This window comes from Paracoccus sp. SCSIO 75233 (genome assembly GCF_027912675.1).
GTDB lineage: Bacteria > Pseudomonadota > Alphaproteobacteria > Rhodobacterales > Rhodobacteraceae > Paracoccus.
Genome location: NZ_CP115757.1, coordinates 2,749,365 through 2,807,035, shown reverse-complemented (window position 1 = coordinate 2,807,035; position 57,671 = coordinate 2,749,365). Strand labels below are relative to the sequence as shown.

52 protein-coding genes and 1 pseudogene (1 of these 53 only partly in view) are annotated in these 57,671 nt (G+C 61.2%); 23 read left to right on the top strand and 30 right to left on the bottom strand.

What is annotated here, in order from left to right:
* The first annotated feature begins 168 nt into the window (after window positions 1–168).
* Complete coding sequence (locus PAF12_RS13640; protein ID WP_271109715.1) at window positions 169–1,491, top strand: aspartate aminotransferase family protein; 1,323 nt, start codon at window positions 169–171, stop codon at window positions 1,489–1,491.
* A gap of 119 nt (window positions 1,492–1,610) precedes the next feature.
* On the opposite strand, the gene PAF12_RS13635 is transcribed toward PAF12_RS13640, so the two are convergent.
* The 5 genes from PAF12_RS13635 to PAF12_RS13615 all read right to left on the bottom strand — a co-directional run bounded on the left by PAF12_RS13635 (window position 1,611) and on the right by PAF12_RS13615 (window position 8,749).
* Window positions 1,611–3,230: a GMC family oxidoreductase gene (locus PAF12_RS13635; RefSeq protein WP_271107529.1), complete on the bottom strand. Its 1,620-nt coding sequence runs from the start codon at window positions 3,228–3,230 to the stop codon at window positions 1,611–1,613.
* Window positions 3,231–3,283: 53 nt separating this feature from the next.
* Window positions 3,284–3,742, bottom strand: a complete 459-nt coding sequence (locus PAF12_RS13630; RefSeq protein ID WP_271107528.1) for a sugar dehydrogenase complex small subunit — start codon at window positions 3,740–3,742, stop codon at window positions 3,284–3,286.
* A gap of 273 nt (window positions 3,743–4,015) precedes the next feature.
* Window positions 4,016–5,371: an IS1380-like element ISPme1 family transposase gene (locus PAF12_RS13625; RefSeq protein ID WP_171380759.1), complete on the bottom strand. Its 1,356-nt coding sequence runs from the start codon at window positions 5,369–5,371 to the stop codon at window positions 4,016–4,018.
* A 153-nt stretch (window positions 5,372–5,524) separates the two neighbouring features.
* Entirely contained in the window at window positions 5,525–7,330 is a 1,806-nt protein-coding gene (locus PAF12_RS13620) for a multicopper oxidase family protein (RefSeq protein WP_271107527.1), read from the bottom strand.
* An 18-nt stretch (window positions 7,331–7,348) separates the two neighbouring features.
* Window positions 7,349–8,749: a hypothetical protein gene (locus tag PAF12_RS13615; RefSeq protein ID WP_271107526.1), complete on the bottom strand. Its 1,401-nt coding sequence runs from the start codon at window positions 8,747–8,749 to the stop codon at window positions 7,349–7,351.
* An 822-nt stretch (window positions 8,750–9,571) separates the two neighbouring features.
* Here PAF12_RS13615 and glyA point away from each other — a divergent pair.
* Both glyA and purU read left to right on the top strand, forming a co-directional pair.
* Window positions 9,572–10,855, top strand: a complete 1,284-nt coding sequence (gene glyA, locus PAF12_RS13610; RefSeq protein ID WP_271107525.1) for a serine hydroxymethyltransferase — start codon at window positions 9,572–9,574, stop codon at window positions 10,853–10,855.
* Between the two features lie 34 nt (window positions 10,856–10,889).
* Window positions 10,890–11,786: a formyltetrahydrofolate deformylase gene (gene purU / locus PAF12_RS13605; RefSeq protein ID WP_271107524.1), complete on the top strand. Its 897-nt coding sequence runs from the start codon at window positions 10,890–10,892 to the stop codon at window positions 11,784–11,786.
* A 35-nt stretch (window positions 11,787–11,821) separates the two neighbouring features.
* Here purU and PAF12_RS13600 read toward each other — a convergent pair whose 3' ends face one another.
* On the bottom strand, window positions 11,822–12,733 hold the full coding sequence (locus tag PAF12_RS13600) for a LysR family transcriptional regulator (RefSeq protein ID WP_271107523.1): 912 nt from the start codon (window positions 12,731–12,733) through the stop codon (window positions 11,822–11,824).
* Between the two features lie 563 nt (window positions 12,734–13,296).
* On the opposite strand from PAF12_RS13600, the gene dctP reads away from it, so the two are divergent.
* The 3 genes from dctP (at window position 13,297) to PAF12_RS13585 (ending at window position 16,204) form a co-directional block, all read left to right on the top strand.
* Complete coding sequence (gene dctP, locus PAF12_RS13595) at window positions 13,297–14,304, top strand: TRAP transporter substrate-binding protein DctP (RefSeq protein WP_271107522.1); 1,008 nt, start codon at window positions 13,297–13,299, stop codon at window positions 14,302–14,304.
* Between the two features lie 77 nt (window positions 14,305–14,381).
* A complete protein-coding gene (locus PAF12_RS13590; protein ID WP_271107521.1) occupies window positions 14,382–14,900 on the top strand; it encodes a TRAP transporter small permease in 519 nt (172 codons plus the stop codon).
* On the top strand, window positions 14,900–16,204 hold the full coding sequence (locus PAF12_RS13585; protein ID WP_271107520.1) for a TRAP transporter large permease: 1,305 nt from the start codon (window positions 14,900–14,902) through the stop codon (window positions 16,202–16,204). Before PAF12_RS13590 ends, PAF12_RS13585 begins: the two co-directional genes overlap by 1 nt.
* Window positions 16,205–16,338: 134 nt before the next feature.
* Here PAF12_RS13585 and PAF12_RS13580 read toward each other — a convergent pair whose 3' ends face one another.
* The 3 genes from PAF12_RS13580 to PAF12_RS13570 are packed head-to-tail and all read right to left on the bottom strand — an operon-like array spanning window position 16,339 to window position 21,330.
* On the bottom strand, window positions 16,339–18,393 hold the full coding sequence (locus tag PAF12_RS13580) for a hypothetical protein (protein WP_271107519.1): 2,055 nt from the start codon (window positions 18,391–18,393) through the stop codon (window positions 16,339–16,341).
* Window positions 18,386–19,663: a phosphatase PAP2 family protein gene (locus PAF12_RS13575; protein WP_271107518.1), complete on the bottom strand. Its 1,278-nt coding sequence runs from the start codon at window positions 19,661–19,663 to the stop codon at window positions 18,386–18,388. Before PAF12_RS13575 ends, PAF12_RS13580 begins: the two co-directional genes overlap by 8 nt.
* Window positions 19,664–19,686: 23 nt before the next feature.
* Entirely contained in the window at window positions 19,687–21,330 is a 1,644-nt protein-coding gene (locus PAF12_RS13570) for a hypothetical protein (RefSeq protein WP_271107517.1), read from the bottom strand.
* A gap of 152 nt (window positions 21,331–21,482) precedes the next feature.
* Between PAF12_RS13570 and PAF12_RS13565 the strand changes: the two genes are divergently transcribed.
* Window positions 21,483–22,196 carry a peptidoglycan-binding protein gene (locus tag PAF12_RS13565; RefSeq protein WP_271107516.1) on the top strand — a complete coding sequence of 238 codons (714 nt, stop codon included), beginning with the start codon at window positions 21,483–21,485 and terminating at the stop codon, window positions 22,194–22,196.
* Between the two features lie 49 nt (window positions 22,197–22,245).
* Here PAF12_RS13565 and PAF12_RS13560 read toward each other — a convergent pair whose 3' ends face one another.
* The 11 genes from PAF12_RS13560 to PAF12_RS13510 all read right to left on the bottom strand — a co-directional run bounded on the left by PAF12_RS13560 (window position 22,246) and on the right by PAF12_RS13510 (window position 32,281).
* The gene (locus PAF12_RS13560; protein ID WP_271107515.1) at window positions 22,246–23,523 is read right to left on the bottom strand and encodes an L-fuconate dehydratase; all 1,278 of its coding nucleotides are present in this window, start codon (window positions 23,521–23,523) and stop codon (window positions 22,246–22,248) included.
* Window positions 23,520–24,365, bottom strand: coding sequence for a fumarylacetoacetate hydrolase family protein (locus PAF12_RS13555; RefSeq protein ID WP_271107514.1), 846 nt, complete (start codon window positions 24,363–24,365; stop codon window positions 23,520–23,522). The genes PAF12_RS13560 and PAF12_RS13555 overlap by 4 nt, the downstream gene beginning before the upstream one ends.
* A gap of 13 nt (window positions 24,366–24,378) precedes the next feature.
* Window positions 24,379–25,101 carry an SDR family oxidoreductase gene (locus PAF12_RS13550; RefSeq protein WP_271107513.1) on the bottom strand — a complete coding sequence of 241 codons (723 nt, stop codon included), beginning with the start codon at window positions 25,099–25,101 and terminating at the stop codon, window positions 24,379–24,381.
* On the bottom strand, window positions 25,098–25,547 hold the full coding sequence (locus PAF12_RS13545) for a MaoC/PaaZ C-terminal domain-containing protein (protein ID WP_271107512.1): 450 nt from the start codon (window positions 25,545–25,547) through the stop codon (window positions 25,098–25,100). The genes PAF12_RS13550 and PAF12_RS13545 overlap by 4 nt, the downstream gene beginning before the upstream one ends.
* Window positions 25,547–26,599: a Gfo/Idh/MocA family protein gene (locus tag PAF12_RS13540; RefSeq protein ID WP_271107511.1), complete on the bottom strand. Its 1,053-nt coding sequence runs from the start codon at window positions 26,597–26,599 to the stop codon at window positions 25,547–25,549. Before PAF12_RS13540 ends, PAF12_RS13545 begins: the two co-directional genes overlap by 1 nt.
* Window positions 26,592–26,921 (bottom strand): L-rhamnose mutarotase, encoded by a 330-nt coding sequence (locus PAF12_RS13535; RefSeq protein ID WP_271107510.1) that lies wholly within the window; start codon window positions 26,919–26,921, stop codon window positions 26,592–26,594. The genes PAF12_RS13540 and PAF12_RS13535 overlap by 8 nt, the downstream gene beginning before the upstream one ends.
* Entirely contained in the window at window positions 26,918–28,039 is a 1,122-nt protein-coding gene (locus tag PAF12_RS13530; protein ID WP_271107508.1) for a mandelate racemase/muconate lactonizing enzyme family protein, read from the bottom strand. Before PAF12_RS13530 ends, PAF12_RS13535 begins: the two co-directional genes overlap by 4 nt.
* Window positions 28,039–29,133, bottom strand: a complete 1,095-nt coding sequence (locus PAF12_RS13525; RefSeq protein WP_271107506.1) for an ABC transporter ATP-binding protein — start codon at window positions 29,131–29,133, stop codon at window positions 28,039–28,041. Before PAF12_RS13525 ends, PAF12_RS13530 begins: the two co-directional genes overlap by 1 nt.
* Before the next feature lie 5 nt (window positions 29,134–29,138).
* Window positions 29,139–30,005 (bottom strand): carbohydrate ABC transporter permease, encoded by an 867-nt coding sequence (locus PAF12_RS13520; protein ID WP_271107504.1) that lies wholly within the window; start codon window positions 30,003–30,005, stop codon window positions 29,139–29,141.
* 2 nt (window positions 30,006–30,007) lie between these two features.
* Window positions 30,008–30,904, bottom strand: a complete 897-nt coding sequence (locus tag PAF12_RS13515) for a carbohydrate ABC transporter permease (RefSeq protein WP_271107503.1) — start codon at window positions 30,902–30,904, stop codon at window positions 30,008–30,010.
* A 63-nt stretch (window positions 30,905–30,967) separates the two neighbouring features.
* On the bottom strand, window positions 30,968–32,281 hold the full coding sequence (locus PAF12_RS13510; protein ID WP_271107501.1) for a sugar ABC transporter substrate-binding protein: 1,314 nt from the start codon (window positions 32,279–32,281) through the stop codon (window positions 30,968–30,970).
* Window positions 32,282–32,435: 154 nt separating this feature from the next.
* Here PAF12_RS13510 and PAF12_RS13505 point away from each other — a divergent pair, with 154 nt between their 5' ends.
* Both PAF12_RS13505 and PAF12_RS13500 read left to right on the top strand, forming a co-directional pair.
* Window positions 32,436–33,209, top strand: a complete 774-nt coding sequence (locus PAF12_RS13505; RefSeq protein ID WP_271107500.1) for an IclR family transcriptional regulator — start codon at window positions 32,436–32,438, stop codon at window positions 33,207–33,209.
* Between the two features lie 37 nt (window positions 33,210–33,246).
* Window positions 33,247–34,086 (top strand): amidohydrolase, encoded by an 840-nt coding sequence (locus tag PAF12_RS13500; protein WP_271107499.1) that lies wholly within the window; start codon window positions 33,247–33,249, stop codon window positions 34,084–34,086.
* A 51-nt stretch (window positions 34,087–34,137) separates the two neighbouring features.
* On the opposite strand, the gene PAF12_RS13495 is transcribed toward PAF12_RS13500, so the two are convergent.
* A complete protein-coding gene (locus PAF12_RS13495) occupies window positions 34,138–35,259 on the bottom strand; it encodes an extracellular solute-binding protein (RefSeq protein WP_271107497.1) in 1,122 nt (373 codons plus the stop codon).
* The gene (locus PAF12_RS13490; RefSeq protein WP_271107495.1) at window positions 35,256–36,437 is read right to left on the bottom strand and encodes a CaiB/BaiF CoA-transferase family protein; all 1,182 of its coding nucleotides are present in this window, start codon (window positions 36,435–36,437) and stop codon (window positions 35,256–35,258) included. Before PAF12_RS13490 ends, PAF12_RS13495 begins: the two co-directional genes overlap by 4 nt.
* 251 nt (window positions 36,438–36,688) lie before the next feature.
* Here PAF12_RS13490 and PAF12_RS13485 point away from each other — a divergent pair, with 251 nt between their 5' ends.
* Window positions 36,689–36,907, top strand: coding sequence for a hypothetical protein (locus PAF12_RS13485; RefSeq protein ID WP_271107493.1), 219 nt, complete (start codon window positions 36,689–36,691; stop codon window positions 36,905–36,907).
* Between the two features lie 139 nt (window positions 36,908–37,046).
* Here the strand turns inward: PAF12_RS13485 and PAF12_RS13480 are convergent, their stop codons facing one another.
* The 4 genes from PAF12_RS13480 to PAF12_RS13465 all read right to left on the bottom strand — a co-directional run bounded on the left by PAF12_RS13480 (window position 37,047) and on the right by PAF12_RS13465 (window position 41,943).
* Window positions 37,047–39,431: a xanthine dehydrogenase family protein molybdopterin-binding subunit gene (locus PAF12_RS13480; protein ID WP_271107491.1), complete on the bottom strand. Its 2,385-nt coding sequence runs from the start codon at window positions 39,429–39,431 to the stop codon at window positions 37,047–37,049.
* The gene (locus tag PAF12_RS13475) at window positions 39,431–39,901 is read right to left on the bottom strand and encodes a (2Fe-2S)-binding protein (RefSeq protein ID WP_271107489.1); all 471 of its coding nucleotides are present in this window, start codon (window positions 39,899–39,901) and stop codon (window positions 39,431–39,433) included. The genes PAF12_RS13480 and PAF12_RS13475 overlap by 1 nt, the downstream gene beginning before the upstream one ends.
* 10 nt (window positions 39,902–39,911) lie before the next feature.
* Window positions 39,912–40,775, bottom strand: coding sequence for a xanthine dehydrogenase family protein subunit M (locus PAF12_RS13470; RefSeq protein ID WP_271107488.1), 864 nt, complete (start codon window positions 40,773–40,775; stop codon window positions 39,912–39,914).
* A 265-nt stretch (window positions 40,776–41,040) separates the two neighbouring features.
* The gene (locus PAF12_RS13465; protein ID WP_271107487.1) at window positions 41,041–41,943 is read right to left on the bottom strand and encodes a LysR family transcriptional regulator; all 903 of its coding nucleotides are present in this window, start codon (window positions 41,941–41,943) and stop codon (window positions 41,041–41,043) included.
* Window positions 41,944–42,173: 230 nt separating this feature from the next.
* Between PAF12_RS13465 and PAF12_RS13460 the strand changes: the two genes are divergently transcribed.
* The 13 genes and pseudogenes from PAF12_RS13460 to PAF12_RS13400 form a co-directional block, all read left to right on the top strand.
* Complete coding sequence (locus PAF12_RS13460; protein ID WP_271107486.1) at window positions 42,174–42,950, top strand: 5-oxoprolinase subunit PxpA; 777 nt, start codon at window positions 42,174–42,176, stop codon at window positions 42,948–42,950.
* Between the two features lie 22 nt (window positions 42,951–42,972).
* Complete coding sequence (locus PAF12_RS13455; protein WP_271107485.1) at window positions 42,973–43,209, top strand: acetyl-CoA carboxylase; 237 nt, start codon at window positions 42,973–42,975, stop codon at window positions 43,207–43,209.
* 1 nt (window position 43,210) lies between these two features.
* Entirely contained in the window at window positions 43,211–44,581 is a 1,371-nt protein-coding gene (locus tag PAF12_RS13450; RefSeq protein ID WP_271107484.1) for an acetyl-CoA carboxylase biotin carboxylase subunit, read from the top strand.
* Window positions 44,582–44,591: 10 nt separating this feature from the next.
* The gene (locus PAF12_RS13445) at window positions 44,592–45,467 is read left to right on the top strand and encodes an allophanate hydrolase subunit 1 (RefSeq protein WP_271107483.1); all 876 of its coding nucleotides are present in this window, start codon (window positions 44,592–44,594) and stop codon (window positions 45,465–45,467) included.
* Window positions 45,457–46,428, top strand: coding sequence for a biotin-dependent carboxyltransferase family protein (locus tag PAF12_RS13440; RefSeq protein WP_271107482.1), 972 nt, complete (start codon window positions 45,457–45,459; stop codon window positions 46,426–46,428). The genes PAF12_RS13445 and PAF12_RS13440 overlap by 11 nt, the downstream gene beginning before the upstream one ends.
* Window positions 46,429–46,500: 72 nt before the next feature.
* Window positions 46,501–47,577 (top strand): TMAO reductase system periplasmic protein TorT, encoded by a 1,077-nt coding sequence (torT, locus tag PAF12_RS13435; protein ID WP_271107481.1) that lies wholly within the window; start codon window positions 46,501–46,503, stop codon window positions 47,575–47,577.
* A 77-nt stretch (window positions 47,578–47,654) separates the two neighbouring features.
* Window positions 47,655–49,157 (top strand): sugar ABC transporter ATP-binding protein, encoded by a 1,503-nt coding sequence (locus tag PAF12_RS13430; RefSeq protein ID WP_271107480.1) that lies wholly within the window; start codon window positions 47,655–47,657, stop codon window positions 49,155–49,157.
* Between the two features lie 20 nt (window positions 49,158–49,177).
* On the top strand, window positions 49,178–50,170 hold the full coding sequence (locus tag PAF12_RS13425; RefSeq protein ID WP_271107479.1) for an ABC transporter permease: 993 nt from the start codon (window positions 49,178–49,180) through the stop codon (window positions 50,168–50,170).
* A gap of 82 nt (window positions 50,171–50,252) precedes the next feature.
* Window positions 50,253–51,533 (top strand): 4-aminobutyrate--2-oxoglutarate transaminase, encoded by a 1,281-nt coding sequence (locus PAF12_RS13420; RefSeq protein ID WP_271107478.1) that lies wholly within the window; start codon window positions 50,253–50,255, stop codon window positions 51,531–51,533.
* Window positions 51,533–52,987: an NAD-dependent succinate-semialdehyde dehydrogenase gene (locus PAF12_RS13415; protein WP_271109714.1), complete on the top strand. Its 1,455-nt coding sequence runs from the start codon at window positions 51,533–51,535 to the stop codon at window positions 52,985–52,987. Before PAF12_RS13420 ends, PAF12_RS13415 begins: the two co-directional genes overlap by 1 nt.
* On the top strand, window positions 52,984–53,991 hold the full coding sequence (locus PAF12_RS13410) for an XdhC family protein (protein WP_271107477.1): 1,008 nt from the start codon (window positions 52,984–52,986) through the stop codon (window positions 53,989–53,991). Before PAF12_RS13415 ends, PAF12_RS13410 begins: the two co-directional genes overlap by 4 nt.
* Complete coding sequence (locus tag PAF12_RS13405) at window positions 53,988–54,560, top strand: NTP transferase domain-containing protein (RefSeq protein WP_271107476.1); 573 nt, start codon at window positions 53,988–53,990, stop codon at window positions 54,558–54,560. The genes PAF12_RS13410 and PAF12_RS13405 overlap by 4 nt, the downstream gene beginning before the upstream one ends.
* 12 nt (window positions 54,561–54,572) lie before the next feature.
* Window positions 54,573–54,689, top strand: a pseudogene (locus PAF12_RS13400) (IS481 family transposase); the annotation flags it as partial.
* A 327-nt stretch (window positions 54,690–55,016) separates the two neighbouring features.
* Here the strand turns inward: PAF12_RS13400 and PAF12_RS13395 are convergent.
* The 4 genes from PAF12_RS13395 to PAF12_RS13380 all read right to left on the bottom strand — a co-directional run.
* On the bottom strand, window positions 55,017–56,165 hold the full coding sequence (locus PAF12_RS13395; protein WP_271107474.1) for a saccharopine dehydrogenase C-terminal domain-containing protein: 1,149 nt from the start codon (window positions 56,163–56,165) through the stop codon (window positions 55,017–55,019).
* A 76-nt stretch (window positions 56,166–56,241) separates the two neighbouring features.
* Window positions 56,242–56,634 carry a GFA family protein gene (locus PAF12_RS13390; protein WP_271107473.1) on the bottom strand — a complete coding sequence of 131 codons (393 nt, stop codon included), beginning with the start codon at window positions 56,632–56,634 and terminating at the stop codon, window positions 56,242–56,244.
* A gap of 200 nt (window positions 56,635–56,834) precedes the next feature.
* A complete protein-coding gene (locus tag PAF12_RS13385; protein WP_271109713.1) occupies window positions 56,835–57,290 on the bottom strand; it encodes a GAF domain-containing protein in 456 nt (151 codons plus the stop codon).
* Window positions 57,291–57,344: 54 nt separating this feature from the next.
* Window positions 57,345–57,671, bottom strand: partial view of an Lrp/AsnC family transcriptional regulator gene (locus tag PAF12_RS13380; RefSeq protein ID WP_271107471.1) — the 3' portion only. It continues 153 nt past the right edge of the window; the window shows 327 of its 480 coding nt (coding positions 154–480); its start codon lies off the right edge, out of view; its stop codon occupies window positions 57,345–57,347.

The window sequence follows — 57,671 nt, the reverse complement described above, 5'->3', positions numbered from 1 at the left end:
CGGCTGATGCCGGAACAGACCGGGCCGGTTGCTGCGGTCATTACGGCTGGCGCGCGCGACAATTGCAAGTCGTTTGGCATATGTCACATCGGTGCCCGCTCGGGACCGCTTGCCTCGTCCCGCGACTGGTGGAATGCTGCCGGGACCACATCAGAGCCGGAGCATCGCATGACCCGCATTCTTCACCGCAGCATCGGCCCCAATCTGCCCCGCGCCGTTGCGGGGGAAGGGGTCTGGATCACCGATGATCAAGGACGGCGCTATATCGACGGTTCGGGCGGGGCGGCGGTGACGAGCCTTGGTCATGGCAATGCCGAGGTGCTGGAGGCGATGCGCGCGCAGATGGAAGCGATTGCCTATGCCCACACCTCGTTCTTCACCAGCGATGCGGCGGAATCGCTGGCCGACCGGCTGGTCGGGCTTGCGCCTGACGGGCTGGATTACGTCTATCTCGTCTCCGGCGGGTCGGAGGCGGTCGAGGCGGCGCTGAAAATGGCACGGCAATATTTCGTCGAGATCGGCCAGCCGCAGCGCCGCCATATTATCGCCCGGCGGCAGAGCTATCACGGCAATACCATCGGGGCGCTTGCGACCGGCGGCAATGAGTGGCGGCGCAAGCAATTCCAGCCGATCCTGCCGGAGACGCATCACGTCTCGCCCTGTTACGCCTATCGCGACATGGCCGAAGGTGAGTCCCCCGGCGATTATGCCGCAAGGCTGGCGGCCGAGCTTGAGGAGAAGATCGTCACGCTTGGCCCCGATGAGGTCATTGCCTTCGTGGCCGAACCCGTCGTCGGCGCGACACTTGGCGCGGTGCCGGCGGTCGAGGGGTATTTCCGCCGCATCCGCGAGATCTGCGACAAATACGATGTGCTGCTGATCCTGGACGAGGTGATGTGCGGCATGGGCCGGACCGGCACCATCTTCGCCCATGAACAAGAGGGCGTGGTGCCGGACATCCTGACAATCGCGAAGGGACTCGGCGGCGGTTACCAGCCCGTCGGCGCGGTGATGCTGTCGGCGCACATCCATGACGCGTTCCGCAATGGCTCGGGCCTGTTCCAGCATGGCCACACCTATATCGGACACCCGATCGCTGCCACGGCGGCGGATAAGGTGGTCGAGATCATGTCCCGGCCCGGTCTGATGGAGAATGTGAACATCATGGGGCAGCGCCTTCAGGACGGGCTGGAAGCCGCCCTCGGCCAGCACCCCAATATCGGCGATATCAGGGGCAGAGGCCTCTTCCGGGGCATAGAGCTGGTCGCGGATAGCGACAGCAAGGCCACGCTCGATCCGGCGCTGAAAACCCATGCGAAGATCAAGAAAGCCGCCATGGCGCGCGGGCTGATCTGCTACCCGATGGGCGGCACGGTCGACGGCGCGCGCGGCGATCATGTGCTGCTGGCACCGCCCTATATCGTCAGCGCCGACGAGGTCGATCAGATCGTCGAACGGCTGACAGGCGCGATCACCGATGTGGTGGGATAGGCGAGGAGGGCGGCATCCCGTGACCCATAAGAACCGCAACCAGACGTAAAGCCGACATATCTCCTCCTTTTTTCACAACCCTAATGGAAGATCGCCGGACCATACCCCAATCTCGCAACCTAACCCCTCACGGTTCCCGCGATGGCCTCCACGGCGCGCAGCGACAGCGCGGCTATGGTGAGTGTCGGGTTTGCTGTGGCGGATGTCGGGAAGCTGCCTGAACCCAGCAGGAACAGGTTGGGATGGTCGAAGCTGCGCAGATCGGCGTCGACCACCGAATTTTGCGGCTCCGCGCCCATGCGCACCGTGCCGATGACATGGCCTGCGCCATAAATATCGGGGGAATGCTTGATCTCTGTCGCGCCCAGTCGGGTGAAGATGTCCTGATGCGCGGCTTCCGCGGCCTCCAGACCGGCGCGGGTATATTCGGAATAATCATAGTGAATCCGGGGCAGGGGAACGCCATTGACATCCCGCTTTTCGGGATCGAGCGTCACGCGGTTTTCCGCGTCCGGCGATTGTTCCACCAGCGACGTCAGGCGAATCTGGCGCGATGTCGCGTCCCGGATCGCTGCGTCCAGTTCCGCGCCGCGCAGCCCCTGACGTGCCAGATCGGCAGCCGTGGACAGCGGCGCGCCGGTCGGCCAGTTATGACCGTCATTTCCGATCTCGATCCGAAACGCCGCGCGATCCTTGCGAAACGCGCCGTCGCGCAGATTTTCGATCCCGGAGGTGGAAAGCGGGCCGCGGAACGGCCAGACCGGATTGGCGGCCATGGCCCAGCTCAGCTTGGAGGGGTGGTCCATCAGGTTGCGCCCGACCTGATCGGAGCTGTTGGCAATCCCGTTCGGCGCCCCGTCCTGCGCGGAGTTCAGCAAGAGGCGGGGGGTTTCTATGGCATGGGCCGCGATCACGACGACCTTGCCCGCAGCCGTGCCTTCGCTGCCATCCGCGCGCCGGAAGCTGACCGATGCAATCTTGCCATCCGGCCCCAGATCCAGCCTTGTGGCCGTGGTTTGCGCGTGGATGACGGCACCGGCAGCCTCGGCCTGGGCGATGTGAACCGTTGCATCATATTTCGCCTGAATGGGGCAAACCGGGATGCAGGAGCCATTGCCGCAGCATTCGGGCCGATCCTCACGGAAAACCGAGTTCCGGCCCTGCGGCGTGGCGCGGACGTGATATTGCGACCCCTCCAATGCGTCTGCGAAATAGCGGTCCGAATAGGACATCGGGATCATCGGCATTGGAAACGCACCGGATCTGGGCGAGCCCAAATCTTCGGCGCTGTCGCCGGAGACGCCGATCTCCTGCTCGGCGGCGAGATAAAACGGCTCCAGCGTGTCATAATCAATCGGCCAGTCGACGGCATGCCCGTAAAGCGACTGCAATTTGAAATCCGCAGGCAGGTTTCGCAGCGTTGTGCCCAGCCAGTGCCAAGTCGTGCCGCCAACCAGCTTGATATAGGTCGATTTGAAATTTTCCGGCCCGGCCTGCTGATAATATTCCCCGATCTTATAGGCCAGAGGATGCGGCGCGGACGCATCGTTGGGATAGGGGGACTCCGGTGTCTTGATCTTCGCGTTCCAGAAATTCTCGACCGCGTCGGACCGGTCGATCCGTTTGCCGGTTTCCAGAAAGGCGACTGTCAGGCCCTTCTGTGCGAGCTTGGCCCCGGCAAGCGCGCCTGCGATGCCTGTGCCGATAATCAGAATATCTGCGTTGATGTCGTGTTCCATGACCGAAATTCCCTGAGCGATATGGCGTGAAGGATGATTGCGAAGGCGGAAACTCAGCTTTCGGGCGGGTCGGCCCAATAGCCCATGGCTCCGCCGCAATAGGCCATCGGTTTGGTGTATTCGATCGCCTGCCAGGTGAGGGCATCCGTATAGGTCAGAACATCGAGCGCGTCCGGGTCCGGCGATTCACCGCTATACCAGGCCGCGACGATGGCACCGGCGAGTTCGTCATTGCTCTCGCCCGCGATCATATCGGCGATGTCGCCATCTCGGCCAATCGCGGAGAAGGCATTCAGCATGCCGCGTGCGATGTCCTCCGCCAGATCGTCGCGTCCGGTCAGTTTTTGCGACAGCGCGATAAAATCCGAGAGTTCTATATCGGCGGCGAATGCTCTTGCGGGAAACTGAGTCAATGGCAGCAGCGATGCGGCGGAGGCTGCGGATAGCAGCCGCCGGCGTGTCAGGCTGTGTGTAACAAAGGATCGGCAATCTGTTTCATGGGTTGCAACCATAGTCATCTCCTCTGAATATCCGTTTTCCGCGACGGGTCCGGTGTGTCTTCAGCCGACATTCCCCAAGTGGCCTGCCGCTTGACTTCAAGATCGCCTGATTTTGCTCGCTGGGCAAGCGTTTTTCGCCCCGAGCGGTGTCTGTCGTCGCGCAAACGGCCGAAGTCGGGTGGATCAAGCCTCGAACCCGCAGCATTCTGGCCCGGCAGAGCCGCTTTTCCGCGCGGCAGACGGACCTGTCCTGCCGCTTTCGTTCAGCTTGGGCATGGATCGTGGTCATGCGCATGACGGAGGCGTTCGAAGACGGCGGATGGCGGCAAGGACGGCCCGCACCATCGGGCCGGTGACGGCGACCTCGGCCAACTGGAAGGTAATGGCGCGGGCGTGGCGGACGACGCGGGCGCCGATCTTGATCAGCTTGAGTTGCAGGCTGGTCAACGACCAGTCCGCCATGGCCTCGGGCAGTTCGATGCAGCGCAGGAAGGTTGCCAGGTTGTAGGCCAGCGCGTGCAGTTGCAGCCGCACCTCGTTGTGCCGGAACTTCCGGCATGACAGCCGCGTCCAGCGAAAGGCATATTTGCCTTCCTTGATGTGCTGCTCTGCGGTGCCGCGCTGGTTGTAGAACCTCACCACCCAGTCTGGCTCCATCGGCAGGTTGGTGACGATGAAGCCGACTTTGGGGAACAGCTCGCCCGGATGCCATTCGATCTTGGCGATGACGCGGCGCGGCTTGTCCCAGGACGCCGCCTGATACTCGAAGTCCTCGAAGAACCGTTTGACCTTGGTCAGCGAAGGCCGTCCCACGGGCCGTGTCAGCCGATGCGCGATCTTCTCGCGCAAGACGGCGTTGGCGGGCAGACGGATGGCGTAGAAGAACCTGGCTTCTTCCAGCCGCATATAGATCGCGGGGATCGCGTAGGCAGCGTCGGCCCGGAAGAAGCGTCCACCAAGGTCGCGGCCAGCATATCGGGCAATGACGGGATCAAGGACATCCCGCCAGCCATCGGCGCTGTGGACATTGCCGTTACGCAGGGCGCAGCGCTCCAGCATGCCAAACTGGTTGAACAAGAAGATGGGGTGATAGCAGGTGCAGTCGAAATGCCCGTTCCAGGCAGCACCTTCCTGATCGCCGTGGGTGGGGCTGACCGAGCTGTCCATGTCCAGCACGATGTATTGCAACCCGTTGCGGTCATGAAACCGGTCGATCCATTGGCCGTTCAGATCGGCCAGCGCCGCCCGGTTCGCGGCCAGAGCCAGCGTCTCGGTCTCGAACCGTCCCATCTGCGATGCCGAAGCAGCTTGCGCCTCGACGGCCCTGCCGCCAACGACCTGACGCATCACGGGATCGAGGGCCAAGCGGTCGGCATCGTTCACATCCTCGTATCCGGCCAGTCGTCCGAACACCGATTGCCGGAACAATCCGTCAAGCCGATGGAGCGTGTTCTTCCCGGTGCGGCTGTCTCGCAGCGCCTCCGACGCCAGATTGGACAGGCCGAGCACGTCATCAAGCTCGCGCATCACCAGCAGGCCACCGTCTGAACTGATCTGCGCACCACGGAACTCCAGACGCACACGGCGGTCGAAATCAACCCGATCTCCCCGCGCCAAGCCCGCACCCTCCAGGTGATCCATGAAACGCGCCCCTCGCAGCCGTCAACGCCATGATTTATATGCGAAATATCACGATTACGACAGCGAAATCAGCGACTTACTTGGAGAATGTGGGTTCAGGCCAGAAATTGTCTCACGGGTCGCGCGCGGCACGGGTCGGGCGCGCGCAGCCCTTCATGTTTCGTGATGTCCGTTCTTCTTCTCAGGATCCAGAATCAGGAAATTCTGCATCATGCCGGTGTCTTCATGCGGCAGGATGTGGCAGTGATAGACGGCCTTTCCGGTCCATTCCTTGAAATGATGCCGGACGAGAACCTGCTTGCCCATGGGCACCCAGACCGTGTCCTGAATCAGGATGTCGTCGCCCTCGAAGCGGACCTCGTTCATCACCGTTCCATCCGGCGCGACATCAGCGGTGCCGATGACGGCAAAGGAATTTGCGTGGATATGGAACGGGTGGCCTTCGGTGTTGTCCTGATGGCCCGAGGACGCATCCTTGCGGGTCTTGTCGGGATGACCGGGGGAGCCGATGATCCAGTCTTCGACCGCGTTCAGCATCACGACCTGAGACACGCTCAGCTCATCATATTGCTGGTTGTTGATGAAGAAATCGATGCCGACGACGGGATTGGCCTTGGCCGGAAACTGCATGCCGAAGGTGACATAGCGGGTCCGGGAGACCGCGTCATCGGCGGGAACCGGGAAATGCCGGGTTTGCACCGGCAATTTGGCGGGCAGGGGCATGTCGTTTTTATCGTCCGTAACCACCAGCCGTGCCAGAAGCCGCCCTTCGCTGTGCAGAAATTGCAGCGATTGTGGCGCCTGACGCAGCTCGTATGTTCCGGGGGTGTCGATTGCCTTGACCAGAAACTCCCCGCGATTGGCGGGTCCGAGCAGCAATTGGCTGGCGGTTTGGGGCGCATCCGGGGCGAGGGCCGCGACCTTGCGCAAGGCGGGCAGGTTCACACCATCCATGCCGATCAGATGCAGATCATGCCCCGCCAGAGAGATGGGCATCACATCATCCGAATTTGCATTCAGAATGCGAAACCGCGCCACCTCGCCTTGGGCCATCCGATAGGTCGGGATTCCGCTGTCGATCTGCATACCGACGGGGCTGGTCGGATCATCCGGGTTATGCGTTTCCTTGAAAAACGGCTTTCCATTGAGCAGGAAATATCGAAGCGGGTAATCGCCGGTCGTGAAACCGCCTTTCAACTCCGGCTGCACCTCGCCATGAATGGTGACCTGACCGCCATAGCTCTGCCAGATGGCATTCTGCTTCGGCTCGTAAATATAGGTGCCGGCCCCGTCTTTCGCCGGGTCGTCGGTCGGAAACAGGCCAATATCCTGTACGACGATGATATGCTCCGCCGCCGCCGCGATCTCCGGCACATCGTCGAGATTGCCCCGGATCAGAATGGCACCGGCCATGCCGCTGACCGCCTGCACGGCGGTCGAGCCGTGCTTGTGGGGGTGGTACCAATAAAGACCGGGCGGCTGGTCGTCGGGTATCGCGAAGCTGTAGCTTTTCCGACCGCCCTCCGGCGCGATCGAGATCATCGGTGCGAGCGGATCGGATGTGCCGAGCGGCTCGAACAGATGCGGTGCGACCTCCAGCCCGTGCAGATGCAGATTCGTCGAGTTCAGGTCATGGGGCACGTTGTGATTGCCGTCCCATGCCGAGGAATCATAGGCGGTCAGGTTGTTGACGACCTCGATATTCACGGTGTCGCCGGGCCGCGCCTCCAGCGTCGGTCCGGGCACGGTTCCGTTCCACGCCCGCAATTTGACCGGCGTTCCGTCCAGCGTCGTGACCAGCCAATCCGCCGTCAGCCTGTAGTCGCGCGATTGACCGGCAGGGGCGGGCGCGGGGCTCTGCGCGGCGGCACGGGTGGGTATGAGTGTTGCCGTCGCCGATCCGATTGCCAGTATCGACCCGGAGCGGGACAGAAAGCCCCGTCTTGTGACCTTGGACATTTTCCTGCTCCCCTTCTCTCAGAACTGGTTGGGGTTGGTGCAGGCTGTCGGTTCGCCGTTATTCTTGAAGATCGCATATTGCGTAAACGCGACCGCCATTTGCAGCGACGTGTCCAGCGGCACGGCAGTGGGGTAGTCTCCGCCCGGATACGGGGCCGGGAACTGGTAGTTCGAGAAATAATCGGCGTTGTCCGCGCTGCCGCCAATGTCGCAGATGCCGTCGAAACCGAAGACCGAAGGGATATTCTTGCCGAAATCCGAAACTTCGCCATCTGCTGCCGCGAAGGCGGCGTTATGGCAGGACACGCAGGAGGATTTCGGGTTGTCGACCGGGCCTGCCAGCCGCTTTCCGCAGCCCCAATGCTCATAAGTGTCGAGCGTGGTGTTGAGAACGCTCTCGGTCGCCGGAACGCTGTCACTTTCTGGCACGGCCGGGAAGGTTTGGGGGTCGGAGCCCCATTGAAGGCCTAAGGGGACCAGCCGTTCCAGAACCGTTTCGCCCGGTGCATCGGCGGCGTAGCCGAACGTGCCATAGACCCAGCGTGTCGGCGAGCGGTGATCAACGACAGCGACATCCACCTGGGTCAGGCGGGTCTCCTGCATGGTCCGTTCACACATATATTCATTGCCGTCGCCAAGCTGGTGGCGGTTCACCGTCCAGACGGCGCTGTCGGCAAGGTAGGGCACGCAATCGGGCGTGGCATTTGTCGTCAGGAATTTGGTGACAAGCGTGCCTTCCGGGAACGGCAGGCCGGCAGGCTGCATTCGGCCATCCTTTTCGACCAGAACCGGCGAACCATCAGCGGCGAAGGCCTGCCCGATCGCATAGCCGCCCCATTTGTTATAGGCACCGACCGCCCAGCTTTCGAAACCATGCGGATAGCGACGCTTGCATGCCTCCGACATGCCCCAGATCGGGGTCGCGTTCGGCATCGGGCTGCCGAGAAAATCGGCCAGATGCGCTGTGCGCTCATTGGTGGTGCCATGCACGAATTCACGCCCTGCGGTCGGATCATATGCCATCCACGGAATGTGGTACCACGCGGTCTCGCCATCCACCGAGGTCTGAAATCCCATGTCATTCGACATGTCGGGATCCTGACCGCGGGTGACCACCTCCATAATGGCCATGATATAGTCATTCCACGGCCCGGTTTCCCAATCCACCGGCACGCCGGAGGTGAAATCCACATCGACAAACAGCCACGGGCATTCGCTTTCATCACATGCGCCCGGATCTTCGGTCGGATAGTCGCGGCTGAGTTTGAAAACCGGACCGTCATAACCGGCAGGCGGAACATTCACCGCGTCGCGAAACGCATAGGTTTCCTGCGTGGTCTGGGCGTGGGAATTGCTTGCGATCGGGACGAAGATCAGAAGAAGAAACGAACAAAGGATCGTGGCTGAGAAACGGCTCACTGGCTGGACCTCCTGTAACAGACAAACACGGAACGCAACGCATAGATAACGATGGCGTGATCGCTTCACTGTAAAACAATCGTCTCGTTTTTTTCTATAAGAAATATTCTAAATATATGATTTTTCTCGACAAAATAGCATTCTGATGGCCTGCATCCACCCCGTCCGGAACCCGGAGGGAAATCGGCGCTTTCTGCCCCGCAATGACGCGAGCGGGGTGTATGAATATCCTCACGGTCCCCCTGTATGGGGGACATATCTAGCGGCGCCGGCTCAGCATTCCGCCTCCTCTTCGTGAAACCGGGACATCGACATGCGAAGCCACAGGCCATGTCGGTCATGCACGGGCAGGCCAGTTTGGAACGGTGCAGAAACCCCGCCGCGACGCCGCAGCCGGCGCATCAGGGATCTCAAACGGTTCCATACAGTCATAACTGGCAACGCGGCACTCTAAAGGGGGATCGCCCCCGACATCATTTTCAGACAGCCAGTTGCCCGCGATGGAACGGCTTTCGCCGCCGGATCGTCCCTATGCCATCATCTCCACGGCGAGGCCTATGTGAACGCCGTGAGTTCTCGAACAGATTTTTTATAGCCGTGATGGATGCCGATTGGAAGGGCATCGGGATGCGATCTGATGATCGGGATATCTCGCGAGATTTGTCCGTGACCCGGTTCCGGCATGGAGGGTAGGTGCGGAACGCCCCAAGTAATCATTAGAATAATCAAAGATATATCGAAATATTATTAACTTTTTCTGTCCCCTCTCCTCATCTAGCGTTTTGCCGGAAACCAGATCGGCGCTATTCCGGGAGACAGATCATGACCGCAGCCACGCAAGACTATTTCAACGCATCGGTCCATGAGCGTGATCCGCTGGTGGCGCAGGCGCTTGATCAGGAGAGGTCGCGCCAACAGGATCAGATCGAGCTGATCGCGTCCGAGAATATCGTCAGCCGGGCCGTGCTAGACGCTCTGGGTCATGAGATGACGAACAAGACGCTGGAGGGGTATCCGGGCAATCGTTTTCACGGTGGTGGCCAATGTGTCGATATTGTGGAGCAGGCGGCCATTGATCGCGCAAAGCAGCTTTTCGGTTGCGCCTATGCCAATGTGCAGCCGCATTCGGGCACGCAGGCGAATCTGGCCGTGTTCTTTCTGCTGTTGAAGCCGGGCGACAAGGTCTTGTCCCTCGATCTGGCTGCGGGTGGCCATCTGTCGCATGGCATGAAGGGGAACCTGTCCGGCCGTTGGTTTGAACCGCATAACTATGATGTCGATCCCGAAACCGAGGTGATCGACTATGATGAGTTGGAACGGATCGCCGAAAATCTGCGCCCCAAGCTGCTCATCACCGGTGGCTCGGCCTATCCGCGTGAGCTGGATTTCGAACGCATGGGGGAGATCGCGCGGAAGGCCGGTGCCCATTTCCTCGTCGACATGGCCCATATTGCCGGGTTGGTCGCTGGCGGGCAGCATCCCTCGCCGTTTCCGCATGCCGACATCGTCACCTGCACCACGACAAAGACGCTTCGCGGTCCGCGTGGCGGGCTGATCCTGACCAATAACGAAGCCTGGTTCAAGAAGCTTCAGGCGGCGGTTTTTCCCGGCGTGCAGGGCTCGCTGCACAGCAATGTGCTCGCCGCCAAGGCGGTCTGCCTGGGCGAGGCGCTGCGCGATGATTTCAAAATCTACGCCGCGCAGATCAAGGCCAATGCCCGTGCGCTTGCCGAGACGCTGATGGGGCGAGGCGTGCGCGTCGTGTCGGGCGGCACGGACACCCATATCGTGCTGATCGACCTTTCGACGAAAGGGCTGATCGGCAAACAGGCCGAAGATCTTCTGGCCCGCGCCAATATCACCGCCAACAAGAACCCGATCCCGAATGACAGCCCGCGTCCGGCGGATTGGGTCGGGATGCGGCTTGGCGTGTCTGCCGCCACTACGCGCGGCATGGCGGAGGAGGAGTTGCGTGCGCTTGGCAATATCATCGCCGATCTGATCGAGGCGGAGCTATCCGGGACCGCAGATGATGCCGTTACCGATGCCAAGGCCAAAGTCGCCGAACTGGCACGGCGCTTTCCGGTCTATGCCTGCGAATCGTGACGACCGCGTGGGCGGATACGGGGATATCTGAGCCATGACCGAACAATCGAAACGCTATGCGCTTCGCGTCACATGCCCCTCCATCAGGGGGGTCACGGCGGCAATCGCGGCCTATCTGTCCGGGTGCGGCTGCAATATTTCTGACAGCGCCCAGTTCGACGACAAGAGCACCGGGCGCTACTTCATGCGGGTCAGCTTTCACTCGGAAGACGGGCGCGATCTGGCTGAGCTTCAGCGGGGTTTTGCGGAGATTGCGCGGAGATATGAGGCCGAAGCGGAGTTCTTTGACGAGGCGGCCAAGCGCAAGGTCATCGTCATGGTGTCACGGTTTGGGCATTGCCTGAATGATCTGCTGTACCGCTGGCGCATCGGCGCGCTGCCAATCGAGATTGTCGGGGTGATTTCCAACCACGCCGATTATGAGAAGCTGGTGGTCAATCACGACATTCCGTTTCACTGCATCAGGGTAACCAAGGACAACAAGCCCGAGGCAGAAGCGGCGCAGATGCGCATCGTCGAAGAAACCGGCGCCGAGCTGATTGTCCTTGCCCGCTACATGCAGGTGCTGTCCGATGATATGTGCCGCCGCATGTCGGGCCGGATCATCAATATCCACCACTCATTCCTGCCATCTTTCAAGGGCGCAAATCCTTATAAGCAAGCATTTGAGCGGGGGGTGAAACTGATCGGTGCGACCTCGCATTATGTGACGGCGGATCTCGATGAGGGGCCGATCATCGAACAGGATACGGTGCGGGTCACCCATGCCCAAAGCGCCGAGGATTATGTGAGCCTTGGCCGCGACGTCGAAAGTCAGGTGCTGGCGCGGGCCATTCATGCCCATATTCATGGGCGGGTCTTCCTCAACGGAAACAAAACCATCGTGTTCCCGCCATCCCCCGGCTCTTATATGTCAGAGCGGATGGGGTGACGCCGAAAGAAATCGCGCTCCCGTCATAGCCGTAGCTATTGCATCCCGCGTTTCAGGTCTTCTGCCATCTCGATACATGCGGCGACAAATGCCGTGAGGGTGGGGCTGTGGCTCTGCCCTTTCCTGAAGGCCAGCGAGATCTTGCGCCGCATTTCCGGTTGAAGCGGTCGAACCTGCACGTCTTTCATATCCTGACTGGCGCGAAGTCCCGGAAAAATGGATATACCCGTGTCGCCCTTGACCAGAGCCGCGCTTAATTCGAGGCCCCTGCATCGCGCCATGATCTGCGGGCTGAAACCTGCGTCCTTACAGGCTTCCGTGATCATACGCGTATAGGTGGCGGAGGCCGTGTCCATCACCCATTGTTCCTCCTTCAGGTCGTGAAGGGCGATCGCGCCCCGTCCGGCCAGCCGGTGATCCTTGCCCATCATCACATGGAAAACGTCTTCCAGAAGCGGGATCGTCTCCATGCTGGAGTCAAGGATGCCCGCCGGCACGTTAAGATCGTCGATGATCGCGACATCCGTCTGCCAGCTTCGCAAGGCCGCGACGCTTTCGTCGGGCTCCATCTCTTCAAAGAGGATCCTGAGAAGGGGATGATCCGTCCGCAATCTCTGCATGGTCTGCGGAACCAGCGCCGCCGCGACTGACGGGAACGCGGCCACGCGCAGATCACCGGCGACCAGATTTCCCAACTGCTCGATATCCGCCCTGGCGGCCTCCAGCTCCGCGAAGACACGCTCCGCCCGGTCGACCAGAATCCGACCGGCGGCTGTCAGCACGACGCCGCGGCCCCGCTTCTCGATAAGGGGAACACCGACCTCTTGTTCCAGAAGCGTCATCTGCTGGGAAATGGCCGATGGCGACACCAGAAGGGCTTCTGACACTGCCGCCATTGTCTTCCGCATGGAAAGTTCTCTCAGCGCGCGAAGCCGTCCCAGTTCCATAGATCACCTGCGTTGATTCATCACATTGATTTACTGGTAAAAAGCATACAATTAAATTTTCGTAATCAAATCATTTCGCCAAAGCGAGTACAAAAGTGTGCAAACCGCTCGACGGTGACAACTCGCCGCAGATGCCTGTTATCGCTGGGCTGACAGCACCCACCAATGCCCGAAAGGAAAGCGGGATGCGGGCGCAGTGTTGCACATCGCGCCATGCCTCACGCTCGGGCGGCGAGCAATTTGTATTCAGATGGTTGAAAGGAGGGATAGGTTTTGCCAGGCGCTTATCCGGGTAGGCGTCATGTGAATTGGTCGCCAACAGATGTCGTCGCTGTCCGCCGCGCCGGAACCCTATCCGGACAATAAGACGGGGCGTCATTTTCGGTTTCCATCTGCATGTAACGACATGCTTCCGCTCGGATACGATAGGTCAAAATTTCTAAAGATTAGAAATATTATAATTAACTATTTTTCAGCCAATACGTCCCTTACCGTTTCAACGATATCTGATTTTCAATCGCTGTGTGATTGTCACGATATGACTAGCCCCTTGGGAGGATTTCATGAAAATTACTCAACTAAAGTCTTTTACCGCCACGACCGCACTTGTCGCGTCCGTATTTCTGGGTGCCGCTGCCCCGACAGCCGCCGAAGAACGCTTCACACTCGCCCACGCATTGCCGACCGAGCATATTTTCCACCCGACTTCCGAGAAATTCATGGAGGCTCTGGGCGAGGGATATGAGGTTGAATATCACCCCGGCGGCGATCTGGGTGATTGGACATCGTTGTTCGAGCAGACCATTCAGGGTGCCATCCCGATGACCATGACCTTTGCGGCGACCGAGTTTGATCCGCGCCTGAATGTCTTCATCGCCGGATATGTGGTCGATAGCTGGGAACAGGCACGCGAGCTTTACGGTCCGGGCGGCGCGATCATCCCGGTCTATGACGAGATCCTTGCGGATCTGGATTTGAAGCTGGTCGGCGTGCTGCCCGTCGACTTCGTCGGATATGCGATGCGTAAAGGCGTGGGCAAAACGCCGCTCAACCTGCCCGACGAAGCCAGCGGCATCAAGATCCGCGTCCCGAGCCAGGAAGGCGCCATCAAGCGTTTCGAGGCGCTTGGCTTCAGCCCGGTGCCGATGGCGTTCTCAGAGCTTTATACGGCGCTGCAATTGGGCTCGGTCGATGCTCGCGCCTTTGGGCCGCCGTCGGAAATCTGGCAGATGCGCGATGTTCTGGAAAGCTATGTCTACAGCAAGGACTATTTCGAACATGCGTTCTGGATGGTGAACAAGGATTGGTGGGACGGTCTGGCCGAGGAAGACCGCGCCAATATTCAGGCCGCCGCCGACACATCTGTCAATTGGGCGTGGGATGAAGCCCAGAGCATCAGCGAAAAGACCCGCGAGGATGTTCGCGAAGCCGGTATCGAGGTCATCGAGTTCTCCGATGAGCAACTCGCCGCCGCCAAGCAGATCGTCTACGACAAGGAATGGCCTTACCTTGAGGAGGTTGTCGGTGCAGAAACGCTCAACGCCCTGAAAGCTGCAGCCGGTATCAACTGAGCCTTGCGAAATCGTCCGACTGCCCGGGTGTCCTAACCCCGGGCAGTTCACCCATGATTTCAAACGACCGAGGAAATATGTCCGATCGGGCGAACGCTGAAACAGCCGCTGAAAGATGGCTGCTGGTGGTTCTCAAGGGTGCAATGGTATTTTTCGGGTTGTCGCTGGCGCTGCTGATCCTGGCCACGGTGATCATGCGCTACGGAATGTCGAACCCGTTCCTGGCGATCGAGGAAGCTGCGGCTCTGCTGGGCATCTGGCTTTATTTCATGAGCGGGGCCTATGTGACAGGCACGCGTGCGCATATCTGCGGCGGCGCGCTAGACCTGATCGTCACGCGTGAAAGGCATCGCCGGTATGTCCGGTTCATGGGCTCGGCGGTATGCCTGTTCGTGGCGTCGGTCGCATTTTACTACGCATGGCAATATGGCTGGTTCACGATGGAGAAGGGGCGGAAAAGCACCTATCTGCAATGGCCGCGCATGCTTTGGGTTGCCGGTATGGTGGCTGGCTTCGCCCTGATCGTCTTCTTCCTCATGATGCAGACCATCCGCGATTTCCGGTCCTGCCGGGGCACCGGGAAAGAGGCCGTCTGATGTCTGCAGTGGTTCTCGCGCTTGTCGTCATTGTCGTCCTTCTGCTGCTTGAAGTGCCGGTCGCGTTTGTGTTCGGGCTGGCCGCGTTTCTCATCGCCGTGATGACCGGGCGCGATATCGAGTTTCTGATCCCCTATGCCTATCAGCAGGAAAGCGGGTTCGCGCTTCTGGCGCTGCCGCTTTTCGTCATTGCGGGGTCCCTCATGGGGGCGAGCGGGATTTCCGATCAGCTCGTCCGCTTCGTGAATGCCTTCGTCGGCTCGATCCGGGGCGGGCTTGGCGCAGTGACCATCGTGACCTGCGCGCTATTCGGCGCGATTGCGGGCAGCGGGTCATCGGCGATTGCGGCCATCGGGTCGATCATGATCCCCCGGATGGTCGATGCCGGCTATCCGCGCGCCTATGCCGTCGCGCTGGTGGCCTGTTCCTCGGTCCTCGCAATCCTCATCCCGCCAAGCGTGGCGATGATCCTGTTCGCGATCACCGGCGGGTTATCTGTCGCCGCCTGCTTCCTGTCGACGATCATCCCCGGGCTTCTGATCATGGGGATCTATATCGTGACCAATCTGGTGCAGGCGCGCGGTTTTCGGGATCTGGAGGTGGAGCCGAAACTGGCATTGCCGGATCGTGTCCGCAAGATCGGCAGCGCAACCAAAAGCGCATTCTGGGCGCTGCTCATGCCCGGCATTATGCTGGGCGGGATTTACGGGGGCATCTTTACGCCGACCGAAGCCGCGGCTGTGGCGCTCGTCTATACGCTGCCGGTCGGGTTCGTCATCTACAAGGGCCTAAACCTGCGGACGACGACGGCGGCACTGGTCGAGGGATCGCGCAATACCGGCGCGATCATGATGATGCTGTTCTTTCTGTTCATCATGAGCCGCGCGATGGTGCAGGAGAATATCCCGCGCGAAATCGCCGATTTCATGCTGTCCCTCTCAGACAACAGATATGTCATCCTGATGATGATCAACATATTGCTCCTGCTGCTGGGCATGCTGGTTGACGACACGGCAGGCGCGGTTCTGGCGGCGATCGTGTTGTTGCCGGTCACCAATGAAATGGGCATTCACCCGATCCATTTTGCGGCAATCGTCGGAACGAATCTCGGGCTGGGGAATGTGACGCCGCCCTGTGCGCCCCTTTTGTTCATGTCCGGGGCCATCGGCGGCCAGACGATTGATCAGTATATCAAGCCGACGCTCAAATTCATGCTGGTCGGTCATCTGCCGGTTGTGCTGCTGGTCACTTATATCCCGGACATCGCGCTGTTTCTGCCCCGCGTTTTGATGGGGATTCCATGATGGAGGTGCGTTCCGCTGCGCGTCGATAGGCGCTGCGGCACCGACAAATGGCCCCGCTCGCAAAGATACGAACGGGGCCATTCATTCAGCGAAACGATAACCGCGGCCCGGGAGGTCCGCGATACAGCACATTGTCATCGCCGCCAAATCCTGCGTAACTCAGCGCCCTTGGGCACATGCACACCCTGCCCAATCCGGGACTGAGAATACTCCGCAGGTTCTCCGGTCCAGCCCAGCGTCTTGCGACCGCCGGGCGGAACACCAATCCATTCGTCCAGGGAGACATGACCCGGACGGGTCCGGGTTGCTCCCGGCGCAAGCCGGTCCGGCAGCGCCATATTGCCACCGGGTTTCAGCAGGTCCATCAGCGCCTTACGCGCATCAGGCGCCTCGCCACCCTCGTGCCGACACGGCAAAGGCTTCAGAAGCTGGGCCAGTTTCCTCGCCAGAAGCGGGGCGGCAGCGGAAGTGCCGCTTAGGCTTCCGCCCCGCCCGCTGATATTGGCGGCGGCGCGCAGACCCGGCAGAGCGGGTGAGCTTTCAGAAATCGTCGCAGCCATGATTTGATCTGTCCGGTCGGCGCGCTGCTGCGGCGCATCGGGATCGTAGCTCGCCGAATAAGGTGCCGTCCGCCCGTCGGACAGGCGGACCCCGCCACAGATGATCGTCTCCCGGCCCGTCACCTTGGCCGATGCGGTAAAGCGGCGCTGGCTGAGCATGGTCTGCTTGTCGGGATAGCGGAAACGCGGCGTCACCGATGTGGCGGGAAAGCCGACCGGGTCGTCGTCCCGCTGCAGCCATGCTTCAAAGGTGTCCGTCGTTGCCGTCGCAAGGCCGATCTTCCACAGGCCCGCTGCGGCCACCGGATCGCGCCGGTCGGGCCAGCATGTCGGTGCCAGCATAAACGCGACACGATGGCGGCCATGTTCCTGCGAGATGGCCGGGTTATGTTCATAGGCAACCCTGCCAACTGCGCGCCCGTCATCGTCCAGCAGATCGCTGAACTCTCCGGGGCAGAGGGTCACGCGACGGGCCCCCGAAATGCGCGGACCGCAAATCGTCAGACCGATGGATCTATCGTCGCGCGGTTCGGGTTGACGCAGCCAGATCTCCATGAAGCTGGGCTTGCTGCGTCCGGGCGGCATATCGAGCTGAAACGCGACGGATTGCCCGGTCTGGCTCCAGCTTCGCCGTTCGGTATAGCTGTTACCGACCGGCAGTACCAACTCCGTCGCCGCAGTCTTGCGGCGTTCGACCAGCATCGCGTCGATCATCTGTTCGACATAGCTCGTGCCATCATGCGGACCGGCGGTCATGCCGTAGCTGAAATTGATCACGACCGGGGCCTTGGCACCACCGATCCGCTTGGCCGTTTCCAGGATGAAGTTCAGCGCGCTCGCCACGAAGAACCCAAGCGCGAGACCGGCTGAATCCCAGAAAACCTGCGCCGGAAGCTGCACCCCGATGATCGGCGGTCCATCGGTTGCGATCCGGTCCGTGCCGGCGAAAATGTCCACCACAGCACCACCATGCGAAACCGGGAGCAGGCCCGTCGGCATCCCTGTCTCGCGACGCACATCATGGCCAAACCTCCGCCGGATTTCAGCAGGCGGCAGGCGCAGCAGATCGTTGATCTCAGCGGCATACCAGACGCGACCGAATTGATACGGATGCGTTTGGCCTGCGCCGGGTCCGTCCTGATGCCAGATCGCGGCAAAGCGGGTGCTGCCATCGGCGTTACGGGTATGATGATTGATTGGCAGGATCGTATCGTCGATCACAGCGTGAATCACTGTGCCTTCCGGGAATGGCTGCGCGTTAGGTATCTCCTCTTGCGGCTCAGCCGTCGGAACGATCTCGCGCCGGGTCAGGGGGAGGGGGACGACAAGCGAATTGGCGTCGCAAGGATGGTGATCCCCGATTTGCGCATGAGGCGTATCCCGCGCGGCATCGCGGTCATGGTGCGGGATCATTGCCCGATGATGCAAAATACACATGCATTTCCCGCCTACCGACAGGGTCGGGGGCGATGGCGGGGTGCCTTCGGTCATCAGAACGCCGAAATATTCGGGACCGGATTGGGTGTCGCCGGATTGATACCCGCCGCGCCGTGGCGGCAGATATCGTCCGCCGCCCTCGGGGTCCATCATCCACGCAGCGATTGCGTCGCGTGACGGGATCTTAGACATCACGCACCCATTCAGCCGAAGCGAGGCGCCACATCTCGGCCAGATATGGTGCGTCCGGGGCGATGTTCATGGCGTCGTCGGAGTAGATTTCCGCTGGTTTGTGGTCTCCGTCATTCTTCCCCTTTCGCGCCTCGTCCACGCCTTCATCGCGCCGATGATGGCCGCCGCGTTCCCCGAGCCAGCCGGTGATCTTGTGCGCGACAGGAAGATCGAGCCTTTCGTGGCCCATGTGATCCGGCACGGAAATGCGACCCGAGTAAAGCTTGGTAGATTTGTCGAGACCACCCGCAACCGCCGCCATGATCGCGCCAAGCTGAGCGCCCAGATGCCCGCCGACGAAGCAGTCGATCGGGTAATGGACGCCCGCAACGACACGGTTTTCGGTGATCCGTGCCGCCTGCTGGTGCAATGCATTACGCAGCGCGACGGTGCGGTCGGCGGGCTGCTTCGGCGGCATCAGATGCGGTACCAGATGGGCGACCACATAAGCCTCGACCGCGTGGGCCGCCGGGAAACTCGGATGACCCGGTGTCGGGATCATCGGATTAAGCGCCGCGCTCATCCGGTCGGGCCTGAACAGACCGAAGTAGTTCTTGAACCGCATGGCAAGGCTGGCGCCGAGGTTCTGCGCCAGCGAAATGACTTCCAGCGTGTATTTATGCCGCTCCGGATGCAGGCCGAGAATGGTGCCGAAATACGGCGTCGGAAAGCCGAGCTGGGTATGGATCTCATTGAACCTGTCGCCGCGCAGCGCCGCGTAGTCCACGACCGACATAAGCTGCTTTTCCATCTTTTCCGCGAATGCTGTCGGCTTCCCGTTCTGGCCGGTCGGATGCCAGTCGCTATGGCTCCAGTCGATCTGCATCACGTTCTGGCCGTTCACGAAAAGCGAGGCATCCCGCGATTGTTTCTCGCTGTCCGAAAAACCGCTGCCGGATTTCACACGGAATATGCCAAGCAATTCATCCATGACGATAACGTGCCGAACCCAGGGCGAGGACGCTTTAAACGCATCCTGCGGCGATTCCGGGGTGGCCGGGCAATGAATATGCTCCCACCATTGATAGGAAATCTGCTGCTGCGCGGTCATGATCCCGGAGGAGAGCGCCGCCGAGTAAGGCGTTACGCCGCCATAGACAGGCAGACCCAGCTCCATCCCGGATGTCTGCGCGGCGCCGGTGCCTCCGGTACCGCCCGTTCCGCCGGTCCCACCAGTGCCACCTGTTCCCCCGGTGCCGCCCGTACCACCCAGATGCGCGAGATATGCCACAATATTTCTCCTCGTTAATGAATCTATTCCGGAAGCCGCGCCGTGCGGAGCATCTCGACCCAGTACTTGCCGACCTCGCCGGTGCAGGCCGGATGGGTCTGTGCGTAGCGTGTGACCGAAAATTCCGGATCAAGCGCCAGATAGTCCCGCCCGGCGTTCTGCGCCTCTTCCTCGCGTCCCAAGGCCGAAAGTGAAATGATCTTCAGACGATGCGTGGAGGCATAATGCGGATTGAGATCAAGCGAACTGACCGCGAGATCCAGAGCCTTCTGCGCGTCCCCGCCGGTCAGATGTGCCGTGCCGGTAATCAGATCGAGATAATATTTCTGCGGATCCAGCGGTGACAGCGCCCGTGCCTTTTCGGTGAGACATATGGCCTGTGCGCTGTGGCCGATAAATGCCTGCATCGCACCATCGAGAAGCGCGCTCAAAGGCTCGTTCGGCGCCCAGATGCGCGCCTTTTCATAGGCATCGGAGGCCAGATCGAAATCGCGCAGGATATGGCTGTAATTCATTGCCACGGTCGCGCGTGCAACTGCGCATGACGGATCGCGGTCGATCGCCTCCGCAGCCAGAACGCGAGATTTCTCGGATGCTTGTTTCCGGTCGCTGCTGAAGCCGTTCTGCGCCGACATCCAATGCCAGAAGGCCAGCCACGCAATCGGCAGCGGGTGTTTCGGACAGGCTTTGCAGGCCGCCTCCAGATAGGTCTGCGCCTTGCTGAAATTATCCGGCAGATGGGTGTGAAGATTATTGATCCCGCCGATAAGCAGGCGAAACGCCGGCGCTGTCAGAAGATGCCGTGTTTCCAGCTCGGCGGCTGTCTGGCTCAGAATGGACCGCTGGACGCGCTGAACGATTTCACGCAGCACCTCGGATTCGCCACGAATGATTGCCGCGTTGTTTTCCGTAAAACTGTCCGTCCAGAGCACCGTGCCCTTGCCCGCGTCATGAAACGTGACCAGCAGGCGTGACGTCGCCCCGACAGACACGATGGACCCCGAAATGAGATAATCGCATCCCAGCGACCGGCGGATTGCGTCGAGCCGATGCGAATGCCCCGACATTTTCCGCGTCGAAAGATGTGAAATCACGCTCATCAGCGATGAAGCGGCAAGATTTCGCGTCATTTCCTCGGCGATAATGTCGCCAAATATCTCGAACGCGGGATCGTGGTTGCGAAGCTGAAACGGGATCACCGCGACGCGCGGAAGCAGACCGGCAGAGGTGGTTTCAGGCCGTATCGGTACAATATTCGCGGTTTTCGCCGGGATGACCGCCTGTTGCCTGCGCATCTGCGTCAGCCATTCCTCGAATGCCTCCACGCCGGGAATATCCAGCCCCTCCAGAAAAATGGCCCCGGGTGTTCCTGAAACGACCTTAATGCGGCTCAGGTCAAGAAAGACCCGCTCCCGATTCGCATTTATTATATCGGCGTCCTTGTTTAATGTACTTCTCAGGCTCGTCAGCGCGCCGCGCAGCGAAGCCCCGGCATGGTCCGGGTCGCTGTTCTCCCAAAGCATGGCACGCAAATAAGCCCTTGTTCTGGTGCCATTTTCATCTGTGGCAAGCAATGCCAGAAGCGCCTGAAGTTTCGTGCCGAGGGTGATCGCCCCGGTTTTGGGCGACAGAAGCTGAAACGGTCCGAAAAGGTGAAGTTTAAACATCATAACTCTCCAAACGACGCCCCCATTATAGCCTCAATTATGGCTCCATTCTTGGCTGACGGATATTTCTAACGGTAGATTCACGAATGCTTGGCGCGGCGTATACGCCCGAGCGACAGGTTGGACATGGCAAACGCAAAACGGAGCAAGCCATGTTAGTTTACCATCTTCAGATTTTTCTGAGACGACTCGGCTTCAATCCGGGCCCCCTTGACGGACTTCTCGGGCCAAAGACACGCGCTGCGATCCGGGCGTTTCAGAAACGCAATGGGCTGGTGGTCGATGGCCAGATATCGACCGCGCTGGTCGATCTTTACACCAAGATGGTGAAGCCGGAAACATGGCCCGCCCATGTTCATCTGGGCCTGAGCTTCGTCGCTTTGGAAGAAATCCCCGGCACCGCCAATAATCCCACGATCATGGAATGGGCGGAGGAATTGGGGACGGACTATGACGGCGATCCCGTTGCGTGGAGCAGCTTATTCGTGGCCCATTGCATTCATCGGGCGATCCCGGGTGCCGAATTACCGGTCAAGCTGATGAGCCCGCGCGCCTATCTCGGGTTCGGCCAGAGTGTTGACATGGCGGAAATCCGGGTTGGCGATCTGGTCATTTTCTGGCGCGAGGATCCAAGCAGCTGGAAGGGCCATGTCGGTTTCTACATGGGCGATCATGACGAGGATATCCTTGTTCTCGGCGGCAATCAGTTCCAATCGGTTTCCGTCGCCGGTCACCCGGCCTCCCAAGTGCTTGGCGTGCGCCGCGCGAGGCGTGGGCAAAACGGTAAGCTGCTTGCCGGGATGTCCTCAAACAAAGGCGGGGTGGACAGCGATGCCAAACCCGCGTGGCCGGATCGCGTGATCTGATCCGGGCCAGCGCCGCGCATATCCGTTTTCCGCGCGGCGCTTCCGACGATCAGGGTCGGCCCGGCTGCGCGAAGCGGGTTAGCGTTTCGTCCTTGATCCGAATGGAGAATCCGGGCTGCTCCGGGGTCATGTAAGCACCGTTTCGCACAATGCAGGGATCGGTGAAATGTTCGTGCAGATGGTCCACGAACTCGATCACCCGGCCCTGTTTCGTGCCCGAGACCGCGACATAATCGATCATCGACAGATGCTGCACATATTCGCACAGGCCCACGCCGCCCGCATGCGGCCAGACCGGCAGCCCGTATTTCGCCGCCATAAGCTGAACCGCCAGCACCTCGTTCAGACCGCCCAAGCGACAGGCATCGATCTGGACCACATCAATCGCGCCGCCGGTGATGAACTGCTTGAACATGATCCGGTTCTGACACATCTCCCCGGTCGCGACCCTGACCGGGGCAACCGCTTCGCGAATGGTGCGATGGCCGAGCACGTCGTCAGGCGAGGTCGGCTCCTCGATGAAGAACGGATCGGCAAAGCTCAGCCGTTTGACCCAGTCGATCGCTTGTCCGACCTCCCAGACCTGATTGGCGTCGATCATCAGCGTGATCTCCGGCCCCAGCTCTTCGCGCGCGATGCTCAGCCTGCGGATATCGTCGTCCAGATTATGCCCGACCTTCATCTTCACATGGGTGAACCCCTCGTCGCGCGCCTCGCGGCACAGGCGGCGCAGCTTGTCGTCGGGATAACCCAGCCAACCGGCCGAGGTGGTGTAGCAGGCATAGCCGTTCTGCCGCAGTTCGGACATGCGCGCGGCCTTGCCATCCGCCGCCGCTTCCAGAAGCGCCAAGGCCTCATCCGGCGTGATCGCATCGGTAATGTAGCGGAAATCGACGATTTTCAGCAGTTCTGCAGGCGACATGTCAGCGACCAGCTGCCAGACCGGTTTCTTCTCCGCCCGCGCCCAGAGATCCCAGACCGCATTCACGACCGCCCCGGTCGCCAGATGGATCACCCCCTTGTCGGGACCGACCCAGCGAAGCTGGCTGTCGCCGGTGACGTGACGCCAGAACCGGCCCGGATCATCGCGGATCCAGTCCAGATCGAGCCCGACGACACGGGGGGCAAGCGCCTCGATCCCGGCCACGCACAGCTCATTTCCGCGCCCGATGGTGAAGGTCAGCCCGTGACCTTCGATCCCGGCATCGGTTTCCAGAACCACATAGGCGGCGGAATAGACCGGATCGGGGTTCATCGCGTCCGACCCGTCAAGCGCGCCTTCAGACGGGAACCTCAGATCATGGGTCCGAAGCCCGGTGATCTTCATGTGTCGGCCACCACGTCCTGACGCTGCTGACCCAGCCCCTCGATCCCCAGTTCGACGACATCGCCAGCCTTGAGATAGCGCGGCGGTTTCATCCCGAGGCCAACGCCCGGCGGGGTGCCGGTCGAAATCACATCGCCGGGATGAAGCGACATGAATTGCGACAGATGGCTGACAAGCTGCGCCACGCCGAACACCATCGTCGCGGAACTGCCGTCCTGCATCGTCTCGCCATTCACCTTGAGCCACATTTTCAGATTCTGCGGATCTGCGATTTCATCCTTCGTCACCAGCCACGGCCCGATCTGTCCGAAATTGTCGCAGCTTTTGCCCTTGGTCCACTGGCCCGAACGCTCGATCTGAAAGGTCCGCTCAGACACGTCATTCGTGACTGCGTAACCGGCAACGTAATCGAGCGCGTCCGCCTCGCTCACATATTTCGCGTGACGGCCAATGATGACGGCCAGCTCGACCTCCCAGTCGGTCTTCTCCGAACCGCGCGGGATGACAATCGGATCGTTCGGCCCGCAGATCGCGGAAGTCGCCTTCATGAAGATGATCGGCTCTTTCGGAACCTCCGCCCCGGTTTCGGCGGCGTGATCGGAATAGTTCAGCCCGATGCAGATGAACTTCCCGGTGCCAGCGACACAAGGCCCGAGCCGCGGATTGCCCTCGACCAGAGGCAGCGTGGCGGTATCCAGCCCGGCAAGCTCGCGCAGCCGGTCGGGATCAATCGCGTCGCCAGCAACGTCACCGATATGGCCGGACAGGTCGCGGATGCGCCCCTCGGCGTCGATGATGCCGGGCTTTTCTGCGCCGTTCTCTCCAAAACGTACAAGTTTCATGGCCTGTCCTTTCTCAAATGGTCCAGCCGCCGTCGATGCAGACAGCCTGTCCTGTGGTATAGCTTGCCCCCGCCAGATACACGGCGAGATCGGCGATTTCCTCGGCCGTGCCAATCCGTCCCATGGGCTGACGCGCAATGAAATCGCTGCGCGCCTTGTCATAATCGCCGGTCGCCGCCAACCGCTCATCCAGCGACGGCGACTGCACGGTGCCGGGGCAGATCGCGTTGCAGCGCACATTGCTGGCGACGAAATCGGCGGCGACTGCCTTGGTCAGACCAAGAACGGCGGCCTTGGTGGTCGAATAGGCGAAGCGGTTCGGCACGCCTTTGATCGAACTCGCGACCGAGCTCATATTGATAATGCAGCCCCCGCCCTGCTTTACCATGCCGGGCAGCACGGCGCGGATGGTGCGGATCATGGATTTCACGTTCAGATCGACGGCAAAGTCGAAATCCGCATCGCTCATCTCCAGCACATTACCGGCATGGACGAAGCCCGCGCAGTTGAACAGGATATCCACCCGCCCGATCTCGCCCACCAAAGCGTTGACGGCATCGGCGTTCAGCACATCCAGCCTATGCGTCGTGATCCCCTCCAGCCCCGCCAGCCCGGCCTCGTTGATGTCGGTCGCGTGTACGGTGGCACCGGCACGGGCGAATGCAAGCGCCGTGGCGCGGCCAATGCCCTGAGCGGCTGCGGTGATGAGGACCGTCTGTCCGGTAAGGTCGGTCATGCCGCCTCCTTCCTTTCGATGACATAGATATGTTCGCAGACCAGCACGACCTGGTCATTCTGGTTCAGCACTTCGACCTTTTCAAACAGACGCCCGACATTGGCGCGTTTGGGATCGTCCTCCTTGCGGGCGGCGGTGACGCGGGTGCGGATCGTATCACCGATAAACACCGGCTTCACGAAGCGCAGCCGGTCGTAGCCGTAAGAGAACGCAACCGGGTTGATGACCGTCGCCGTCAGCCCGATGCCGATGGCGAAGACCATCGTGCCATGCGCGATGCGCTGCCCGAATTCGCTTTTCGCCATGAACTCGGCGTCCATGTGATGCGGGAAGAAATCGCCGGTATGCCCGGCATGGACGACAAAATCGGTCTCGGTGATGGTCCGCCCGAAGGTCTCGCGGCTTTCGCCGATCTCGATATCTTCAAAGTAGCGCGTGATTTCCATTATGGGAGTCCTTCAATCGGCGTGGCCGGACGCGCCGACGACGCATATGCCGCCTCGACCAGAGCCATGGTTTTCCAGCCGTCCTCGACCGGCGAAATGAGATCCTCATCGCCCGATACGGCGCGTTGCAGATTATGCATCCGGCCCGTGAAGGCGTCAGGGAACCATGATCCCGACAGGGGAACATCCATCCACTCGCCGTCTTTGGGGCGGATCTGAAGAATATCCGGCTCCCCCTTCGGGTAGTCCAGATTGACGCCGAATTTCAGATAGGCGGCACCTTCGGTCCCCGCGACGCGCATTTCGCAGGCCTGATGCGGGCGGCCGAAATTCCAGTCGTGATTGACCGACAAGGTGCAGCGCATGCGGTCGCCGTAATCCAGTATCGCCGATGTTCTGGTCTGCGCGACCGCATGGCCCGGATGGCCGATGGTTTTCGCGTGAACGCCTGCCGGATCGCCCAGCAACATACGGATACTGTCGAGGTAATGGATCGAATGCATGGTGATCTCGATCCGCGGCAACCCGTCGAGGAACTGCCAGAGGCTCCACGGGGTCGCCATCACGCCATGCATCTCCACATCGACGATCTCGCCCAGCCAGCCGCGCGCGACCGCGTCCTGCAAGGCGACCATCATCGGCGCGAAACGAAGCTGAAAGTTGACGGCTGTCAACAGCTTGCGGTCACGGCAGATCGACAGGATCTCCGTCGCCCCGGCAAGCTCCATCCCCATCGGTTTCTGGATCAGGGCGGGCGCGCCTTCGGGCAGCGCCGACAGGATCCCCGCATGGGCCTTGGGTGGCGTCGCCAGATCGAACACCGCGCCCTTGACCGACGCGGCTTCCTGAACGGAGGAAAACACGCGATGCCCGAGCGAGGCCGCCTTGTCCTGATCGGGATCATAGATGCCGGCAATCTCGTACCCGCCCTTCGCATAGGCGGGCAGATGCGCATCGCTGACGATGGAACCTGCGCCGAATATCACAATGGGCCGCTTCGTCGCCGGTTCCGGCCAGTGCTGGCGCAGGTCAGAGGGGCGGGCGTCACTCATGGAAAAAGACCTCCTCCATCGGCGCCCACCATTCGCCGTCTGCGGCGCTGTCCAGCGGGCGCTGACAGGGCTTGCACACGGCCCACCAATCCTGCGTCACCGGATCGGCGGCCATTTTGGCCTGATCGGCCTCCCAATCGGTGCCGTGATATTCGAAATGCGAGAACAGCAGATTTTCCGGCTCCCGCAGATAGATCACATAATTCCTGATATTGCAGGTGGTGATGGTCTTCAGCACACCCGGCCATGCGGCGGCGTGGAGTTCCTTGTATTCCGCGATCTTCTCGGGGCGGAGCGCGATGACGGAGCCCATGCGGATCATGTCGAAGCCTCGGTAATGGTTTGCGTGAATTCGGAAATCGCCCGGCTGTTGATCGCGTCCCAGTCCCAGTCGATGCCAAGCCCCGGCGTCTCGGGCGCGATTGCCTGTCCATCGGTGATGGTCAGCCCGGTCTGGGTGATCTCGTCCAGCTGCGGGATATATTCGACGTAGCGGCCATTCTGCACCGCGCAGACAAGGCTGACATGCAGCTCCATCAGGAAATGCGGACAGACCGGAATATCGAAGCCCTCGGCCATATGCGCGACCTTCAGCCACGGCGTGATCCCGCCGATCCGGCCCGCATCGACCTGAATGATACCGCAGGCGTCGCGCGCGGCATATTCAGCGAAATGGCGGATGGAATAGAGCGATTCACCAATCGCAATCGGGGTTGCCGAAGCCTGCGCCAGCGCGACATGCCCGGCAATGTCATCGGCAGGCAGCGGCTCTTCGATCCAGGCCAGCCCGAACGGTGCCAGAGCGTCGGCCCGACGGCGCGCCGTGTCGCGGGCAAAGCCCTGATTGGCGTCGGTCATGATCTCGTAATCATCGCCCACAGCCTCGCGCAGCGCCGAGAGCCTCGCGACATCATCGGCCAGCACCGGCCTGCCGATCTTCACCTTGGAGCCGGTGAAGCCCAGCGATTTCGCGTTCAGCGCATCCTCCACGATGGTCTCAACCGGCAGATGCAGCCAGCCGCCCTCGGTCGTGTAGCAGGGTGCGGAGCGCCGCGCGCCGCCTGCCATCCGCCACAGCGGCAGCCCCGCCTTGCGGCAGCGCAGATCCCAAAGCGCGGTATCAATCGCGGCCAGCGCAATCGAGGTGATGGCCCCGATGGTGGTGGCGTGGGTCATGAACTCCAGCTCATGCCAGATCGCCTCCACCTCCGTCGCGTCACGACCGATGATCCGGGGGCAAAGATGATCCGCCAGCAGCCGCATCACCGACGAACCGCCCGTACCGATCGTGTAGGAATACCCCGTCCCCTGTGCGCCGTCGCTGTCGGTGATCGTCACCAGCGGGGTTTCCTGGGTCACGAAGCTCTGGATCGCGTCCTGACGCTCAACCTTGGGGGCGAGATCGACCATCGCGATCTCGATGCGTTCGATTCTGGCCATCAGGCTTCCCTCAGGCTCAGGCCGCTTTGCGCATCGAACAGATGGGCGCGTGACATGTCGAAATTGAATTCGAGCACCTCCCGACGCCCGAGCGCACGGGGGTTGAGCATCCGGCTGGTCCATTCCTTGCCGCCGAAACGGACGAACAACAGCGTCTCATTGCCGAGCGGTTCGGTCAGTTGCACCTCCATCGGTCTTGTCTCGACCGCCTCACCGACATGCAGACCGTGGCCGACCGGATAAACGTCGTCCGGGCGCAGCCCGAATGTCACCCGCTGCCCGTCCTGTACCGTGGCGCGGAACTGTTCCGGCACGGCCATCGTCTCGCCTTCCGCGAAATGCAGTTGCCCGTCACGGATATCAGCCTCCACCATGTTCATCGGCGGCGAGCCGATAAAGCCCGCGACAAACTGCGTGGCGGGAAGATTGAACACCTGATCCGGGGTGCCCGCCTGTTCGATCAGCCCGTCACGCATGATGACGATCCGGTCGGCCAGCGTCATCGCCTCGATCTGATCGTGGGTGACGTAAACCACCGTCGCGCCGAGCCGCGCGTGGAGTTTCTTGATTTCCGTGCGCATCTGTCCGCGCAGCTTCGCGTCGAGATTGGACAGCGGTTCATCGAACAGGAACACATCCGGGTCGCGCACAATGGCGCGTCCCATGGCCACGCGCTGCCGCTGCCCGCCCGAAAGCTGGGCCGGGCGGCGGTCCAGCAGCGGCTCGATCTCCAGCGCGCGGGCGGCCTCGGCAACCGCCGCCTCTATCTCCTTCTCCGGGCGACCGGCGATTTTCAGGGTGAAGCCCATATTCTCGCGCACGGTCATATGCGGGTAGAGCGCGTAGGACTGAAACACCATCGAGATATTGCGCTGTCGCGGCGGCAGATCATTCACCACACGCTCGCCAATGATGATGTCGCCGCCGGAGATTTCCTCCAGCCCCGCGATCATCCGCAGCGTCGTCGATTTGCCGCAGCCGGATGGCCCGACAAGTGCGACGAACTCCCCGTCATGCACGTCCAGATCCAACCCCTTTACCGCGTGATAGGCGCCATAATGCTTGTCCAGCTGCGAAAGCCTGAGATCGGCCATATCGGTTATCCCTTGATTGCGCCCGACGTCAGGCCGGAAACCAGATGTTTCTGCACTGCGTAGGTCAGAAGAAGTGCCGGCACGATCATGACCACGGCCAGCGCGCACATGCCGCGCCAGTCGATCGTGAATTCGGCGGTATAGTCGAGAAGCCCGACCGGCAGCGTCTTGCTGTTGGTCGAACGCGTCAGTTGCGAGGCGAGGGCGAATTCGTTCCACGCCGTCAGAAAGGCAAAGATCCCCGCACTCGCGATCCCCGGTCGCGCAAGCGGAAACTCCACCCGCCAGAAGGCCTGCCAGCGAGTGCAGCCGTCAATCTGCGCCGCCTCAGCCAGATCCTTCGGCACCTGCCGGAAGAAACCGTCGATCAACCAGATGGTGAACGGCACATTCATCGCGACATAGGCCAGGATCAGCCCGAAATGCGTGTCGATGATACCGATCTTCGCGTAAAGGAAGAACAGCGGCAGCGACAGCGCAATGCCCGGCACCGTCCGCGTCAGCATCAGCCCGACAAACCAGCCCGATTTTCCCGCGAAACGGTATCTGGCAAAGGCATAACCGCCCGCCATCCCGATGGTCAGCGCAATCACCGTCGAGGTGACGGCGATGATGATCGAGTTGCGGAAATATTCCAGCACCGGAATACCGCCCGCACCGACGCCGGAGAACATCGCGACATAGGCATCGAAATTCAGCTCGCGCGGAATCCAGACCGGCGGCTTGGCCATGATCTCGACCGTTGGTCGGAGCGAGTTCAGCACGATCCACAGCCCCGGCAGGCAGATGATCGCCATTGCGAGGAACAGCGCGAAATTCAGCGCCCAGCGGGTGATCTGTTTCTTGATGCGTGAGGATCTGTTGGCGTCCATGATTACCACTCCGCCGCAATCTGTTCGCGCGCCTTGGAAAGCTGGCGGAAGAACAGCAATGTGAATACGATGGACAGAAGGATCGCGATATAGGCCATGGCATTGGCCATCCCCATCTTCGCATCCGAATAGGCGGTCCGCGAAATCAGCGTCCACAGCACCTCGGTGCGCCGTGCCGGGCCGCCATCGGTCATGATCTTGATGATGTCATAGGCCCGCGCGACATCCAGCGACCGGATGGTCATGGCGATGAAGGCGAACGGCATCAGGAACGGCCATGTCACATAGCGGAAGGTCTGCCACGGCGTGCAGCCATCCACCCGCGCCGCCTCCAGCGGATCACGCGGCATCGCCATCAGCCCGGCCAGAATGAAGATCGCGAATACAGCCGTCGACGACCAGATCTCCGCCACCATGATCGAGAAGAAGGCGAGGTTCTGGTCGATCAGCCACGGGATAGCCTGGTCGGTCAGGCCCAGCGATTGCAGCGCGTTGTTGACCAGCCCGACATTGTCATTGAACATGAATTTGAACTGGAACCCGACCAGCACCGGCGAGAACATCATCGGAAACATCATGATCGTGCGCAGGATGCGCTGTCCCCGGCTGGCCCGCTCGATCAGCATGGCAAGGCCGAGACCCAGCACCATTTCCAGATTGAGCGCCACGGTCAGCAGCAGCACTGTCCGCCCGAATGCCGACCAGAACTCCGCATCAGCCAGCAGCCGGGCGTAATTCCTGAAACCGATGAATGTATAGATCGTATCGGGTCGCGTGAGGCGGAACGGGGTGAGGCTGGACCAGAGCGACAGGGCCAGCGGAATGACCACGATGGCCGCCAGAATGAGTATCGCCGGCAGAAGCAGCAATATATGGGGTGGTAAGCGCCAGGGCTTCATCTGTTTTCCAGAACATCAGGGGCAAGGGCGGGGGCCGGGATACGGCCCCCGCGGGGGGTAAGCTTACAGCTCGCCGGCGTCCTGAAGGATCATCGTGGCCTCTTCAGCCGCGGTATCGAGCGCTTCCTGCGCGGTCTTGTCGCCCAGGATCGCGGCCTGAAGCTCGGGGTAGACCACATTGGTGATCTCGATCCAGCTTGGCGTGCGCGGCACCGGATAGGCGCCTTCGGCGGCAATCTGGAACGCACGCAGCGCCTCGCTGCGATAATCATCGCCCTCGGCTTCCGCGATAATGTAATCCCAGACCGCGCTGCGCGTCGGCAGCGGCCCGGCAGAGCTTTCCAGCTTCTGGCTGTCCTCATTGGTCAGGAACCAGACGAGGGAAGCCGCCGCATCCGCATTCGCGCAATCCTCGGTGACGGAGAAACCGTGGAAGCCCGACCAGCCCGAGCGCGCGCCCGACGTGCCTTTCGGCGGCGGCGCGACGCCGACATTGCCGGCGATCTTGCTGGATTCGGGATCGTTGAAGAAGCCCATCCAGCCCGGCCAGTCATGGTTGATTGCCACCGTGCCGGAGGCAAAGCCCTGCCCGAGATCGTCCCAGAGGTAATTCGGAACCCCGTTCGGCACCGCCTTCGCCTCATACAGATCGACGAACCACTGCAACGCCGCCACCCCGGCTTCGGAATTGAAGGCCGGCGCGCCGTCGGCATCGAGGAATTCGCCGCCATTGGCCTTCAGGATTTCATAGAACCGCCCGGCAATGGCCTCTTCCTTGCCCGCATATTGGGTGCCGTAGAAATCCGGCGGGTTGGCAAAGAACTTCGCCTGATCCGCCAGTTGCTCCCAGCTGTCCGGCGGGGCGAGCTCATAGCCGTATTCCTCCTGGAACGCGGTCTTGTTCGCCTCATCCTCGTAGAGCGATTTCTGATAATACACCGCAGATACGTCGAACTGCGCGCGCGGCAGCATCACCAGCTTGTCGTCCAGCGTCGCGGCATCGAGCGTCGCGGGCACGAAACCGGCAAGCGCATCCTCCGGCAGCAGCGCCCTGAGATCCTGATAAATGCCCGGATATTGCGGCGCGAAGGACGAATGGTTGGAGCCGACGCACCAGCCCAGCTGGCCGGTCGCGATGTCGGATTTGATTTCGCGATCAAGCTCGAAATGGTTCTTCTTCGAGATCACGTCGACCGTCGCACCCGTGGCCTCCTGCCATTCATTGATGCGGGCATAAAGCGCCTCATATTGCTGGCCGCCGATCAGCTTGGCCTGAATGGTCACGCCGTCGAACGATCCCGGCAGATCCTGTGCGCCGGCGATACCGGCGGCGAGCGCGCCGCCTGCAAAAAGCGGTATGGTCGTAAGCAGTTTCATTTTACCCTCCCTGTGGTGCCTGGTGGCTTTGATTGGCAGCATCACCTATAAGCATCCTGTTTACATACAAATTCAAAAGCAGATTTCTGTCAATAAACTTCTGGAATATCTTGGTATTCCGTCGTATATGAATGTGCCTATTTATGGAGTAACAATGTCAGACGATGATCGGTACCGCGCGCCCGCGCTTGATAAGGGGCTGGATATTCTTGAACTTCTTGCCGGTATCGACGGCGGCCTGACCCAGGCAGAGATTGCCAAACATCTGGATCGCAGCCCGAACGAGTTCTACAGGATGCTCGACCGGTTGCAGAAGCGCGGCTATGTCACACGGATCGAGGGCGACCGGTTTGCACTGACGCTGAAGCTTTTCGGCCTCGCACAGCTTCACGCGCCGACACGGCGGCTGGTCAGCTATGCCACGCCGCTGATGCGCGAACTGGCGCATCGCACCCGGCAGGCGAACCAGTTGGCGGTTTTCGATCGCGGGCAGGTGGTTGTCATCGCGCAGCAGGAAGCGCCGGGATATTGGGGCATCAGCATCCGCGTCGGCTCCCATATCAGCCTGTTCGATACAGGCTCTGGCCATGTGTTGCTGGCGTTCAGCTCTCCCGAAAGGCGGGCGATGATGATCTCCGAAAACCGGATTGATCGCAGCAAGGATATCCCGGCCTCTCTGGCGAACCGGTTTCAGCGTATCCGCGAGCAGGGATATGAAAGCATGCCGTCAGCCCAGACGGCGGGGGTCTTCAACCTGTCGGCCCCGGTCATTGCCAGCGACGGTTCCGCCATCGCAGCACTGACCGTGCCCTATCTGCCGCTGGTGAACGTACCCGACGCGCCGGATATGTCGGATTGCACGCATATGCTGGTCGAGACCTGTGCGGTTCTGTCCGACATGGCCGACACGGGGACAAAGCAACCATAGAAAAAAGCCCGGCCCGACAGTCCGGCGGAGGAGGAAAATGGATATTCTGGATACGCATCTTCATCTCGTGGATCGCGGCGTGCTGCGCTATCCGTGGCTCGATGGCGCGGGAGAACTGGAACGCGACTGGAGCTACGGCGAATATGCCACGGAGGCTGCCAAATGCGGCATCACACGCGCCTTGCATATGGAGGTCGACGTCGCCCCCGACATGATCGCCGCCGAGACGGATTTCATCGAAAGCCTGCCGCCGCATGAGGACGTGCCGATTGTCGGCGTCATCTCCGCCTGCCGACCCGAGAATGACGGTTTCGCAGCAGAGGTGGAGCGCGCCCTTGCGCATCGCCTGATCGTCGGTTTCCGCCGCGCGCTGCATGTGGTCCCCGACGAAGTCTCGCAAACCGGGACCTTCCGGCGCAATATCCACAGCCTCGGCCGCGCCGGTCTGCCATTCGACATCTGCGTGCTGGCCCGCCAGCTTCCGCTTGCAACGGAACTCGTCGCCGCCGCACCCGACACGCAATTCGTGCTGGATCATTGCGGCGTGCCCGACATCGCAGGCGGCGCGTTCGACAGCTGGGCGGCAGACATCACCCGCCTGTCGCAGCATGAGAATGTCAGCGCGAAAATCTCCGGCATTCCCGCCTATGCAAGCGCAGGCTGGGCCGCAGATGACTTGCGCCGCTGGACAGATCATATCGTCGAAAGCTTCGGGTTCGACCGGCTGGTCTGGGGCAGCGACTGGTTCGTCTGCACATTGGGCGGCGGTCTGACGAAATGGGTCTCCGCCGCGCGCGAGTTATTCGCCGATGCCTCGGAAGACGAGCAGCGCGCCCTGTTCTCCGCCAATGCCGCCCGCATCTGGAAAATCGCCTGACCCGGCCCGCCCGGCAGCCCCCCTGCCGGGCCCACGCCTGCGCGCAGTCTGTTACGCCGCGCCCGGCCCGAATGTCTGGTCGAACAGCTGCTGAAGATCGTCCACGGCTCGCCCGAAATCACCATGCTTCAGCGCCGCAACGATCCGCTCTGACGCCGCCTGCTGAAACGGCATGTAACCGTCATGGCGCGGACGCAGCGAGGCTGCCTCCAACGTGCGGATCGTGCCCGAGTAGAACCCGCCAGCCGCCGCATCGACCGCAGGATCAATCCATGCCTGCCGATGACCGACCTGTCCCCCGGCCCGTGCGTAAACGCCACGCTGCATGGCAGAGCCAGCTACGGTTTTTGCAAAATCGACCGCATGGTCGATATGCTTGCCAAAAGCCGAAACCGCGATCCCCGTTCCCCCAAGTGCCGAACCTTTGACCCCGGCGCAGGGCGCCGTTTCAGGAATGTCGTGGAAGGACAGTCGTGGCCCGGCGGTGCCGCTCAGCGCATAGCTGACATAGCCGTAGATCAGCGGCACGCAGGCGATGTCATTGCCGCTGACCATCCGCTCGAAAACCGCGATCGGGTCCATGTCGTAACAGGCCGGATCGACCAGCCGCGCCAGCCGTGCAAGTCGGTCGAGCGCCTGAATGCCAGCGTCCCGGTCGACGAATTGCCCCGGCCCGTCATTGTGGCAGACATGCCCGGCATTGGCGGTCAGGGTGAAGAAACACATCAGCACATGCGGCGCGCGCAGCGGCAGCGCGACCCGGCCCTGCCGCGCCAGTTCCAGAACCTCATCCCAGCCGGTCAGCGGCCCGCCGATCAGATCCGGGCGGATCGCCTGCACCTGCGCGGCGGCATCAATCGGATAAGCCCATTGCTGTCCGCCCCAATTATAGCTGGGATAAGACTGGCCCAGACTGCCCCCGGCGATGTCGGGGAGGTCAGGCAGCGGATGCAGACAGCCCTCGGCCGTGATCTGGCCGACATGGGGGTGATCCACCACGATCAGATCATATTGCCGCGCCAGCTCCTCCACCGGGTAGCTCTCAAAATCCTGTAACGAGCGCTTGTCCCAGTCGATGCCGACCCCGGACAGCGCCGACCATTCACGGGTCACGGCAACCATCGGATCATAGCCGCGCGGGTGGTTCCAGGTCATGCCCTTGAGTGTGGTCACAGATTGAACTCCTTCCGGATCCTGTCGGTATCCGCGCCGACCTTGGGTGCTGCCAGCGGATTTGCCGGCCGGACACCGTCAAGCGTCAGCGGCGTACGGGTGGTCTCGATGCGGATGCCGTCGCTGCGGGTCACCGTCTGCAGCATGTCCAGCTCCGCAAAGCCCGCGCTGTCGAGCAGTGATGGCCAGTCCATCACCTCCGCACACCAGATATCGGCGGGTTGCAGAACCGACAGCCAATGCGCCACCGTCTCCTGCCGCAAATGCGCGGCGAGTGCGGCCTTGATGTCGTCTCGGTGGCGGAACCCGGCGTCGGGGCTGCCCCCGGTCAGATCAGACATCCCCAAAAGCGCGAACAGGGCGGGCAGCGGCGTCATCGCAAGCGCCAGATAGCCATCGCTGCATTCGTAAACCCCGTAAGGCGCCGACAGGTAAGCATGCGCACTGTTTCGCGCCGCCCGCCGGGGTGTCCGGCGCCCGTCATTGAGATAGGTGGTCAGAACCTCGAATTGCAGATCGACCAGCGCCTCCATCAGACTGGTTTCCACCAGCCGCCCCTTGCCCGAAACGCCCCGACCGACCAGTGCCGCCAGAATGCCCTGGCTGAGCGCCACCCCGGCCATCATATCGGCAACCGCCAGCCCCATCGGCACTGGCCCCTGTCCTTCATCGCCGGTCAGCCACATCAGACCGGAGCGCGCCTGCGCCAGCAGATCCTGCCCCGGCAGCCCGACCCAAGGCCCGCTTGTGCCGTATCCGCTGATCGAGCCATAGACGATGCGCGGATTGATCGCCCGCACCGACTCCCAGTCCAGCCCCATCCGCGCCGCCACACCGGGCCGGAAATTCTGGATCACCACATCCGCCTGGCTGAGCAACGCCTTCAGCGCCGCCAGATCCGCCGGGTCTTTCAGATCGAGCGCAATGCTCTCTTTCCCCCGGTTGATGGCATGAAAGATGGTGCTGTCGCCCCCGACCTCCGTATCGGACAGGTAAAGCTGCCGCGACAGATCGCCTTGCCCCGGTCGTTCCACCTTGATCACCCGTGCCCCGAGATCCGAAAGCCGCAGCGAACAATACGGCCCTGACAGGAACTGACTGAGATCGACAACGACGATGCCGCTGAGCGGGAGATCCTGAAGGGGTCCAGCCTCGGTTTCCGATTGCTCGCTACTCAATTGGTCTGCTCCCTCAGCTTATCTCCTCGCACGCTAGATTATTCATCAGTGCCTGACAAGTTCATATGTAAATTTTATAGGATGGTTCAGATTGTGGCCTTGATGGGCGATTTGCGGCAGGTTGCGGACAGTGTCATCTTTCGCTGGCTGGAGCTGGAAAATCGCGATGAAATAGTTCCTCTGATCGATCTTTATGCGATCCCTTTCTGTCTGGAGGTGACGAATGAAGCGATGACAGGGGACGGAGCCAGTTGCAGAGCGGAGCTAACCCCGTTGCGCTTGGCGTTATTCTGGGTCCGCTGATCGAGAGCAATCTGCGGCTGTCGCTGCTGCTTGATGTGAGGGGCGAGTATATCCTGTTCACGCGACCGATCTGCATGGTGTTGATCGCCCTGCTGATCCTGACGGTCGCAGTTCCGCCGGTTCTGAAAAAACTCACGCGACGATCTGCCGGGACGCCTACCGAATAGGGCGGTCGCCGGGAAAAGACCCTGCTGCAGAGTGCGGCCATTATCCGGGTCAGCTCAGGTTGCCAGCGACCGTTTCAGGACAATCACTGTCAGCGGAAGTTGATGGCTAGGCGTTTGTGATCCGCTGCTCTTTCGTTGATCAGCAGGGGTTTGGCCTGCTCTTCCCAGATTTGCGCAGCGTGTTTTCTCGCCACACCGGACTGATGTGATCGTGGGTCAATCGCGGGCTGCGATCATCAATAAGTGCCGCGATCTTTGCGGGTGTAAGTGGCATCGAGGAGACCTGCTTGCCGGTTGCATTGGCGACAGCGCAGCCGATCGTTGCCGCGACATTGAGGATCGGAATTTCACCCGCCCCTTTGGCGCCGAACGGGCCAATCGTCGGTGCGCCTTCATAGAGGTCGAACTCGACCGGAATGCTGTCGGATGCGAGCGGCAGAAGATAGGTCTCGAACCCGGTCTGATCGAAAGCGCCATGCTCGTTGATGGTGATTTCCTCGTGCAGCGCATAGCCGAAGCCTTGAACGACGCCGCCCTGAATCTGGCCGTGAATGGCCCTCGGGTTCAGCGCCCGACCGACATCCTGCACGACGCGATAGGACAGAATATCGACCTTTCCGGTATCGGGATCGATTGCCAGTTCACAATTATGGACCGCAAAGACTGGCTGAATCGCGTCGATGAAATGGCCGAAGGCGCAGCCGGGCTTGCTTTCGAAAGGCGGGGTGGTGAAGGCGCCGCTGCCCGATACCGGGCCGAAACGGGCCTCGGTCTCGGCCACGACCTTCTGGATCGTCGTTCCGGAGCCCGGACGGTCCCGGATTTCGATCCGTCCGCCGGCAAGGACGAGATCCCGTGGCGGGGTTTGCAGCATTTCGCTTGCTACTTCGAGCAGCTTGTCGCGGACCACGGCGCAGGCGGCCTCGCTCGCGGCACCGATGGAAACCGTCGTGCGCCCGCCGCCGACGCCCAGATCGCGACCGGCACCGTCCGTATCGGCGGCTTTGACGATCACATCCTTTGGCGAAATGCCCAGATTGGCGGCCACGATCTGCGGCAGGGCCTGCATCATCGTGCCCTGACCGATCTCGACCCCCGATGTGACCAGCGTGGCGCTGCCATCGTGGTTCAGGTTCACCGTCGCTGCCGACGGGCCGACGAAGATAAACCAGGTGCCGACCGTCGTTGCCTCCCCATAAAGGCGGTTGCCTGCCGTCTGTTGGTGAGAGCCGCTGCGGGCGCGCAGCGTGTCCATGCGGTCGAGCATCGGGCGCAGCACCTCGCCGTCATAGACCTGCCCGGTGGCGGCAAGATCCTGATCGCCCAGAACATGACGACGGCGATATTCCATCCGGTCCATGCCAATCGCATCGGCGATTTCATCCGTGTGCCGTTCGAGGGCGAAGATGTTATAGACGCCGTTACAGGCACGGAACGCCCCGTTCGGCGGGGTATTGGTATAAACCGCCCGGCTGACGATCCGCACCGCGCCAAGCCGATAATTACCGCCAAGCGTATGCGTGGTCATGGTGGTCAGAAACACCTGCTCCCCGCCATAGGCGCCGCAATCCATCAGCACCGTGGCTTCGCGGCCCACGATCTCGCCATCCGAGGTCACGGCCGAGCGGATTTTGATCTCCGCATTCTCACGCGACAGGCAGGTCATCTGTTCTTCGCGGCGGGTGTTGATGATGGACACGCTGCGCCCGGTCATGCGGGCCAGCACGGCGGCGCATGGCTCGATAGAGGCATCGAATTTCAGCCCGAAACCGCCGCCCACTGCCGGTACGGTCACGCGCACATCTGACTCGGGAACACCCAGCACACGCGCCGTGACCGCGCGAACCGTCCACGGCACCTGCGTCGAGGCGTGCACATGGAACCGCCCGTCCTCGTAGGACACGACCGCCGCGCGCGGCTCCAGCGGGACATGGCTCTGCCGGCCAACCTCGTAGCAGCCCTCCACGATGGTGACATCGTCGCGGGCAAAGGCCGCATCGGCATCGCCGCGTTCGACCACGGCCTCCCAGGCGATATTGCCGCCCCGGTCGGCGCCTTCGAGCAGGACTTCATAGTCCTGCCACTGCGGATGGATCAGCGGCGCGTCATCGGCCAGAGCCTCGGCCATCGTCAGAATGGCGGGCAGCGGTTCGAGGTTCAGTTCGATGGCCTCAATTGCGGCGCGGGCCTGTTCCAGCGTATCGGCGGCAATGGCGGCAATCGGCTCGCCATGATAGCGGACGACATCTTTTGCCAGCAGCGGGTGGTCGGCGATGCCGATGCCGTAAAGACCCGGCACATCCTCCGCCGTAGCGATGGCGCGGACACCGGGCATCTTGCGCGCCGCCTCCACATTGAGCGCGACGATCCGCGCCGAGGCCTTGTCGGAGCGCAGCAGCGCGGCATGCAGCACGTCGGAGCCGCCGGTATCGACCGTGAACCGGGTCCGACCCGTCACCTTGTCACGCGCATCGCGGCGCGGGAAATTCATCACGGCCTTATCGGCAATCGTCTGATCTGACATCATCCTGCGTCCTCTTGCGCCATCACGACAGACATTGCTGCATCAACGATGCGCTCGTACCCGGTGCAGCGGCAGGCATTGCCGACCAGAGCGTATTTCACAGCGTCGCGGTTGGCTGAGGGGTTGTCGCGCAAATAGGTGCTTAGCGTCATGACCATGCCGGGAAAGCACATGCCGCATTGCACAACGTCCTCGTCGATAAAGGCCTGCTGAACCGCATTCAGCGTTGCCCCGTCCGATATGCCTTCAATGGTGACAATGGAACGGCCCTCCAGCTTGCCCACGGGCAGCAGGCAGGAGGACATCGGCTTGCCGTCGACATGGACGGTGCAGGCCCCGCAGAAGCCCTCGCGGCAGACATCCTTTGTGCCCGTCAGGCGCAGTTCGCCCCGCAAGGCATCGAGCAGGGCGGTTCGCGGGTCACAAGTGAGAATGCGCTCCTCGCCATTGATTTTCAGGCTCGTGGTCACGTCCGGCTCCTTATGCGTGGTTCTTCTGGATGAAGCGGAACGCTTTTTCCGCCAGCACTGGCAAAAGCCGCAAGCGATACCAACCCGGCACGCCGGGGGCGTCGCGGCCAGAAAACTCATCGGCATAATCGGCAGCGATGTCGCGGATTTCTCCGGCATCGAGCTTGCGCCCGGTTATGGTATTTTCGAGACCGGTCCAGCGTTTCGCGACAGGCTCGACGCCGCCGACAGCCACGCAAGCGGCTGCGATTTCGCCGTCTTCCCGGACCGATATGGCGGTGGACAGATTGGCGACCGGATAGTCACCGGCCTTGCGCAAGGTGATCCGCGAATGGGTGCTGATCCGTCCTTGGCGCGGTATCACGATGCGGGCAATCAGGCTGGACCGGCCAAGGGTTCTGCGTTTGGCCAGAAAATCGACCATAGACAGCATGTTTCCGCCGTTCGGCGCGATGATCTCGACCTTCGCCTCAAGTGCCAGCAAAGCCGGAACGATGTCGGAGGCGGCAAAATCAACCGTGGCGATATTCCCGCCAATTGTCGCCGCCCGCCGGATCGCCGGATTGGCCGTGTACCCCGTGGCAACGGTCAGGGCCGCCAAATCCGAATGACCCGCCAGCGCCGCCGCAATCGCATCCTGTGTTGCCATAGCACCGATGGAAACGCTTTCCTCACCAACATCTATGTCGTGCATGCCCGGAATGGTGGAAAGATTGACAAAGATATCAGCGATCTTTTCCCCGCGGGTTGGCGCGCGCATGATCCACGTCGCGCCGGCGACCGGCAGTGCGCCATCGCCGAGATCCTGAAGCATGGTAACTGCCTGATCCAGATCCGCTGGCGAGTAAAATGTCGGGTTGTTGTTTATGGCCACTGAAGCGAGCCTTCCATTGGTTTCCCTGGGGAACCTTCAGTTCAGGCGTTCAATCGCATCCGGCAGAAAGCTCCTGACACGACAGGATAGAGAGCGTGGCAGGTCATGCAAAATTCAATTTTTGAAAATGGTATTATCGGAAATATTGAAGGCGTTCCGGCGTATGGCAAGGCGGGATGCCGTCACGAGCCGTCGCACGCAATCGCCCATGCCGTAGCCAGTCGTCAGCTTCGTAACAGGACGCTGCGCATCCCGACCAGCCTAGCTATTTGCGCCCGCTGAACTGAGGCATTTGCGGCGATACAAAGCATTGTTTGAAGTAATCCACCAGAAGATGCATGGCTGGTGAGAACTCCGCGTTTTTTCGCCAGGCCAGGCCAACATCCATTGTCGGCGGTTCAAAATCGGTGGACAGGGTTTCAAGGCGTTTGCCCTCCAGCGACCAGGGTCGGTACACCATATCCGAAAGGATCGAGACGCCCTGTCCATTGGCAACCATCGACCTGACGGCTTCCACGGATGACGTCCGTACCTTTGTCTTCGGTCGGAAGTTGGTTTTGCTCCAATACTTCATCGTGGTATGCGCCGTCTCATCGACGGTCAGCATGATGTAGTTTTCCTGCGCGATATCTTCGAACCTCGCCTTGTTTTCGTCCAGGAACCGATGCCCGTTCGGGACCCATAAACGTCGTGAGGATTTCATGAGGGTTTCCGATTCCAGCTCGGGATTGTTGATATTCGATGTCAGCAGCACCGCCAGATCGAACCGGTTCGAGAGCAACCCATCCTCGATGCTTTCGCGGTTAAGCTCGTGAAGCTGGATGTCGAGGCCGGGATGTTGCCGTGCCAGACGGTCGATATGATACGGCAGGAAATATCCGATGACCGTGTAGGTTGCAGCCAGCGAGATCTGACCGCTTACATCGGAGCGGCGTCTGGTCAGCTTCCTCGCCTCCTCCACCTTATCAAGAATTTCACGCGAAGCCGCCAGAAACTCCCGGCCGGAATCGGTCAGCTCCATTCCCTGTGACGTGCGGATGAACAGCTCCGCCCCAAGCGTGATTTCAAGATCCTTGATCGCGCCCGTCACCGAGGATTGCGAGATCGACAGGACATTGGCCGCCCGGCTGACCTGTCCGGTTTCCGCCGTGGCAACGAAATATTTCAAATGTCTCAGGTTCATCTGTATCGAATAACAGAAAACTATTTCTACGAACATCGGAAAAACCGATTACGCAAATATTCATTCAGACGAAATGGAGAAATTTATCTTTATTCGCAAGGGCTGTAGCGATCCTGTTAATATCGGAAATTCCGATATTGCTCCCTCAGAACAAACAAATTCCAATTGCGGAAGCGTTTTGTAATGGTTTTTCGAACCATAACAGGATGTTTGCGATGAAAGACAAGGTGGACCTGAACTGCGACATGGGTGAGGGCTTTGGCCAATGGACGCTGGGTGAGGCGCCTGATGAAGATATCATGGCGCTCATCAGTTCGGCCAATATCGCCGCCGGGTTCCACGCAGGCGATCCGAACTCCATGGACCGCGTGGTCAGGCTCGCGCAAACCTACGGTGTCGGGCTTGGCGCGCATCCCGGCTATCGCGATCTTCAGGGCTTCGGGCGGCGCTACATCAATGCCAAACCCGAAGAGCTGGTGAATGACATCGTCTATCAGGTCGGCGCCATCCGCGAATTCGGGCGTCGCTATGGCATCCAGTTGCAGCATGTGAAGCCGCATGGCGCGCTTTATATGGAAGCGGCAGTCAACGAGGAACTGTCCGAACAGATCGTCGACACGCTTGGGAAAACCTGTGCTACCGCAATCCTGTTCTGCATGGGGACCTCCAAGACCTACGATGTCGCGCGCCGCGCCGGTCATCCTGTCGTCCGGGAGTTCTATGCGGATCGCGACTACGACAAGTCAGGCTCCATCGTGTTTGCGCGGCGTGTGTCGCGGCCCAAACCCGAAGAGATCGCGGCCAAATGTGTCCGCGCCTGCAGGGAGGGCGTGGTGACGACCGTCGATGGCGAAGACATCAGCGTCGAATTCGAATCCATCTGCTTTCACTCCGACACCCCCGGTGCGCTCGAAGTCGGCAAGGCGATCCGCGCCGGCCTGATCGAGGCGGGAATAACAATCGCTCCAGCAGCTGCTGTTCTGGGGCTTTAACAAGACTTCAAGGGAGAAGAACATGGCCCATATTTTGTCGCCGCTGCCCGGCACGTTTTACATGAAACCGTCGCCCGAGGCCGAGCCCTACAAGACGCCGGGCGATCCGGTCAGAGTCGGAGACACGGTCGGCCTGATTGAGGTGATGAAGACCTTTATCGAGGTGAAATCGGAGATCGAGGGGACATTTACCGCCTATGTCGCCGAAGACGGTCATCCCGTGACTGCGGGGCAGCAACTCGCTGACGTGGCGGACTGATATGGGCATTGATCGACTGCTTATTGCCAACCGTGGCGAGATCGCGGTTCGCATTATTCGGGCGGCCCAGTCACTCGGCATCACGACGATTCAGGCCTATTCCGAAGGCGATGCTGATATGATGGCCGTCAAGCTGGCGGACGAATCCATCTGCATTGGCCCGGCCAAGGCATCTGATTCCTATCTGAACATTGACAAGGTCGTTTCTGCGGCAATCGAGACATCCGCCGGTGCGGTTCATCCCGGCTATGGTTTTCTTTCGGAAAGCCCCGGATTTGCGCGGGCGATTGAGCAGGCCGGGATTGTCTTTGTCGGACCGTCGGCCGACACGATAGAGCGAATGGGCGACAAGGTTGCCGCCCGTCAGGCCGCCGAAGCGGCAGGGGTGCCGGTCGTGCCCGGATCGAAGGGGCGGATCGAGAACGTCGATGATGCCATCGCGGTCGCCGCAGATGTCGGCTACCCGGTAATGGTCAAGGCCGCAGCCGGCGGCGGCGGGCGCGGGATCCGTATCGCCAACAGCGAGGAGGAACTCAGAACCCTCGCGCCGCAGGCGCAGGCCGAAGCCGCAGCGGCATTCGGGGATGGCGGTCTTTATGTCGAACGCGCCGTCCGGTCGCCGCGCCATATCGAGGTCCAGATCGTCGGTGACGGCAAGCGCGCGGTGCATTTTTACGAGCGCGAATGTTCGCTGCAACGCCGCCGCCAGAAAGTCTGGGAAGAGGCCGGGGCCGCCTGTCTCGACGAAGACACAAGGCAGCATCTGTGCCAGTCTGCGGTCGCTTTGGCCGAAGCGGTGAATTATCGCGGCGCGGGCACGCTGGAATATCTCTATGAGGAGGAGACCCGGGAATTCTTCTTTATCGAGATGAACACCCGAATTCAGGTCGAGCATCCCGTGACCGAGATGATCACCGGCATCGATCTGGTGCAGGAAATGATCCGGGTCTGCGGCGGTCAGGATCTGAGCGTCACCCAGGACGAGGTCAAGCGAAACGGGCACGCCATCGAAGTGCGCCTGAACGCCGAAGACCCGTTCATGCAGTTCCTGCCATTTCCGGGCAAGGTCGAAACCCTGAAGATCCCCGAGGGCGACGGCATTCGCTTCGATCACTTCATCTATGAGGGCTACCAGATTCCGCCCTTCTACGATTCGCTGATCGGGAAGCTGATCGTGCATGGCGCGGACCGCGCGGACGCGATTGCACGGATGGCGGCGGCGCTGAACGGGCTGGAAATCGGGGGTCTGAAAACCACCATCCCGCTCCACAAGGCCCTTGCCGCCGACCCGACCGTCGCCTCCGGCGATTTCCATACCCAATGGCTGGAGGCGTGGCTGGATGCCGGAAACCTCAAGCCCGAAAACTCGTGAGGAGGTCATGATGAAGACCAGATACACATTCGGAGGCGACGAGCACGTCTATGTCGAGATGGATGACGAAATGTCCCTCGACGCGTTCTTCAAGTCGCTCTCCATGAGCAACGCGGTGCGCGAAGCGAATATCGAAGGCGTGACGGAAATCTGTCCGGCGAACGCGTCGTTTCAGGTGCGCTTCGACCCCGATGTCATCGACCCCGACGACATTATGAGCCGGATCAAGGAGCTTGAGCACCGCGCCGAGTCCGCCGAGAAGCGTCTCAACACGCGGATTGTCGAAGTCCCGGTCTATTATCAGGATCCGTGGACGCATGAGACGCTGATGCGCTTCCGCGAACGCCATCAGGATCCGAACGGGACCGATCTCGAATATGCCGCCCGCATCAACGGCTATGACAGTGTCGAGGCCTTTATCGAGGCGCATCATTCGCAGCCGTGGTTCGTCTCCATGGTCGGTTTCGTCGCGGGGCTGCCGTTTCTGTATCAGCTCGTAGAGCGTGAAAAGCAGATCGAGGTGCCGAAATATCTGCGCCCGCGCACGGACACGCCCAAGCTGACGGTCGGCTATGGCGGCTGTTTTTCCTGCACCTACTCGGTGCGCGGCGCGGGCGGCTACCAGATGTTCGGTGTGACGCCGATGCCGATCTACGATCCGGCGCAAAAAGTGTCCTATCTCAAGGATTTCATGGTGTTTTTCAAACCCGGAGACATCGTGAAATGGAAGCCGATCGATCGCGCCGAATACGACGCCATCGTCAAGGCGGTCGAAGACGGAACCTATGAGCCACGCATTGCCGAGGTCGAATTCGATCTTGATGAGTTCAATGCCGACATGCCCGGCTACAACGCCAAATTGCTGGAGGCCCTCAATGACGCTTAAGATTGTAAACCCCGGCCTCGCCACATCGATTCAGGATCTCGGACGTCCCGGTTATTTCCATCTCGGCATTCCGATGGGTGGCGCCATGGACCGCTTCGCGCTGCGCTGCGCAAATATGCTGGTCGGCAATGACGAGGGGGCGGCCTGTCTCGAAGCGGTGTTCATGGGCCCGCAGATCGAGTTCACAAAGGACGCGACGGTCGCCGTGACCGGGGCGAGCTTGCCGACCAAGGTGGATGGCGAGGTGCAGGAACCCTGGAGCTCCTTTGTCGTCAAAGCCGGGCAGACGCTGAGTTTCGATTTCCTTCAGGCCGGTGCGCGCATCTATATCGCCGTCAGCGGCGGCATCACCACACCGGCCGCATTGGGCAGCCGGTCGACCTATCCGATCGGTGCGCTCGGCGGCGTCGAGGGCCGTGCCGTGCAGGCGGGCGACGAGCTGCCGACAGGCGGCGCGACCGGCCCCGGTGCCGGCAGGACCGTGCCCGAGGCGCTGCGCCGGATGCCGGGGAGCCCCGCGAAGCTTCGCGTGCTGCCGGGATTATACTGGCATCGCCTGACCGATGCTGCCGGTGCCGGTTTTTTCGAGGATGAATGGACCGTGGCCCCGGAAGCCGACCGGATGGGGTATCGCTTCAAGGGCGGTCGTCCGCTTGAATTCGTCGAACGCGAGCAGCCCTTCGGTGCCGGTGCGGACCCGTCGAATATCGTGGATGGCTGCTACTCCTACGGCTCCATCCAGGTGCCGGGCGGCACGGAGCCGATTGTCCTTCATCGCGATGCGGTCTCGGGCGGCGGTTATTTCACCCTCGGCGCGGTCATCTCGGCGGATATGGACCTGATCGGACAGCTTCAGCCGCACACGCCGGTCAAGTTCGAGAAAACCGATATGGCCGGGGCGCTTGCCGCGCGCCGCAGCCGCAAGGAAATGCTGGAAAAAATACGCCAAGAGCTCGTCTAAGGGCCAAAGATCAAAAACAAAATATGCGGAAATCCGCAAAACCTAACTGCAACTGACAAGGAGGTCAGAACAATGAAACTCATCCTGAAAACTGTATCGGCGCTGGCGCTAACCGCCGCGATCCCGATGTCGGCCCTCGCTGAGGAGGCATGGTTTCCCTATGAGGCGGAAGAGGTGACACCCGCCTTCTCCGCCGATGGAGAGGTCAGCGCGGTCACCTATACCCCGCTCGAAAGCGCCACGCAGCCGTGGAATATCTGCGTGTCCTTTCCGCATATGAAAGATGCCTATTGGCTCGGCGTCGATTACGGCGTCACCGCAGAGGCGGAACGGCTTGGCGTCAATCTCAATGTCGTCGAGGCAGGCGGTTACACCGAGCTGAACCGCCAGATCAGCCAGATCGAGGACTGCGTTGCCAATGATGCCGACGCCATTATTGTCGGGGCGATTTCCTTTGACGGCCTGAACAATGTCATCGGCGAAGTGGCGGGTCAGGACATTCCGGTGATCGACGTCATCAACGGCGTGTCCTCCCCGGAAATCTCGGCCAAATCGCTGGTCTCCTTCCACACGATGGGCCGCGAAACCGGCCGCTACCTGGCCGAACGTCACCCGGCAGGCTCCGATCCCGTCCAGGTCGGCTGGTTCCCCGGCCCCGCAGGTGCCGGTTGGGTCGAAGCGGCCCATGCAGGCTTTATGGAAGCCGTCGAAGGCTCGGCAGTCGAAGTGCTGGAGCCGCGCTTCGGCGATACCGGCAAGGAAGCGCAGCTCAAGCTGGTCGAAGACGTGCTGCAAGCCAACCCGGATGTGCGCTACCTCGCCGGGACTGCGGTGACGGCGGAGGCCGCGCAAGGGCTGATCCGCGAGCGCGGGCTTCAGGGCAAGGTCGATCTTCTGGCCTTCTACATGACACCGGGCGTCTATACCGGCATCCAGCGTGGCTTCATTCAGGCGGCACCCGCCGACAGCATGGTCATTCAGGGCCGGATCGCCGTCGATCAGGCGGTCAGGATCCTTGAGGGCGAAGACTATATCCAGCATGTCGGCCCGAAAATCTTCGTCGTCGACCCGGAGAATATCGGCGATGTGGCGCGTGAAAACATCCTGCCGCCGGATGGCTTCTCGCCCGTGTTCAACGTCGGGAACTGACACGCAATCCTCTCCCTGTTGGACTGCGGGCCGGTCAGGCCTGTCCTGCCGGCCCGCTTTTTTTTCGGAGATACCCCATGACCTCGACCGCGCTCGTCGAAACCCGCGCCCTCAGCAAGCAATATCCGGGGGTGCTTGCGCTCAACGCTGTGGATTTCGACCTCAAACCGGGCGAAGTTCACGTCCTTTTCGGTGAAAACGGCGCCGGAAAATCCACCCTGATTTCCATGCTCGCAGGCGCGAACACCCCAAGCAGCGGGCGGCTTGTGCTGGACGGCGAAGATGTTCATTTCGAAAGCGTTGCGGATGCGCAGAACAAGGGGATCTACACGGTCTTTCAGGAATTCTCGCTCATTCCGACGCTGACGGTCGCGCAGAATATCTTTCTGGGCTGGGAGCCGATGAAGGGGCCATTCGTCGACCACAAGACCATGCGCCGCCGCGCCCATGACATGCTGCTGGAGCTTGGCTTCGACATCGACCCGAAGGAGATCACGGCACATCTGTCACGGGCGCAGCAGCAGATGGTCGAGATCACCAAGGCCTTTCACGGCGACCTCAAGGTGCTGATCCTTGACGAGCCGACAGCCTCGCTCACCGATAAGGAGGTCGATCACCTGTTCGAGTTCGTGCAGGAGCTCAAGGCCAAGGGCGTCGGCATTATCTATATCTCGCACCGGATTCAGGAATTCGCCCGCATCGCTGACCGTGTCACGGTGCTGCGCGACGGCGCAAAAATCGGCACCGTCGATATATCCGAGACTGATGAGGATGCGCTTGTCGAAATGATGACCGGCCGCGCTATCGAGGAGATCTACCCGCCCATTGAACGCGGCTCCGGCGACGTCCTGCTCTCGGTCGAGGGGTTGCGCACCGCGGGCATCAGCGACGCCTCGCTTGAGGTTCGGGCGGGCGAGGTGCTGGGGGTTGCGGGTCTCGTCGGGTCCGGCAAGTCGCGGCTGTTTCGCACCATCATGGGGCTGACCACGCGGGTTGCCGGTTCGGTTGCGTTTAAAGGGCGGGACATCAGCGCCGCTTCGACGCGCGAGATCATCCGGGCCGGTATATATTACCTGTCGCCCGACCGCAAAGCAGAGGGGCTCGATCTCGCAAAACCGTCGAGCGACAATCTCGCGATCAATCTCATCATGGGCGACAAGGTCGGCGGCGACCGGCAGTTCATCAGATGGTCTGAGATCAGGTCCGAAGCCGGGGCGATTTCGGATCACGTCGAATTGCAGCCCTCCTACCGCGCGAAACCCGTCTCGCAGCTTTCGGGCGGGAACCAGCAGAAGGTGCTGTTCGGCAAATGCTTCGGCCAGAATGCCGACATCATCATCTTCGATGAACCGACAGTCGGCGTCGATATGGGCACGCGCGCGGCGCTCTATCGCCTGATCAAGGAACTGGCGGAGGCCGGCAAGGCGGTTGTCGTCATATCTTCGGATCTCCCGGAGGTCATGAACCTCTCTCACAGAATGATCGTCCTCGCGCATGGACGCATCTCCGCCGAACTCAGCGGGGACGAAATGACCGAGGAACAGGTTCTCAGATATTTCTTCGACGAAAGCGGAGCATAAACATGACGACAGAAACAAGAATGACAGGGCCCACGGATTTCGTTCGCAAGATTTTCGTGAAAGTCGGTGTCCTCCCCTTCTTTCTCCTCGGGGCGCTTGTGGTGTTCACCATCCTTTCGCCCAAATTCCTCACCGGCCAGAACCTGATCAATGTCGCGCGACAATCGGTCTATCTGGTGCTGGTCTCGCTGGGGCAGATGATCGTGCTGATTTCCGGCGGGTTTGACCTTTCGGTCGGGACGGCGATTGCGCTGACCTCCGTGGTCTCGGCGCTTGGCATGGTCTGGTTTGCGGGCATTTTCCCCGATCTGATCTGGCTCGCCATCCTGCTGGGCGCCTTTCTGGGCTTTGGCGCGGCGATTCTGGTCGGGCTGGTGAACGGGATCGGTGTCGCCTATTTCGACGTCTCGCCCTTTATCATGACGCTCGGCGTGTCCTCCGTCGGGGCGGGTCTGGCCCTGTTCCTGACAGGCGGGGTTCCGGTGTCCAGCCTGCCGATTGCGTTTGGCGATACGTTCGGCTTTGGGCGGTTATGGGGCATTCCCATCCCGGTCATTATCGCGCTGATCTGCATCGCCGCCATGTGGGCCTTCATGTCCCGGACCCGGCTCGGCACCCAGATCTATGCCGTCGGCGGCAATATCAAGGCCGCGCATCTTTCGGCGATCAATACCAAGCGCACGCTGATGCTGGCCTATGCGATCTGCGCATTGCTGGCCTCTCTCACGGGTCTGTTGCTGACCGCGCGAGTGGAATCCGGCGAGGCAAATCTGGGCGGAACATTGACGCTCGAATCCATTGCCGCATGCGTCATCGCCGGTGTGTCGCTGCGCGGCGGCATCGGACGGGTCGAAAACGTGGTGCTGGGGGCGTTCTTCATCATTCTGGTCCAGAACGGGATGAACCTCGCGCAGGTGAGTTCCTATATGCAGATGGTGCTGCTCGGTGCGCTTCTGATCCTCGCGGTGATCTTCGACCAGTTCCGCTACCGTATGCTGCTCAGCGGAAGCTGATCGCGGCGTTTCGATTTATACGACTGGGCCGGGCTCGGCCCGGCCCCTTCCCACAGGATCGGTTTTCAAAAGGGTGAATGCCATGCTCAACTCAGAAATCAGTGCCCGCCGCGAAAAGGCCATCTCGCGTGGTGTTGGCATGCAGACCCAGATCTATGCGGCGCGCGCGAAAAACGCCGAGGTCTGGGATGTCGAAGGGACGCGCTATATCGATTTCGCGGCCGGCATCGCCGTGGTCAATACCGGCCATTGCCACCCCAAGGTCATGGAGGCCGTCAGCAGACAACTCGGCGCCTTCACCCATACCTGCCATCAGGTGCTGCCCTATGAAAACTATGTCTCCCTGGCAGAACGTCTGAACGCCGCCGTGCCGGGCGATTTCGACAAAAAGACGGTTTTCGTCACCACCGGGGCCGAGGCTGTGGAAAATGCCATCAAGGTCGCGCGCGCCCATACGAACCGCCCGGCCGTCATCGCATTCGGCGGCGGGTTTCACGGGCGCACCTTCATGGGGATGAGCCTGACCGGCAAGGTCGCGCCGTATAAGCAGGGTTTCGGCGCGATGATGCCCGATGTGTATCATGTACCGTTCCCCGTCGAACTGCACGGGGTGTCCACGCAGGATTCGCTCGATGCGCTGAACAAGCTGTTCAAGACCGATCTCGACCCGGCGCGGGTCGCGGCGATCATCTTTGAGCCGGTGCAGGGTGAGGGCGGGTTCTACCCGGCCCCGGACGGCTTCGTCCGCGCCATCCGCGCGCTCTGCGATGAGCATGGCATTGTGATGATCGCAGATGAGATTCAGACCGGATTTGCGCGCACGGGCCATGTGTTTGCCATGGAAGGTTACGGTGTGGCACCGGATCTGACCACGATGGCCAAAGGTCTGGCCGGCGGGTTGCCGCTGGCCGCTGTCTGCGGCAAGGCCGAGATTATCGATGCCGCCGGTCCCGGCGGTCTTGGCGGCACCTATGGCGGCAACCCGCTGGGTATCGCCGCCGCCCATGCCGTGCTGGATGTGATCGCGGATGAGGATCTCTGCGCCCGCGCCAACGAGCTGGGCTCCCGCCTGCGGCAGCGACTGGAATCGCTGCGCGAGGCAACGCCGGAACTGGCGGATATTCGCGGCCCCGGCTTCATGGTGGCAGCCGAATTCAATACGGCGGACGGCGCGGCCCCCAGCCCGGAATTCACCCAGAAGGTGCGGGCCGAGGCGCTCAAAAGGAACCTGTTGCTGCTGACCTGCGGTGTCTATGGTAATGTCATTCGTTTCCTCGCCCCGATCACCATCCCGGATGATGTGTTCGGCGAGGCGCTGGATATTCTGGAAGACGCCATCGCCGCGGCACGGGAGAACGCATGATGCTCAACCTCAAAGACCCGACATTGCTGGAAACACGCGCCTTCGTGAATGGGCAGTGGGTCGAGAACGGCAGGACATTTCCCGTCCACAACCCCTCGACGGGGGCGGAGATCTGCAAGGTCACCGATCTCGCGGCGGATGAGGTCGCGCAGGCGGTTGATGCGGCCTTTGCGGCGAAAACCGACTGGGCCGGGAAAACCGGCAAGGAACGCAGCGCGGTTCTGCGCAAATGGCACGACCTGATGGTCGAGAATGCCGATGATCTCGCCACGATCCTGACGGCGGAAATGGGCAAGCCATGGCCCGAGGCCAGGGGCGAAATCCTCTATGGCGCGTCTTATATCGAGTGGTTCGCCGAAGAGGCCAAGCGGATTTACGGCGATACGATCCCGGCACCGCAGGGCGACAAGCGGATCGTCGTTCTCAAACAGCCGGTCGGCGTGGTCGGCTCCATCACGCCGTGGAACTTCCCCAATGCGATGATCGCCCGGAAAGTCGCCCCGGCTCTGGCCGTCGGATGCAGCTTCGTGGCCCGCCCCGCCGAGCTGACGCCGCTTTCCGCATTGGCGATGGCGGTTCTGGGAGAGAGGGCGGGGATCCCCAAAGGCGTGTTCAACGTCACCCCCAGCTCCGATTCATCCGGCGTCGGCAAGGAGCTTTGCCGCAACCCGAAAGTGGCGAAAATCACCTTCACCGGCTCGACCCGCGTCGGGCGGATCCTGATGGAACAATGCGCCCCCACGATCAAGAAAATGTCGCTGGAGCTGGGCGGCAATGCGCCATTCATCGTGTTTGACGATGCCGATCTCGATGCCGCCGTCGAGGGCGCGATTGCCGCGAAATTCCGCAATGCCGGCCAGACCTGTGTCTGCGCGAACCGGATCTATGTTCAAAGCGGCGTTTACGAAGAATTTGCCAGGCGACTGGCGGCGGGCGTGGAGAAACTCAAGGTCGGGGACGGTTTTGCCGATGGCGTGCAGATCGGCCCGCTGATCAATGAAGCGGCGGTTGAGAAGGTCGAGGATCACCTGAGCGACGCGACCTCGCACGGGGCCAAGGTTCTCACCGGGGGCGCGCGCCATGACAAGGGCGGCACCTTCTTCGAACCGACCGTTCTGGCCGATATGACCCCGGAGATGCGCATCTCGCGCGAGGAGACATTCGGCCCCCTTGCCCCGCTCTTTCAGTTTGACAGCGAGGATCAGGCCGTCGATCTGGCCAATGACAGCGAGTTCGGTCTGGCGGGGTATTTCTTCTCCCGCGATATCGGGCGGATCTGGCGCGTGGCGGAGCGGCTTGAGACCGGCATGGTCGGGATCAATACCGGGATCATGTCGACCGAGGTCGCGCCCTTTGGCGGCGTGAAACAATCGGGGATCGGCAGGGAAGGCTCCAAATACGGGGCGGATGATTATCTCGAACTCAAATATCTCTGCTTCGGCGATATCCAGTGAGGGTCCGGGCCGGGCGCATCGTCTCTGACGGGATGACCGCTGCGTCGGTCGTCCGGGATGATACGCCGATGCCCGGCCCGTCTCGGGGTCTGGCGACAGACCCGGTTCAGGCCATTCTCAACACGGCCGAGAACAGCGTTCTGGCACTGGTGGCCGGTGTCGAGGGCCCGTCCTACCGCCCCCTCGGCGCCATGATGGCGGTGTTGGGCGGCAATCGCCGGGTCGGGTCGCTGTCCTCGGGCTGCATCGAATCCGACATTTCCGCCCAAGCGATGCAGACCTTGCAAGCCGGGATACCGCGCATGCTGCGATATGGACGCGGCTCCCCCTTCATCGACATTCAGCTGCCCTGTGGTGGCGGTCTCGACATCCTGCTGCTGCCAAAGCCGGATCGCGAGGTTTGCACCCGGCTTCAATATCTGCGCCGCGCGCGCAAGCCTTGCGCTCTCTCGATCGCCCTCGACAGCGGGACCATTACCGTCACCGACCCTGTGCCCACCTATCGTGATGATCTGAAACTGTCGGTGCTGTTCGAGCCGCCCTTGCGCTTTCTGACCTTCGGCAAAGGCCCGGAGGCGAGTACGTTTTCTGCACTCGTGCAATCCGCCGGTTACCCCAACTTGCTGCTGTCACCAGACGGCGAGACACTCGATCAGGCCGCCGCTGCCGGATGCGAAACCCGCCCTCTGGCAAGGCCACAATTCCCGTCCGATCTGGAGGTGGACGCACGCAGCGCAATCGTGCTGTTTTTCCACGATCATGATTGGGAGCCGCCACTGCTCGCAGGCGCATTGCGCTCGCCTGCGTTCTATATCGGCGCGCAAGGCAGCATGCGCGCGCGGGATCAGCGATTATCGGCGCTGCGCGAGATGGCCGTGGCAGAGGCCGATCTGGCACGGCTGTTTGGGCCGGTCGGGCTGATCCGCTCCGCCCGCGATCCGGGCACTCTCGCCGTGTCGGTTTTGGCCGAGGTTCTCGCACAAGCGATGACCTCCGCAGCATGACAACCGCCGGCATCCTCCTCGCCGCTGGTCTATCTCGCCGGTTCGGTGTGGCCGATAAGCTGGTGGCCCCGCTCCGCGGCAGACCTCTGGTAACACACGCCGCCGCGACTTTGCGCACCCTCGCCCCGGAGATGCTGATCGCGGTGACGAGCAATGAGATCGTTGCCGCCGAACTGGATGGTTTTGTAATCACGCAGCCAGACGAGGCCACTGCGTCGCAATCCGCCAGCCTGCGGGCGGGCATTACTCTGGCAGGCGAACGCGGGGCGCAGCGGGCTCTGGTGATGCTGGGCGATATGCCGGGCGTGACCGTCGGGCTGGCCAAGCGCATCGCCCAGCGCTGCACCGACCGATCACCCGCAGCGGCGAGTGACGGGCGGTCGCCCAAGCCCCCCGCGTGTTTCCCGGCTGCCTGTTTCTCCGCCTTGCTTGATGTACAAGGCGACCAAGGCGCTCGCGCATTGCTGCGCAGCCTTCCGACCGACAACCTCATCTTCGCCGAACCCGGCGAGTTGCGGGACATAGATACGCTGCATGATCTGGAAGAGGCCGAAAGATACTGTGGTTAACAGGTCTCCAAGCTGGCACAATCTTCGTTGCAGCGCTGCCCACAGTGGCTTGGAATTTCGCGTTTGTCAAAAATTGCGGGCAATAAGCCGAACAAAAAGTTCAAACGCTATCCTGTGGGATATTTCCACACCTGCATCGTGGAACCGCCTATCAGCGAGGGCCCAACCTGTCCGTTTGTCGTCATCGGGTGCATCTAAACTTGCCCAGCTCTGCCGATCGCCACCGAGATGCTCTTCGCTTGTGCGATGCTGGGATTTGTCACAGCCGGTCCCCCTCGCTAAGTGGCGTACACAAAACCGCTGTAGGGACCTGGGGCCCGGCTATGATCGCCCGCCTCGCGCAATTTCGAGATTGCGCAGGCGATCATAGCCTCGTCAGCTGGTACATTCCGAAGGTGTTATGGGATTGAGCCATACACCTGCGGCCAAGCAAAGCATAAAACGCGCGAGCGGCCGTCAGCTTGCCAGCCCGATGGACGCGCCCTTCTCGCGCATATGATCGATGCGTCGGGAATATCCGGCCTCATGGGTGATTTCGACCAGCCACGCTGCGATCAGCTCCGGGTCGGTCGGGCCGATATGCAGACCCGGCGCGATCGCACCGCGCTGCAACGCCTCCGCCGCGAGCGCCATCACCAGCGCATTCAGCCGGAACCGGGCGAAACCGTGGCGCCCGCCGGTCGTGTCCATCACCCATTCCTTGTGCCAGCGGGTGTTTCCGTCCTGCTCCGCCCGTAGCGAGACCGACAGAACCATGCGATCGGCCTCGCCCTCGGCAAAGGGGTGCTCCGCCCACAGTTCCTTGGCCTGTTTTGCCAGCGCCGCCTGATCCTTGCCGCTTTCGCGAAGCCGCGCGAAAACCTCTGCCCAGCCCTCGTCCCAGCCCTTCAGCCGGATCGCGCCGCGCTGCGCCGTGACGATATTCCAGCTTTCGTCAAATCCATAAGCCACAAGATAAGGCGCGACGTCATAGGTGGGGTAAACCTGATGCCGCTCCGGCGTTGGCAGGTTCAGGTCATAGGCGCGGATCACGTCGAACGGGAATTCCGCCCGCCTGACCTCGCCATTTTCGATCCACGAGGCGGGCGTGGCGAGCGAATTGAGCAGCGAAAGCGGAGAAATATTGAACTTATGGCGGAAATTATCCGGAAACTTTGGCAACCCGCCGCCGTAGCAGGTGAAATGAAGCCGGTCCGCCGGTTGTGCGACCTGACGATATTCGTTGACCAGATCGCGCGCCATGAGGTGATCGATCCCCGGCACCATCCCGACCTCGGCCAGGACGGACAGACCCTTCTCAGCACAGCCCTCAACCGCCTCGCGCAGCGAGCGAGAGACATGCCAGCCGACCGCAAGATGCGCCCCGCGATCCATCGCCAGCCGTGCAATCGCCAGATCGGTCGGGCGTGGTGCGACGACGATGTCACCCGGTTGAACCGCCTGCCACAGCGCCTCCGGCTCATAAGGGCGTTGAATATCGGCGGGCACACCCGGCAATGAGGCCGACTGATCGGCCCAGACCGCCAGTTCGGCTTTCCTCTGCATCAGATGTTTCAGCCCGTGCAATGCGTCCGGTCCGGCATGGACCCAGTGAATCGTCGTCATTCAGCTTTCCCTTCGTGGCGGTCAGACGGTTTCCCGAAAGGTCATCCTGCGCGTCAACTGACGGACCCGGGAAACATCATCCCTTTTTCTTCTGCGGCAGACCATCGCCGATTTCGTAATAGTCGCCCTTGTCTGCCGTGAAAATATGACCGGATAATGTCATTCCCGTGGGCGGGTCGATGCTGCCCATCGATATGGCGATATGTTTCTCGCCATCCTGCCGCCAGAACAGCGAGCTTCCGCAGACGGCGCAGAACGCCCGCTCGGCGTCGTCGGAGGAGCGATACCACCGTAAATGCTTGCGGCCCTTGATGGTCAGTTTCTTCGAACCGACCGCTGCCCATGCATGTCCGGCCCATTTCCGGCACTGGCTGCAATGGCACATTTCCGGCGCATCATGTTGCCTTGCCTCGAAGCGGACGCCGCCGCATAGACAGGAACCGCTGATATCAACCTTGTCTGAACTCATCCTGCTACCCCCACTTGCCGCGCGCCTTTGCATCCGGGCACCCGGCGGACAATGTTTCTTCTGCAAAACAACCCCGCCAAAAGACGGGGCCTGAACGTCAGGTGGCTGAAACTGACAGAGAATCGTGTCGTGGCCAGCGAGAGGATATGCATGATTTATCGCCCGCGCCACTATGTGCCGGACTGATTTTGATTATTTCGTCAAACTCCGCCGAAGACGCGATGCAGAATGTCCTGCAGCGGCTCGGCATCATGCTGGGAAAATGCATTCGGCGTGTCGCTGTCGATATCCAACACCCCGATCAGCCGCCTGTCCGCGCCGAAAACCGGGATCACAAGTTCCGAACGCGTCGATGCGGCGCAGGCGATGTGACCCGGAAAAGCCTCCACATCCGGGACGAGCTGAACCTCACCCGTCCGCGCCGCCGCGCCACAAACGCCGCGTGAGAACGGAATGACCAGACAGCCATGCCCGCCCTGATATGGCCCGATCTTCAGCAGGTCAGGTGCCGTGACGCGATAAAACCCGGTCCAGTCGAACCGTTCATCGGAATGGTGGATCTCGCACGCCAGCGTCGCCATCAGCGCTACTTCGTCATCCTCACCCTCGGTCAGCGAAGCAATCCTCGCCGCCAGCTCTACATAATCGACACGCATTTTCATCCTGGCCCAAATATCCCCGGGGTGCGGGGGTGGAACCCCCGCAATGCCTCAAACCGGCAGCAATGTCGTCGATTTCAACTCTTCCATCGACAGCAGCGCCGTCACGTTGAAAATCTTCACCTCGGCGATCAGGGCCTGATAAAACGCATCATAGGCGCGCGCGTCGGAGACACGCAGCTTCACGATGTAATCGATCTCCCCCGCCAGCCGGTGTGCCTCCAGCACCTCGGGCCGGGATTGCAGGGCCGACAGGAATTTCTGCTGCCATCCCGCCTCATGCTCGCTGGTGCGGATCAGCACGAAGAAACAGGTGCCCAGATCGACCGCGTCCGGGTCCAGAATGACCGTCTGCCGGGTGATCACGCCCGCATCTTT

Bases quoted from the DNA above. Each gene is read 5' to 3' on its own strand.
- PAF12_RS13640 (WP_271109715.1), top strand. From the start codon at position 169: ATGACCCGCATTCTTCACCGCAGCATCGGCCCCAATCTGCCCCGCGCC.
- PAF12_RS13635 (WP_271107529.1), bottom strand. From the start codon at position 3,230: ATGGAACACGACATCAACGCAGATATTCTGATTATCGGCACAGGCATC.
- PAF12_RS13630 (WP_271107528.1), bottom strand. From the start codon at position 3,742: ATGGTTGCAACCCATGAAACAGATTGCCGATCCTTTGTTACACACAGC.
- PAF12_RS13625 (WP_171380759.1), bottom strand. From the start codon at position 5,371: ATGGATCACCTGGAGGGTGCGGGCTTGGCGCGGGGAGATCGGGTTGAT.
- PAF12_RS13620 (WP_271107527.1), bottom strand. From the start codon at position 7,330: ATGTCCAAGGTCACAAGACGGGGCTTTCTGTCCCGCTCCGGGTCGATA.
- glyA (WP_271107525.1), top strand. From the start codon at position 9,572: ATGACCGCAGCCACGCAAGACTATTTCAACGCATCGGTCCATGAGCGT.
- purU (WP_271107524.1), top strand. From the start codon at position 10,890: ATGACCGAACAATCGAAACGCTATGCGCTTCGCGTCACATGCCCCTCC.
- PAF12_RS13600 (WP_271107523.1), bottom strand. From the start codon at position 12,733: ATGGAACTGGGACGGCTTCGCGCGCTGAGAGAACTTTCCATGCGGAAG.
- dctP (WP_271107522.1), top strand. From the start codon at position 13,297: ATGAAAATTACTCAACTAAAGTCTTTTACCGCCACGACCGCACTTGTC.
- PAF12_RS13590 (WP_271107521.1), top strand. From the start codon at position 14,382: ATGTCCGATCGGGCGAACGCTGAAACAGCCGCTGAAAGATGGCTGCTG.
- PAF12_RS13585 (WP_271107520.1), top strand. From the start codon at position 14,900: ATGTCTGCAGTGGTTCTCGCGCTTGTCGTCATTGTCGTCCTTCTGCTG.
- PAF12_RS13580 (WP_271107519.1), bottom strand. From the start codon at position 18,393: ATGTCTAAGATCCCGTCACGCGACGCAATCGCTGCGTGGATGATGGAC.
- PAF12_RS13570 (WP_271107517.1), bottom strand. From the start codon at position 21,330: ATGTTTAAACTTCACCTTTTCGGACCGTTTCAGCTTCTGTCGCCCAAA.
- PAF12_RS13565 (WP_271107516.1), top strand. From the start codon at position 21,483: ATGTTAGTTTACCATCTTCAGATTTTTCTGAGACGACTCGGCTTCAAT.
- PAF12_RS13560 (WP_271107515.1), bottom strand. From the start codon at position 23,523: ATGAAGATCACCGGGCTTCGGACCCATGATCTGAGGTTCCCGTCTGAA.
- PAF12_RS13555 (WP_271107514.1), bottom strand. From the start codon at position 24,365: ATGAAACTTGTACGTTTTGGAGAGAACGGCGCAGAAAAGCCCGGCATC.
- PAF12_RS13550 (WP_271107513.1), bottom strand. From the start codon at position 25,101: ATGACCGACCTTACCGGACAGACGGTCCTCATCACCGCAGCCGCTCAG.
- PAF12_RS13545 (WP_271107512.1), bottom strand. From the start codon at position 25,547: ATGGAAATCACGCGCTACTTTGAAGATATCGAGATCGGCGAAAGCCGC.
- PAF12_RS13540 (WP_271107511.1), bottom strand. From the start codon at position 26,599: ATGAGTGACGCCCGCCCCTCTGACCTGCGCCAGCACTGGCCGGAACCG.
- PAF12_RS13535 (WP_271107510.1), bottom strand. From the start codon at position 26,921: ATGATCCGCATGGGCTCCGTCATCGCGCTCCGCCCCGAGAAGATCGCG.
- PAF12_RS13530 (WP_271107508.1), bottom strand. From the start codon at position 28,039: ATGGCCAGAATCGAACGCATCGAGATCGCGATGGTCGATCTCGCCCCC.
- PAF12_RS13525 (WP_271107506.1), bottom strand. From the start codon at position 29,133: ATGGCCGATCTCAGGCTTTCGCAGCTGGACAAGCATTATGGCGCCTAT.
- PAF12_RS13520 (WP_271107504.1), bottom strand. From the start codon at position 30,005: ATGGACGCCAACAGATCCTCACGCATCAAGAAACAGATCACCCGCTGG.
- PAF12_RS13515 (WP_271107503.1), bottom strand. From the start codon at position 30,904: ATGAAGCCCTGGCGCTTACCACCCCATATATTGCTGCTTCTGCCGGCG.
- PAF12_RS13510 (WP_271107501.1), bottom strand. From the start codon at position 32,281: ATGAAACTGCTTACGACCATACCGCTTTTTGCAGGCGGCGCGCTCGCC.
- PAF12_RS13505 (WP_271107500.1), top strand. From the start codon at position 32,436: ATGTCAGACGATGATCGGTACCGCGCGCCCGCGCTTGATAAGGGGCTG.
- PAF12_RS13500 (WP_271107499.1), top strand. From the start codon at position 33,247: ATGGATATTCTGGATACGCATCTTCATCTCGTGGATCGCGGCGTGCTG.
- PAF12_RS13480 (WP_271107491.1), bottom strand. From the start codon at position 39,431: ATGTCAGATCAGACGATTGCCGATAAGGCCGTGATGAATTTCCCGCGC.
- PAF12_RS13460 (WP_271107486.1), top strand. From the start codon at position 42,174: ATGAAAGACAAGGTGGACCTGAACTGCGACATGGGTGAGGGCTTTGGC.
- PAF12_RS13455 (WP_271107485.1), top strand. From the start codon at position 42,973: ATGGCCCATATTTTGTCGCCGCTGCCCGGCACGTTTTACATGAAACCG.
- PAF12_RS13450 (WP_271107484.1), top strand. From the start codon at position 43,211: ATGGGCATTGATCGACTGCTTATTGCCAACCGTGGCGAGATCGCGGTT.
- PAF12_RS13445 (WP_271107483.1), top strand. From the start codon at position 44,592: ATGAAGACCAGATACACATTCGGAGGCGACGAGCACGTCTATGTCGAG.
- PAF12_RS13440 (WP_271107482.1), top strand. From the start codon at position 45,457: ATGACGCTTAAGATTGTAAACCCCGGCCTCGCCACATCGATTCAGGAT.
- torT (WP_271107481.1), top strand. From the start codon at position 46,501: ATGAAACTCATCCTGAAAACTGTATCGGCGCTGGCGCTAACCGCCGCG.
- PAF12_RS13430 (WP_271107480.1), top strand. From the start codon at position 47,655: ATGACCTCGACCGCGCTCGTCGAAACCCGCGCCCTCAGCAAGCAATAT.
- PAF12_RS13425 (WP_271107479.1), top strand. From the start codon at position 49,178: ATGACAGGGCCCACGGATTTCGTTCGCAAGATTTTCGTGAAAGTCGGT.
- PAF12_RS13420 (WP_271107478.1), top strand. From the start codon at position 50,253: ATGCTCAACTCAGAAATCAGTGCCCGCCGCGAAAAGGCCATCTCGCGT.
- PAF12_RS13415 (WP_271109714.1), top strand. From the start codon at position 51,533: ATGCTCAACCTCAAAGACCCGACATTGCTGGAAACACGCGCCTTCGTG.
- PAF12_RS13405 (WP_271107476.1), top strand. From the start codon at position 53,988: ATGACAACCGCCGGCATCCTCCTCGCCGCTGGTCTATCTCGCCGGTTC.
- PAF12_RS13395 (WP_271107474.1), bottom strand. From the start codon at position 56,165: ATGACGACGATTCACTGGGTCCATGCCGGACCGGACGCATTGCACGGG.
- PAF12_RS13390 (WP_271107473.1), bottom strand. From the start codon at position 56,634: ATGAGTTCAGACAAGGTTGATATCAGCGGTTCCTGTCTATGCGGCGGC.
- PAF12_RS13385 (WP_271109713.1), bottom strand. From the start codon at position 57,290: ATGCGTGTCGATTATGTAGAGCTGGCGGCGAGGATTGCTTCGCTGACC.